This window comes from Streptomyces triticagri, assembly GCF_003429565.1.
Lineage (GTDB): Bacteria > Actinomycetota > Actinomycetes > Streptomycetales > Streptomycetaceae > Streptomyces > Streptomyces triticagri.
Genome location: NZ_QUAK01000239.1, coordinates 1 through 57,281, shown reverse-complemented (window position 1 = coordinate 57,281; position 57,281 = coordinate 1). Strand labels below are relative to the sequence as shown.

Genomic DNA, 57,281 nt, shown 5'->3' with positions numbered 1-57,281 from the left:
TCCGGTGCGCCGCATGTACGCGCGGACGTGCGGGGCGAAGAAGCCGCCGGCGCCGGCGAGGAGGGGCTGCTGGAAGGGGATGGGGAGCGAGAGGCCCCACATGGCGTTGGACTCGGACTGCTTCTCGAAGGCGAGGGTGAGGACCGTGCCGTGGACGCGGGCGGCCACCAGATTGGCGGCGACCAGGGCGGTGGAGCCGCCGACGGAACCGGCGGTGTGCACCCGCAGCATCGGTTTGCCGACGGCGCCGAGCGCGTCCGCGAGGTAGAGCTCCGGCATCATGACGCCCTCGAAGAAGTCGGGGGCCTTGCCGATGACGACGGCGTCTATGTCCGGCCAGTCGAGTCCGGCGTCGTCGAGGGCACGCCGGGCCGCCTCCCGGACGAGTCCCGCGATGGAGACGTCCTTGCGGGCCGCGACGTGCTTGGTCTGTCCGATGCCGACGACGGCGACGGGTTCCTTGTGCGCGGTGCTCATGCGTCCTCTCCTTCCAGGACGGCCACCAGGTTCTGCTGCAGGCAGGGGCCCGAGGTGGCGTGCGCGAGGGCGCGGTCCGAGGCGCCCCGGTGGATGCGGGCGGCCGCCTCGCCGAGCCGTACGAGCCCGGCGGCCATCATCGGGTTGGCGGCGAGCGGACCGCCGGAGGGGTTGACCGCCACCTCGTCGCCGAGGTCGAGGGCGCGGCGCAGCACGACCTCCTGAGAGCTGAACGGGGCATGCAACTCGGCGGTGTCGACGGGCCGTTCGAAAGCCCCTGCCCGTTCCGCGGCAAGCCGCGTCGACGGTGACTCGGTGAGGTCGCGGACGCCGATGGCGTGCGGCTCGATGCGGTGGTCGATGCCGCGGATCCAGGCGGGGCGCGCGCACAGGGCGCGGGCCCGGTCGCCGGCGGCCAGCACCACGGCGGCCGCGCCGTCGCCGATCGGCGGGCAGTCTCCGGTGCGCAGCGGCTGGACGACGTAGTCGCCCTGGGGGCGGGCGCCGCGCACCTGGGCGTGCGGATTGTCCGACGCTGCGTCCCGGCTGCGGGCGGCGACCGTGGCGAGGGTGCGTTCGTCGGTGTGTCCCGCGTCGATGAGCGCCTGGGCCTGCAGGGCGGCGAGCGCGACCGAGTCGGGCCACAGCGGTGCCTGGTAGTACGGGTCGAGCTGGCGGGTGAGGACGTCGCGCAGCGAGCCGGGCGAGGACTTGCCGTAGGAGTAGACGAGCGCGGTGTCGGCCTCGCCGGTCAGGAGCTTCACCCAGGCCTCGTAGAGCGCCCAGGCCCCGTCGGTCTCGACGTGCGATTCGGAGATCGGCGGCCAGGCGCCGACCCCGTCGAGCGCCATGGTGAAGGAGAAGGCGCGGCCCGCGAGGTAGTCCGCGGAGCCGGAGCAGGTGAAGTCGATCTCGCCGGTCGCGAGGCCGGTGGCGCCGAGCACCTCGTGCAGGACGGGCATCAGCATCTCCACCTCGGAGAGTTCGTCCGTGCTCTTGAGGTGGTCGCTCTGGGCGAAGGCGACGATCGCCACGTCGCGGAGTGCACCTGTGGGGGGCATCTACAGCAGCTCCTTGTACGTGTCGTAGTCGGCGTCGGGTTCGCCGGTGGGGCGGTAGTGGTCGGGGAAGCGGCTGTTCTCGGACCAGACGGGCTCGACGCGCAGGCCCATCCGTACCTGGTCGTAGGGGATGCCGCCGATCCGGCCGTGCAGGGCGAGTCCGGCGCCGTCCAGGGCGATGTGCGCGTAGACGTAGGGCACTTCGATGTCGAGGTTCTTGGCCTTGATGTTGACGATGCAGAAGGTGGTGACGGTGCCGGCCGGTCCGACCTCGACGCGTTCCGCGGTGGCGACGCCGCAGGTCGGGCAGGCGCCGCGGGGCGGGATGTAGACCTTGGCGCAGGAGGGGCAGCGTTCGCCGACGTTGCGCTGTTCGGCCAGGCCCCGCAGATAGGCGGTCTGGGCGCGGCCCGGTGAGTAGACGTAGTCGAGTCGGGCGGGGGCGACGATGCCGGTGACGGGGTCGTCGAAGGCGCCGTCGTGCCGGGCGGCGGGGGTCCGCCCAGCGGCCTGTCCGTCTTGAGCTGGCTCGAAACAGGCGATGTCGGTGATGGCTCCGGTCCGTTCCTCGGCCCAGCGCACGCGCACGCGCAGTCCGGAGTGCACGGACGTGGCGTCCGGTACGTCGAGGGCGTGCAGGAGTGCGGTGTCGGCGCCGTCGAGCTGGACCAGGACCCAGGCGAAGGGGGTGTCCAGGGGCTGGTCGCGGCGGGGCTCGGGGTTCCAGGCCCAGGTGGTGACGGTGCCGGTGGCGGAGACCTGGACCAGGTCGCGGATCTCCTCGGCGGTGACGGGGTCGTACTCGACGGGCGGCACGAGCACGCGGCCGTCGCCGGTGCGCACGCCGAGGACCACCCGCTCGCGCAGTCCGGTCAGGAAGGCGCTCTGCACGGGGCCGAGTGAGCGGGTGAAGGGGAACTCCAGGGCCATGGGGGCTTTGAGCAGGTCGGGCACGTGCACTCCTTGAGGTCGGGCGCGGGCCGGGACCGGGGTTCCGGGTGCGCCGGGGTGGAGGTCAGGCGCGCCGGTAGACGGGCGGCCGCTTCTCGGCGAAGGCCTTGGCGCCCTCCTTGGCGTCGGCGGTGGCGAACACCGGCCAGCCGCGCTCGAGTTCGCTCTCGAGACCTTCGGTCTCCGTCAGCTCGGCCGTGTCGTAGACCGAGGCCTTGACGGCTTCGACGGCGAGCGGCCCGCAGGCGTTGATCTGTTCGGCGACCTCGAGGGCCGCGTCGAGGGCGCCGCCGTCCGGGACGACCCGGCCGACGAGCCCGATCGCGGCGGCCTCGGCCGCGGAGTAGGGGCGTCCGGTGAGCAGCATCTCCAGGGCGTGGGTACGGGGGATCTGGCGCGGCAGGCGGACGGTGGAGCCGCCGATCGGGAAGAGGCCGCGCTTGACCTCGAAGAGCCCGAAGGTGGCGGACTCCCCCGCGATCCGGATGTCGGTGCCCTGCAGGATCTCGGTGCCGCCGGCCACGCAGTAGCCCTCGACCGCGGCGATCACGGGCTTGCGCGGCCGGTGATGGCGGAGCATCGCCTTCCAGTGCAGGTCCGGGTCCGCCTTCATACGGTCCCGGTACCGGTCGCCGTCCATGCTGCCGCCGGCCAATGCCTTGAGGTCCATGCCGGCGCAGAAGTCGCCGCCGGCCCCGGTGAGCACGATGGAGCGGATCCTGTCGTCGGCGTCGGCTTCGAGCCATCCGTCGTAGAGCCCGACCAACAGGGGCAGTGAGAGTGCGTTCTTGGCCTCCGGCCTGTTCAGAGTGAGTACCAGTGTGGCGCCTTCGCGCTGCACGGTGAGGTGTTCCGTCCCGCCCATTGCCGTCCTCCCGTCGTCGGACCTGGAACAGGTTGCAGTAGTGCGCCGACCAGTTCAAGAGTTCTCTGACAGATAGTCAGAAACTTTGGGCGGCGCCCTTCCCAGTTGTGCCGGGCGGCGCTCTAATGACCGCCGAGCCACCAGTCGCCGGGGTCAGGAGGAGCGGTGGAGTACAACCTTGCCGACCTGTTCGAGTCGGTCGTCGATGTGGCCGGGGACCGCGAAGCGCTGGTCCACATCGACCACCCGGGGACCGGGGCGGAGCGCCGCCTGACCTACGCCGAGCTCGACCGGGCGGCGAACCGCGTGGCCCATCACTTCATCGCCGAGGGCCTGCGCCCGGGCGAGCATGTGGGCCTCCACCTCTACAACGGCATCGAGTATCTGCAGACGGTGCTTGCCTGCCTCAAGGCCCGCCTGGTCCCGGTCAATGTCAACTACCGCTACGTGGAAGAGGAGTTGGTCTACCTCTACCGCGACGCCGATCTGGCGGCGCTGGTCTTCGACGCCGAGTTCACCGAGCGGGTGGCGGCCGCACTCCCCCGCACCGACAAGCTGCGCCGTCTGCTACGGGTCGGCGACGCCCCCGAGGAGGCACCGGGCCTCGACGCCACGGCGTACACCGAGGCGGAGCGCTCCGGATCGCCCGAGCGCGGGTTCCCGCGGCGGTCCGCGGACGACCAGTTCATCATCTACACCGGCGGCACCACGGGGATGCCGAAGGGCGTGATGTGGCGTCAGGAGGATCTGTTCTTCTCGGGGATGGGCGGCGGCGCACCCACCGGGGAGCCCGTGAAGCGGCCCGAGGAGCTGGCCGAGCGGGTTGCCGCCGGCGGCGACGGCATCACCTTCTTCCCCACCCCGCCGCTGATGCACGGCACCTCCACGCTCACCGCGTTCATCGGCTTCCACTTCGGCCAACGCGTGGTCGTACACCGCAAGTTCGTGCCCGAGGAGGTGCTGCGCACCATCGAGAAGGAGAAGGTGTCCAGTGTGTCGCTGGTGGGCGATGCGATGCTGCGCCCGCTGATCGACGCGCTCAACGGTCCGTGCGCCGGGACGGATCTCTCCGCCCTGTTCAGCGTCTCCTCGTCCGGCGCGATCATGTCCGAGACGGTCCGCCGCCAGTTCCTCGAACTCGCGCCGCACGTCATGCTGCTCAACAACTTCGGGTCGTCGGAGTCCGGTTTCAACGGCACCGCGACCGACGACTCCAGCCCGGAGACGGGCTTCCGGCTGCGCGTCAACGACCGTACGCAGGTGGTGGATCCGGGGACGTACGAGCCCGTGACGCCCGGCGAGCCGGGCCGGCTCGCCCAGCGCGGTCACGTGCCGCTCGGCTACTACAACGACCCGCGGAAAACCGCCGAGACCTTCTTCCGGCGCCGTGGCGAGCGCTGGGTGCTGCTCGGCGACATGGCGACGGTCGACGAGGAGGGCGTCGTGACCGTGCTCGGCCGGGGTTCGCAGTGCATCAACACCGGTGGCGAGAAGGTGTATCCGGAGGAGGTCGAGCAGGCGCTCAAGTCGCATCCCGATGTGTACGACGCCCTGGTCGCCGGCGTTCCGGACCCCAAGTGGGGCAGCCAGGTCGCCGCCGTGGTGCAGTTGCGCCGGGGAGCCGGGGACCTGTCGCTCGATGCGGTGCAGGCGCACTGCCGCACCCAGGTGGCCGGCTACAAGATCCCGCGGCAGCTGGTGCTCACCGAGGAGATCCAGCGCTCGCCGAGCGGCAAGGCGGACTATCGCTGGGCCCGGTCGGTGGCCACGGAGGCGAGCGGCGCAGAGGCGTAGGGAACGCCCGTCCCGCCTCACCGGAGCGGCACCGGTACAAGATCGTGTGCCATCCCTTGACGACCGCTCTCCGTCCTGGATTACTGAGGTCACCCACGAGCAACCGAATGATCGGTCGTCCGAAATGATCGGGCTGCTCGAGGTGACGCACGCCGGGATGCACGGTCACAACGGGAGATCTCATGGCACCTCTGCTGGACGCGGCCGAACAGCTGGACCGCGGAGCCCTCCAGGAGCTCCAGCTGGAGCGGCTGCGCGCGACCTTGCAGCACGCCTACGCCCAAGTCCCGCACTACCGCCAGGCGTTCGACAAGGCAGGCGTGCACCCGGACGACTGCCGCTCGCTCGCCGACCTCTCCCGCTTCCCGTTCACCGTCAAGGGCGATCTGCGCGACAACTACCCGTTCGGCATGTTCGCCGTCCCCCGCGAGCAGGTACGCCGCATCCACGCCTCCAGCGGCACCACCGGCCTGCCCACGGTGGTCGGCTACACCGACCGCGATCTCGACGTCTGGGCCGACATGGTGGCCCGCTCCATCCGTGCCGCGGGCGGGCGGCCAGGACAGATCGTCCATGTGGCGTACGGATACGGCCTGTTCACCGGGGGTCTCGGTGCGCACTACGGGGCCGAGCGGCTCGGCTGCACGGTGGTGCCGGCCTCCGGCGGCATGACGGCCCGCCAGGTCCAGCTGATCCGGGACTTCCGCCCGGAGGTCATCATGGTGACGCCCTCGTACATGCTCACGCTGCTCGACGAGTTCGAGCGGCAGGGCGTCGATCCGCGGTCCACCTCACTGCGGGTCGGGATCTTCGGGGCCGAGCCGTGGACCGAGCAGATGCGCGCCGAGATCGAGGAGCGCTTCGCGATCGACGCCGTCGACATCTACGGGCTCTCCGAGGTGATGGGCCCTGGAGTGGCCCAGGAGTGCGTGGAGACCAAGGACGGCCTGCACATCTGGGAGGACCACTTCTTTCCGGAAGTGGTCGACCCGATCACGGGTGAGATCCTCCCCGACGGTGAACAGGGCGAACTGGTCTTCACCTCGCTCAGCAAGGAGGCCATGCCGGTGATCCGGTACCGCACCCGTGATCTGACCCGGCTGCTGCCCGGTACGGCACGGGTCTTCCGGCGGATGGAGAAGGTGACCGGACGCAGCGACGACATGGTGATCGTCCGCGGGGTCAATCTCTTCCCCACCCAGATCGAGGAGATCGTCCTGCGCACCCCGGGCGTCGCCCCGCACTTCCAGCTGCGGCTGACCCGCGAGGGCCGGATGGACTCCCTGACGGTACGGGCCGAGGCGCGCCCCGGTGCCACACCGGAGGAGCGGGCGGAGGCGGCGCACCGCATCACGGCTGCCGTGAAGGACGGCGCCGGGGTGACGGCGGCCGTCGAGATCGTCGATCCGGAGACCCTGGAGCGATCGGTGGGCAAGATCCGCCGGATCGTGGACGAGCGGCAGTAGCGCGCCTCAACCTCCTGATGGCTGCTGGGCGTTGACGAGCACCTCACCCGCCGGCGTACGGAAGTACAGCACCGACCGGCCGGCCCGGCTGCGCTCCGCGAGACCGGCGTCGAGCAGCACCTTCAGATGGCGTCCGACCGAACCGAGGCCCTGACCGGTCAGGGCGGTCAGCTGGGTGGTACTCCTCGGCGAGTCGAGCAGCACGAGCACCGCGGCACGCCCTGGGCCGAGCAATCGGCCGAGCGCCTGCGGGACCGCCCCACGCCCCGTGTCGGCGAGCGTGCCGGCGCAGGCGTACACCACGGCGTACCGGTGCGGCTCCTGCCAGGCCACCCAGCCGCGCCGGGCGGTGACCGGAGTGACCGGCACGAACATCAGCTGTGCCACGTCGAGGCGGCGCGGCGGGTGGTCGTAGGCGTTGATGCGCAGCCGGCCGTCGCCCAGCCACCGCATGTCGGGTCGCAGGCCGTCGAGCGCCCCGGACCAGCCGCCACGGCCGAGGCGTGCGGTGCGCGCGGCGATGTCCGCCTCGATGACGCGCCGGCGCCGCGGCCAGTCGGGCCGTACGGCCGCGGTCCACACCCAGCGCAGAATCCGGGCCGCGCAGGCCGGCAGGTCGTCGGCGGCGCGCAGCGGCTCGGGCAGCGGACCTCCCTGGGACACCTCCAGATCGGCGCGGGCCGCTTGCGGCGAGGTGTCGCGGACCGCGGCCAGCTCGTCCTCGAAGCGGGGCTCGTCCGCACCGGACGGGGTGGGGGTCAGGAAGTCCGCGTTCCAGTCGCGGCCGAGGCCGGTGGCGACCAGGCGGGCGGTCACAGGGTCCGCGGCGAGCCGGGCCCGGTAGGCCGGCAAGTGGCGTGCAAGCCAGGCGTGTTCACCGGGGTGGGCGGGCTCGGCGCGGTGCAGGGACTTGAGCGCCGCGGTCGTCTCGGCGAGCGGTGACAGCACGAAACGGCTGCTCGCGAGCGTGTCGGTGCTGACCTGCCACCACCCCATGGTTTCGCCTCCCCGCGAAACATTAGCGCGGCCCAGTGGAGCACTCGACGGTGGGCGGATGCCCGCCTACCGCGACCTGGTCCGCGTGCCGGACTTCCCGCCACTGTTCGCCGTGTCGTCCGCCCATGTCGCCGCGCAGACCGTCAGCGGGCTCGCGCTCGCCACGCTCGTGTTCCGGGCGACCGGCTCTCCGCTGCTGTCCGCGCTCGCGATGTTCGGCCCGTCCCTGGCGCAGCTGCTCGGCGCCACGCTGCTGCTCTCCGCGGCGGACCGGCTGCCGCCGCGTGCCGCCCTGTCCGGCATGGCCCTGCTCTTCGCCGTGGGCACCGCGGCACAGGCGCTGCCTGGCCTGTCCGTAGGCTCCTCGTTCACGATTCTCATGGTCCTCGGCCTGATCGGCTCGGTGGGCGGCGGCGTGCGGTACGGGCTGCTCAACGAGATTCTGCCGGCGGACAGTTACCTCACCGGGCGCTCCTTGGTGAACATATCTGCGGGGGCGATGCAGATCCTCGGTTTCGCCGTCGGCGGGGCGCTGGTGGCCGCTCTGTCTCCGCGCGGCACCCTGCTCTTCGGCGCGGCGCTGTACCTGCTGTCCGCGGGAGTCGCCCGCTTCGGGCTGCGCCGCCGCGCGCCTCGCGCCGTGGGCCGCCCCTCCGTGCGGGAGACCTGGCGCAGCAATCGGCTGCTCTGGTCGTCCCCGGCACGCCGCGCCGCCTACCTCGCCCTGTGGGTGCCGAACGGCCTGGTCGTCGGCTGTGAGTCGCTGTACGTGTCGTACGCGCCGGACCATGCGGGTCTACTGTTCGCCGGTGGTGCGCTCGGCATGCTGACCGGCGACCTGCTCGCCGGACGCGTGATTCCACCGCGGCTGCGCCACCGGCTCGGCAGTCCGCTCGCCCTGCTCCTTGCCGTACCGCATCTGCTGTTCTTCGCGGCGCCCGCCCTGGCGCCCGCGCTCGCCGCGGTGACCCTGGCGACCGTCGGGTACGGGGCGAGTCTGCTCTTCCAGGAGCGGCTCCTCGCCCTGACGCCTCAGCAACTCAGCGGCCACGCCCTGGGGTTGCACTCGTCCGGCATGCTCACCATGCAGGGCGTCGCGGCGGCCAGCGCCGGTGGGATCGCCCAACTCACCTCGCCGGGCACGGGAATCGGACTGATGGCGACGGCGTCCGCGGTGGTCACCCTGGTGTTGTGGCCGCGGCTGCGCGGACGGCCGGCGGGGCGGGTGGCCACCGCGTAGTACATATCGGGGCCCCGTCGGCCGGTCGCTCAGGAGTCGGCGAACCGGTCCCGCAGTTCACGCTTGAGGATCTTGCCGCTGGCGTTGCGGGGCAGCTCGTCCACGAACAGGACGCGCTTGGGCGCCTTGAAGTGGGCGAGCTTCTCCTTGGCGTGGGCGACCAGTTCGGCCTCGGTCACCTCGCCCTTGGGCACGACGACCGCGGTCACCGCCTCGATCCAGCGCTCGTCCGGGAGCCCGACGACCGCGGTCTCGGCGACGCCCGGGTGCCCGTACAGGGCGTCCTCGACCTCGCGGGACGCGACCAGGACTCCCCCGGAGTTGATCACGTCCTTCACCCGGTCGACGACGGTGAAGTAGCCCTGCGCATCCCGCACCGCGAGATCACCGGAGTGGAACCAGCCGTCGCGGAAGGCCTCTTCGGTCTCCGCCGGCTTGTCCCAGTACCCCTCGCACAACTGCGGTGAGCGGTAGACGACCTCGCCGGGCGTACCGTCCGCGACGTCCTTGCCGGCCTCGTCCACGACCCTGGCCTCGACGAACAGCACGGGACGGCCGCAGGAGTCCATCCGCCCGTTGTGCTCGTCCGGGCCGAGGACGGTGGCGAGGGGGCCGATCTCGCTCTGTCCGAAACAGTTGTAGAAGGCCAGCTGCGGCAGCCGGCCGACCAGGCGTTCAAGGACGGGCACCGGCATGATCGAGGCACCGTAGTAGGCCTTGCGCAGACCGGTCAGGTCGCGGGTGGCGAACTCGGGGTGCTGGGACAGGCCGATCCACACGGTCGGCGGCGCGAAGAGGCTGTCGGCCTCACCCGCCTCGACCAGATCGAAGATCCGCCCGGCGTCCGGTGCGTCGAGGACGGTGTTCCTTGCGCCGATCGCCAGGTACGGCACCAGGAAGACGTGCATCTGCGCCGAGTGGTAGAGCGGCAGCGAGTGCACGGGCCGGTCGCCCGGCCGCAGATCCAGTGCGTGGATCGCGCTCAAGTACTCGTGCACCAGGGCGCGGTGGGTCATCATGGCGCCCTTCGGGCGGGCCGTGGTGCCCGAGGTGTAGAGGAGTTGCACCAGGTCCTCGGAGCGCGGTTCCGGACCGTCGTACGGCTCGGTCGCCGGGAGCCGGGCGAGCAGCGAGGCCTCGCCGTCGCGCAGGTCGAGCGTCCGGACGCCGTGCGGAAGGCGGTCCGCGAGGGCCGGATCGGCGAGCACCAGAGCGCTCGAGGACTGGCCGACGATGTACGCCAGATCCTCACCCGTCAGGTTGTGATTGACCGGCACATGGACGAGCCCGGCACGGGCGCAGGCGAGGAAGCCGATCAGATACGCGTCCGAGTTGTGGCCGTAGGAGGCCACCCGGTCGCCGGGCGTCAGGCCTTCGTCGCGCAGCAGCCGCGCGGCCCGCGACACGGCGTCGTCGAGCTGCCCGTACGTCCAACTGCGGTCGCCGTAGTCGAGCGCCACCGCGTCCGGTGCCCGCCGGGCGCTGCGCCGGAGCATGCCGTCGACCGTACTGCTGCCTCCACCAGTCATGCGGCGATCCTGTCCGGCCGCTCCCGGCCGGTCAAGACATGGACGCCGGGTGTGCGGGTACGCTCGACGGCATGGATTGCCCCCTCGTGACCGCCTGCTTCGCCGCAGGTCGCACCCGCCGCTGACGGCCGGCCGCGGCGTCTTCCGACTGCTCGCGGCCGGGGACGGTGCACACCCACCCCCTCCCGCCGAGAGGCAATCCCATGCGCATTCGCCCGTACGTCCGTCATGACCTGGCGCGCCTCACCGCGCTGACCATCGAGACGTTCCGGCCGTACTACGAGGACACCTTCCGCCCACTGGTCGGCGAGCTCGTCTTCGCCACCGAGCACGGCCACTGGCGTGACGACTACCGCGCGCAGGTCGCCGCGCTGCACGACCCCGCCCACCACCGTTTCGTCGCCGTCGCGGAGGTCCGCGGCCTGATCGCCGGTTACGTCGCCTGGCGCGTCGACCCCGCACGCGAGAACGCCGAGGTCACGATCCTCGCCGTGGACGCCGGACACCGGCGCGGCCGGATCGCGACGGCCCTGTGCGAGCACGCCTTCGGCGAGATGCGCCAACTCGGCGCCCGCGTCGTCGAGATCGGCACGGGCGGCGACCTCTTCCACGCCCCGGCACGCGCACTGTACGAACGCCTCGGCTGCGTCGCGGTGCCTGCGGCCGTGTACTACCGGGAGTTGTGAGCCGCGGCCGACGGCTCGGACGAACACCCGCACACAGGCGGGTGCGCAGGGACGCGGACAAGTGACATACCGCTTGGTATGCTCAACCGCCCCTACCGACCCCCGAGTTGGGAGGATCCATGCGCACCCGCACTTTCGGTGCCCTCCGCACGTCCAGAAGATCAGGCCGGCGGCGCGGGCTCGGCCGGCTCGTCGCCGTCGGCGTCGCGCTGGTGACCGTCTCCGCATCACTCGCGCCGGCCGCCACCGCGGACCCACCGGAGCAGCGCGCCTCCGACGGCCGCCTGTCCGCGAAGATCCGCTACACCGAGTACGGCATCCCGCACATCCTGGCCGAGGACTACGCGAACCTGGGATTCGGCACCGGGTGGGCGCAGGCCGAGGACCAGGTCTGCGTACTCGCCGACGGGTTCCTGACCGTACGCGGTGAGCGGGCGCGGCACTTCGGCGCCGAGGGCGAGACGGACGGCTCGCTGTCGTCGGCGTCCGACAATCTCGCCAGCGACCTCTACTTCCGTGGCGTCCGCGATGCGAAGACGGTCGAGAAGCTCCTGAAGGTGCCCGCACCGCGCGGCCCGAGCCGCGAGGTGAAGGAGATGATGCGCGGCTGGGCGGAGGGCTACAACGCCTGGCTGAAGCAGAATCGGATCACCGACCCGGCCTGCAAGGACGCGGACTGGGTGCGCCCGGTACGGACCCTCGACGTCGCCGCCCGCGGATACGCGATCGCGGTGCTCGGTGGACAGGGGCGCGGCGTGGACGGCATCACGGCCGCCCGGCCACCGGGCGCGGCGGACACCGATGAGCGCGCCCGCAAGCAGCCGGCCGACCCGGGCGAGGCGGCCCGCGAGCTGTTCTCGGCGGAGAACGCCGACATGGGGTCGAATGCGGTCACCTTCAGCGGCTCGACGACGGCGAACGGCCGTGGTCTGCTGCTCGGCAATCCGCACTATCCGTGGCAGGGCGGCCGGCGCTTCTGGCAGTCGCAGCAGACCATCCCGGGCGAACTGAACGTCTCGGGCGGCTCGCTGCTCGGCACCACCGGCATCTCCATCGGGCACAACGCCCACATCGCCTGGAGCCACACGGTCGCCACCGGCGTCACCCTGAACCTCCATCAGCTCACCCTCGATCCGGCGGACCCCACCACGTATCTGGTGGACGGCAAGCCGGAGAAGATGACCGAACGCACCGTCACCGTGCCGGTCAAGGGCGGCAAGGACGTGACCCGCAGCCAGTGGTGGACCCGCTACGGGCCGATCGTCGACAACCTCGGCGAGGAACTCCCACTGCCCTGGACGGCGGACACGGCGTACGCGCTGAACGATCCGAACGCCACGAACATGCGGGCCTCGCAGACCGCACTCGGCTTCAGCAAGGCCCGCAGTACCGCCGACATCGAGCGTGCCCTCGACGAGACGCAGGGACTGCCCTGGGTGAACACGATCGCGGCCGACTCCCGAGGGCACAGCTTCTTCGCCCAGCACCAGGTCCTGCCGAGGATCACCGACGAGCTGGCCGAGCAGTGCTCGACGCCGCTGGGTGAAGTCACCTATCCGTCGGCGGGCCTCGCGGTCCTGGACGGCTCACGCGCGGACTGCGCGCTCGGCACCGACAAGGACGCACTGCAGCCCGGGATCTTCGGACCGGGGAGGATGCCGGTCCTGCGGGACGCGCCGTACGCGGAGAACTCCAACGACAGTGCCTGGCTGGCCAATGCGGACCAGCCGCTGACCGGCTACGAACGGGTCTTCGGCGCCTCCGGGACGGAGCGCTCGATGCGGACCCGGGGCGCGATCGAGGATGTGTCCGGCATGGCGGACCGTGGCCGGCTGACCGTACGGGACCTGCAGCGGCAGCAGTTCGCGAACCGGGTGCCGGCCGGTGATCTCGCCGCGGCCGATGTCGCCCGGGCCTGTGCGGAGCTGCCCGGCTCCACGGCGACCGGCAGCGACGGCAGAAGCGTCGATGTGGGCGCGGCCTGCCGGGTGATCGAGAAGTGGGACCGGACGATGAACACCGACAGCCGCGGCGCGCTGCTCTACGACCGCTTCTGGCGGGCGCTGGTCGCCGCGGTACCGGCGGCTGAGCGGTGGAAGGTGCCGTTCTCCGCCGACGATCCGGTGGGCACCCCGAACACGCTGAACACGGCGGCTCCCGGCTTCGCCACGGCCCTCGCGGACGCGGTGACGGAGCTCGGATCGGCGGGCATCGATCTGGACGCGCGGCTCGGGGACCACCAGTCGGTGCCGCGCGGCGGCGACCGTGTTCCGGTCGGCGGCGGTACCGAATCGCTGGGCGTGTGGAACAAGACGGAGCCCCTGTGGGACCCCTCGAGCGGGTACACGGACGTCGAGCACGGCTCCAGTTACATCCAGGCGGTCGGCTGGGACGGCAGCCGCTGCCCGGTGGCCCGCACGCTCCTCACGTACTCGCAGTCGCAGAACCCCGAGTCTCCGTACTCCGGGGACCAGACGCGGCTCTACTCCAAGGAGCGCTGGGTGAAGGCCCGGTTCTGCGAGAAGGACATCCTGCGGTCGCCCGACCTTCGGGTGAAGTGGGTGCGCGAGCGCTGAGCGACGGCCACGGCCCCGGTCCGCAGTGCGTGCGGGCCGGGGCCGTAGGTGCAACTGATGCCGTGGGGACGGGTGCCGGTGCGGCTCAGGGGCTGATGGCCAGGAACACGAACGACGAGAACAGTACGAGGTGGACGCCGCCCTGCAGGACCGTCGCCCGCCCGGGCACGACGGTGAGCGAACTGACCATCACGGTGAGGGCCAGGAGCACCATATGGGTCGGGCCGAGCCCCAGCTCCAGTGGGCCGGACAGCCAGATGGACGCTATGGCGATGGCCGGGATGGTCAGGCCGATGCTGGCGATGGCCGAGCCGTGCGCCAGGTTGAGGCTGATCTGCACGCGGTCGCGGCGGGCCGAGCGCAGCGCGGCCAGGGTCTCGGGGAGCAGCACGAGCAGGGCGATGATGACACCGACGACGGCGTGCGGCAGGCCCGCGGACTTCACGCCGGATTCGATGGTCGGCGAGACGCCCTTGGCGTTGCCGACGACCGAGATCAGGGCGATCAGGAGGAACGCAAGACTGCGCCAGGCTTCCCGTGCGGACGGCGGGGTGGCGTGCGTCTCCGCGTCCATGACTTCGCCGTCCCGGGTGACGGGCAGGAAGTAGTCGCGGTGCCGCACGGTCTGCATGGCGACGAACAGTCCGTACAGGGCGAGCGACACGACTGCCGCGAAGATCAGCTGTGGTCCGGTGAACTCCGGGCCCGGCTTGCTGGTGGTGAAGGTCGGCAGCACCAGGCTGAGGGTGGCCAGGGTGGCGACGGTGGCCAGGGCGGCGACCGTGCCCTCGGTGTTGAAGTTGGCGACGCCCTTGCGCTTGGCGCCGACGAGGAGGGCCAGGCCGACGATGCCGTTGCAGGTGATCATCACCGCGGCGAAGACCGTGTCGCGCGCGAGCGTCGCGGACTTGTCGCCGCCGTCGGCCATGAGGGTGACGATGAGCGCGACCTCGATGACGGTCACCGCGACCGCGAGGACCAGGGATCCGAAGGGTTCACCGACCCGGTGCGCGACCACCTCGGCATGATGGACCGCGGCCAGCACCGCTCCCGCGAGGCAGAGGGCGACGGCGGCCACCACGACGCCCGGCAGTGAACGGCCCCAGGTGACCGCCAATACCGCCAGTGCGATCACGGGGACCGCCATGGTGCCGACATTGGTGAACGCGCTCGGTTTTGCTCCCATGGGAGAAGGCTCGCAGGTCACAGGCCGTCTCGCGCGTGCAACCCGCGATTTTCCCGTACCCCGAGACCAACGTCACCTCGTCCGCATCAGCCGAGGGCCCCGCCTCGTCCGTAATGTGCTCACCTGGGTGTCCTGCCCTGGACGGTCTCCGTCTCATACGGGACGCTCCCGGCCCTCCCAGTACGGTTCGCGCAGCCGGCGCTTGTACAGCTTGCCGTTGGGATCGCGCGGCATGGTCTCGACGAAGTCGACGCTCTTCGGGCACTTGTAGCCGGCGAGACGTTCGGCGCAGTGGGCGAGGATGTGCTCGGCCAGTTCCTCACCCGCGTCGTGACCGGGCGCGGCCTCCACCACGGCCTTGACCTCCTCGCCCCAGTCGGCGTGCGGGATGCCGAAGGCGGCCGCGTCGGCGACGGCCGGGTGGGTGAGCAGGGCGGACTCGATCTCGGCCGGGTAGATGTTGACCCCGCCCGAGATGATCATGTCGATCTTGCGGTCCCGCAGGAAGAGGAATCCGTCCTCGTCGAGCAGGCCGAGGTCGCCGACCGTGAAGAAGTCGCCGATGCGGTTCTTCGAGGTCTTCGCCTCGTCCTTGTGGTAGCTGAAGCCGCCGGTGGACATCTTCATGTAGACGGTGCCGAGTTCACCCGCGGGCAGCCGGTTGCCGTCGTCGTCGAAGACGGCGAGTTCGCTGATCGGCCAGGCCTTGCCCACGGTGCCGGGCTTCTTCAGCCAGTCCTCGGCGGTGGCGAAGGCTCCGCCGCCCTCGCTGGCCGCGTAGTACTCCTCGACGCAGTGCCCCCACCAGTCGATCATCGCGCGCTTCACATGCTCCGGGCAGGGCGCTGCTCCGTGGATGGCATGCCGCATGGACGAGACGTCGTAGGAGTCCCGGACCTCATCGGGCAGGGCGAGGAGGCGGTGGAACTGGGTCGGCACCATGTGGGTGTGGGTGCACCGGTGGGTGGCGATGAGGCGGAGCATGTTCTCCGGCTGCCAGCGGTCCATCAGGACGATGCGGTGGCCGATGTGCAGGGCGGCGCCCGCGAATTGGAGCACCGCGGTGTGGTACAGCGGCGAGCACACCAGATGGACGTTGTCGTCGAACGGCCGGATGCCGAAGATGCCCAGGAATCCCCCGAGGTGGCTCTCCTCCGGGGCCTTGCCGGAGAGCGGGCGCCGGATGCCGCGGGGGCGGCCGGTGGTGCCGGAGGTGTAGTTCATCACCCAGCCGAGGGTGCGGTCCTCGGGCGGTGACTCGGGCTGCCCGTCGAGCAGTTCGGCGTACGGGCGGAAGCCCTCGGCCGCGCCCACGGCGAACCGGGCCTCGGACGGAAGGCCCGCTTCGTCGGCCGCGGAACGCGCCGCGTCGGCGAACCGCTCGTGCGTGATCAGCACCTTGGCGCCGGAGTCGGAGACGATCCAGGCGATCTCGGGACCCACCAGGTGGTGGTTGACGGGGACGAGGTACAGGCCGGCCTGGCTGGCGGCGAGATAGGCGGTGAAGAACTCCACGCCGTTCGGCAGGACCACCGCGAAGGCGTCGCCGCGTCGCAGACCGGCCGCGTGCAGTCCGTGTACGAGGCGGTTGACCGCGCCGTGCAGGCGGCCGGCCGTCCAGTGCTCGCCGTCCGGTGCGACCAGGATGTCGCGGTCCGGGTCCGCGGTGGCCTGCGCCCAGAATCCGTTGGGTGCTTGGGACATCTGTGAGCTCCTTGTACGTCTGCGGGTCACGGCGTACGTCTACTGGTCGCGGCCGACGATCCGGTTGAGGCGGTCGACGGCGCGCTCGAAGCCGGCGGTGAGGTCGTCCACGACCTGCTGCACGCTGCGTTCGGTGTTCATCCGGCCGACGATCTGGCCGACCGGCGTACCGAGCAGCGGATCGATCTCGTACTTCTGGATACGGGACACGGCCTCCGCGACGAGCAGGCCCTGCAGGGGCATCGGCAGGGTGCCGGGGCCGGCCGGGTCGTCCCAGGCGTCGGTCCATTCAGTACGCAGCTGGCGGGCGGGCTTGCCGGTGAGGGCGCGGGAGCGGACGGTGTCGCCGGAGCCGGCCGCGAGCAGCTTCTCGGTGAGCGCCCGCGAGTGCAGATCGGCCTCCGTGGTGGTGAGCCAGATGGATCCCGTCCACACGCCCTGCGCGCCCAGGGCGAGCGCGGCCGCCGCCTGTGCCCCGCTGCCGATCCCGCCCGCCGCGAGCACCGGCAGCGGCGCGACCGCCTCCACGGCGTCGGGGGTCAGGACCATGGAGGCGATCTCACCGGTGTGGCCGCCGGCCTCGTAGCCCTGCGCCACCACGATGTCGATGCCCGCGTCCGCATGCTTGCGCGCGTGGCGTGCGCTGCCGGCCAGGGCGGCGACCAGGACGCCGTGCTCGTGCGCCCGGGCGATCACATCGGCGGGTGGTGAACCGAGCGCGTTGGCAAGGAGTTTGATCGGGTAGTCGAAGGCGACGTCGAGCTGGCTGCGGGCGACCTCCTCCATCCAGCCGGTGATCCGCCAACCGGAGGCCTCGCCCTCGTCGAGTTCGGGCACCCCGTGCTTGGCGAGAGTCTGCGCCACGAACTGCCGGTGCCCCTCGGGGATCATCGCCTCGACGTCCGCCTCGGTGACGCCCTCCACCTTCTTCGCCGGCATCACCACATCGAGGCCGTACGGCTTGCCGTCGGTGTGCTGTTCCATCCAGTCGAGGTCGCGCTGCAGCTCGTCGGGCGCCGTGTAGCGGACCGCTCCGAGCACCCCGAAGCCGCCGGCCCGGGTGATCGCCGCGGCGACGGCGGGGAACGGCGTGAAGCCGAAGAGCGCGTGCTCGATGCCCAGTCTCGTGCTCAGCTCCGTCTGCATGGGCGCAGGATGCCGCAGTCCCCCGGACGAGGGAAGAGATTTTCTGATGGATCGTCAGATTCTTTGCAGGGCCGACGCGATGAACACCGCGCGGGCCCGCAGGGTTGACAGGGCACCATCCCGGCAAGAAAGTTTCACCTGCTCGACCACACTGCGAAAGATACTTTCAGCAGCGACGCACCGATGCCGCGAGACAGGGGGATGCTCGTCATGACCGGAGCCACGGCGGACACGGACGGCAGAGGACTCAGCCGTCGCCAACTGGGCGCGGGCGTAATGGCGTTGGGAGGCGCTCTGGCGCTCGTGCCGTTCCCGGCCGGGCCCGCGGCGGCCGCGGCCGGCTCTCCCGGCCGGCCGACTCTGCGCCGCGGCTCCCCCGAACGCGCCGGGCTGCTCCCCGGGCAGCTGCGCCAACTGGTCAAGGACGCGGAGCGGTTCCTCGGCCCGTCCCCCGAGCACCCCTGGTACGCCGGCGCCGTGCTGCTCGCCGGTCGCGGCGGGACCGTCGCCCTGCACCGGCCGATCGGCAAAGCGGTGCGCTACTCGGCGTACGACGAAATCACCGACACCGGAGTGGAGTTGCCGCCCGGCGAACAGATCGCCACCACCGAGGACACCGTGTACGACCTGGCGTCCGTGTCCAAGCTCTTCACCTCGATCCTCGCCGTGCAGCAGATCGAACGCGGAGCGCTGGAGCTGGAGGCGACGGTCGCCTCCTATCTGCCGGACTTCGGCCGAGCCGGTAAACAGGACGTGACCATACGTCAACTCCTCACCCACACCTCGGGCTTCGTCGAGTGGCTCGCGCTGTACGAGGAGCCGACGCAGGACGGCCGACTGCAGCTGATCTGGGACGAGGAGCCGATCAACCCGCCGGGCAGCACCTACCTCTACTCCGACCTCAACCTGATCTCGCTCCAGCTGGTCCTGGAGAAGATCACCGGCCGCCGCCTCGACACCCTGCTGCACGACGAGATCACCGCCCCGCTCGGCATGCGGCGCACCCGCTACAACCCGCCGGCCTCCTGGAAGCCGCACATCGCCGCCACCGAGGACTGCCGCCGGCCGTGGTCCGGGCTCGAGCGCGGACTGGTCTGGGGTGAGGTGCACGACGAGAACGCCTTCGCGTTCGGCGGAGTCGCCGGACATGCCGGGGTCTTCTCCTGCGCCTGGGACCTGGCCGTGCTCGGCCGCACACTGCTCAACGGCGGATCCTACGGGCGGGCCCGGATCCTCTCCGCGGACTCGGTGGAGCTGATGTTCACCGACTTCAACACCGACTTCCCCGGCGATGCGCACGGTCTGGGCTTCGAGCTCTACCAGCACTGGTACATGGGCGCGATGGCGACGCCCCGTACCGCCGGGCACACCGGGTTCACCGGTACCTGTCTGGTGCTCGATCCGACCACCGACTCGTTCCTGGTGGTGCTGGGCAACTCCGTTCATCCGGTGCGCAGTTGGCGTTCGGGGTCGGCACCCAGGGTGGCCGCCGCCAACAATCTGGCGCGGGCGGTGCCGGTGACGCCGGAGCACGGGCGTACGGCCTGGTACTCGGGGATGGCCGGATCGGCCGACGCCACGCTCACGCTGCCGGGCGTGCGGCCGGCCACCGAACGGGCCCTGCTGCGCTGCGCGTTGTGGTGGGACACCGAGCCGGAGTCCGACGCGCTGCATCTGGAGGCCGCCACGGACGACGGGAGCGGCTGGCGGGCGGTGCCCTTCCGCACCCGTCGGCCCGGCCGGCCCGCGCAGGACCATCCCGACGGCTCGGCCACCGGCTGGTCGGGCCGTGTCTGGCACCGGGTCACGGCCGATCTGAGCGGACTCGGCGGCAGCGAGGTCCGGCTGCGCTGGCGCTACCGCACGGACGAGCTCTACGTCGGCCGGGGCGCGTACGTGGACGGACTGCGGATCGAGGACGGCCCCCACACGCTCTTCGACGAGTCGCGGCCCGCCGACGCTCGCCGCATCCGGGCCACCGGCTGGACTGCCTCCCGCAACTGACGCCGTCAGTACCGCTGTTGGCCCTGGCCGTATCCCTGCCCCTGGCCGGGCGCGGGCGGTTGACCGTACGGCTGCTGACCGTACTGCGGCTGCTGCTGGCCGTAGGGTCCGGGCTGCGGCTGAGGCTGCCCGTACGGGTCCTGCGGCTGCCCGTACGGCTGTGCCTGCGGCTGCCCGTACGGCTGTGCGTGTCCCTGCGGCTGAGGTGCGGCGTGCGGCGGCGCCTGCTGCGGGTAGCCGTACCCGGCGGCCCCCGGCGGGTAGGCGTAGGCCGGGCCGCCCGGCGGAACCGCACCGTACGCCGGAGCACCCTGCGCAGCCGCACCGTACGCGGGCCCCGCGGGCTGCTGCGGCAGACCGCCGAACGGGTTGCCGTGGCCGGGCAGCGATCCGCCCGGCGGCACGTACCGCACCCGACCGGTCTCGTCGGTGACCGGCGCGTACCCGAGCGCCCCGAGGCGGGCGGCGAACTTGGCGTTGCGCTTGCGGTTCCACACGAAGCCGAGGCCGAGCAGCGCCATCATTCCGATCCAGGCGACCGCGACGAAGGTGACACCGGTGCCCGTGGCGCGCAGGGCGCCGATCGCGGCTCCCACCGTGATGCCGAGCGCGCCCATCATCATGCGCTTCTCGCCGTTCTTGCCGGTGAGGTCGAAGTTGATGCGCGCCTTGAGCACGTCCAGGGCCTGGGGGTCCTCGGGCGGCCGCGGCCCGCCGTTGCCCGCCTGCGGGTACTGGGCCCAGGACTGGGCCGCGCGCTGCTGCCCCTGCGGCGTGCCGTCGGGCACGATCAGCAGCTTCAGGCCGTTGCCCTGCGGCCCTCCGCCGTGCCGTACGTCCGCGTACTGGTACCCGTACTGCTCGGCCAGGAAGGCGAGCCGGGAGAGCTTCTTGACCGACGCCATGGGGCTGGCGAGCTCCACGGCCTCACCGCTCGCCATCAACTCGAACATCTTGCGAACCTGCCGGTCACCCATGACCGCCCCTCCCGTATCCCGACCCGTGTCCCTGGTGACACCCGTGCCGCTGCCGACACCTGGATCAGCGCGGGCCAGCCTTTCACATCCTGCTGTGGACTCCCGCCCCGCCGGTGAGACGTCACGCAGGGCCCTGGCGTCCGAGTACCGCCATCGCCGCATTGTGCCCGGGGATCCCGCTGACGCCGCCGCCGCGCACCGCGCCCGCTCCGCACAGCAGGACGTTGGCGTGCGCGGTCTCCACGCCCCAGCGGCCGGTGCTCTCCTCGGCGTACGGAAAGGCGAGGTCGCGGTGGAAGATGTTGCCGCCGGGCAGGCGCAGGTCCCGCTCCAGGTCGAGGGGTGTGCGCGCCTCGATGCACGGCCTGCCCTGCGCGTCGGTGGCCAGGCAGTCCGCGAGCGGTTCGTCGAGATGGGCGTCGAGCTGCGCGAGGGTGGCGGCGAGCAGGGTGTCGCGCACCGCGTCGTGGCCCTCGCGAGGAAACAGCCGGGCGGGCGTGTGCAGCCCGAAGAGGGTGAGGGTGTGCCAGCCGTGCTGCGCCGGTTCCGGGCCGAGGATGGACGGGTCGGTCAGCGTGTGGCAGTAGATCTCGGACGGGGGCGCCGAGGGGAGTTCGCCGCGAGCGGCCTGGTCGTGCGCGGCGGCCAACTCGGCGTACCCCTCGGCCACATGGAAGGTGCCGGCGAAGGCCGACCGGGGGTCGGTGTCGCGGTCGCGCAGCCTCGGCAGGCGTCGCAGCACCATGTTGACCTTCAACTGGGCGCCCTCCGCCGGAGGTTGCGGCTCAGGTTCGCCGAGCAGCCTGGCCAGCTCCTGCGGTGCGGCGTTGACCAGGACGTGCTGTGCCGCGACCGCTCCTTCGGCGTCCTCGGTGCGGTAGGTGACCTCGGCCCGCTGTCCGTCGGTCTCGATGCGGACCACCTCGTACCCCGTCGCCAGCACCGCCCCCGCGTCCCGGGCGGCATCGGCGAGCGCGTCGGTGAGGGCGCCCATGCCGCCGACGGGGACGTCCCAGTCGCCGGAGCCACCGCCGATCACGTGGTAGAGGAAGCAGCGATTCTGCCGCAGCGAGGGGTCGTGCGCTCCGGCGAAGGTGCCGATGAGCCCGTCGGTGAGGACGACCCCACGCACCAGGTCGTCGTCGAAGTACCGCTCGACGGCCTGTCCGAGCGGCTCCTCGAAGAGCGAGCGCCAGGCCTCCTCGTCGTCGACGACCGCCCGCAGTTCCTGTCGGGTCGGCAGCGGTTCGGTCAGCGTCGGGAACACCTTCCGCGCCACCCGGCCGGTCATTGAGTAGAACCGCTGCCAGGCCTCGAACTCGCGGTCCGATCCGGTGAGCCGGCCGAACGCCTCGCGATTGCGCCGCTCCCCCTTGGTGACGAGCAGTCCGGTGGCCCGCCCGTCGCGCACGACCGGGGTGTACGAGGACACGTCGCGTCCGCGTACCGCGAAGGTCAGCCCGAGGTCCCGCACGATCTTCTTGGGCAACAGGCTGACCAGGTACGAGTAGCGGGAGAGCCGTGCGTCCACTCCGTCGAAGGCGTAGCTGGAGACGGCCGTTCCGCCGGTGTGGCCGAGGCGTTCGAGGACGAGCACGGAGCGGCCCTCGCGGGCCAGATAGGCGGCGGCGACCAGGCCGTTGTGACCGCCGCCGACGATCACGGCGTCATAGCTGGCAGGTGCGGGTGCAGGCATGGCTCTTGGTAACACGTACCGCACCGCGCGGCCAGGAGTGAGCGGCCGACGCGCAGTACGCGCGCGGCCCTGGCACGGTGCCGGCGACCGCCCACCCGGTCAGGGTGCCTGCGTACCGCTGCCGCGCTGCCGGCGCAGGGCGGCCACCCGCCGGTACAGGTCGACCGCCTCGGCGCTGCGTCCGAGCTGCTCCAGGCAGTGCGCCTCGTCGTTGCGGCTGGCCAGGGCGTCCGGGTGTTCCGGGCCCAGCACCCGGTCACGGGACGCGGCGACCTGCCGGTATTCGGCGAGGGCGTCGGACCAGCGGCCCAGCCAGCCGAGACCGACGGCGACCTCGCGGCGGCTGACCAGGGTGTCGGGGTGTTCCGGGCCGAGCACCCGGCCGCGGATCGCGGCCACGTTGCGCGCCTCGTCGAGGGCCTCTTCCCAGCGGCCGAGGCGGCCCAGGTTCACCCCGAGGCCGTGCCGGGCGCGGAGCGTCTCCGGGTCGCCCGGGCCGTGCACCCGGGACCGGTCGTCCACGAGCTCGCGGTAGAGGGTGAGGGCCTCCGCGCTGCGGCCGAGCCGGCCGAGGCTGATGCCGACCTCGTAGCGGGCCGCGAGGGTGTCCGGATGGTCGCGTCCGAGGGATCGCGCACGGGCGTCGGCGACCTCCCGATAGGTCTGCAGCGCCTCGTTCCACCGGCCCAACTGGCCGAGTGCGTACGCCACTTCGTAGCGGGTGACCAGGGTGTCCGGATGGGTCTCGCCGAGCACCCGGGCGCGGGCCGCGGCGACGTCGACGGCCATCCGGTGCGAGTCCTCGAGCCGGCCGAGGCGGCTGAGGTTGAAGGCGAGGTTGTGCCGGCAGCGCAGGGTGTCCGGGTGGTCGGCGCCCATGGCGCGCTCCCGCGAGGCGAGCACATTGGTGTACATCTGGTGCGCCTCGAAGTGGCGGCCGAGCTGGCCGAGCACGTATGCGATCTCCTGCCGCGCGGCGAGACTGTCGGCGTGCTCGGCGCCGAGCGTGCGGGCGCGGCCCTCGGCGACCTTGGTGTATTCGCGCAGCGCGTCCGCGGCGCGTCCGGTGCGGCTGAGCGTGAATCCGACCTCGTAGCGGCTGGCGAGGGTGTCCGGGTGGTCGGGGCCGAGCGCGTGCTCCCGCTCAGCGGCGACGGCGCGGTGCACCTCGCCCGCCTCCTCCCAGCGGCCGAGCCTGCCCAGGCTGAGTCCCGCGCTGTGCCGGCTGGTGAGTACGGCGAGCAACTCGGGTGACGGGGTGGGCCGTCGGGGCTCGGAGAGCACGGCGCCCGGCCGGCCCGGCGCCCGCGGGATCCATTCGCCGGTCAGTCCGGCGGAGGTGTCGGGCGGCGGTGTCCGGGCGGCGGCCGCGCCCGCCTTGCGCCCGGTGGTCATGCCGCGGGTCCAGGAGGGCAGCCGCTGTTCGCGGCGGCCGGACGGTGCCGGGGCGATGCCGGCCGGTGCCGGGGCAGCCGCGCCGGAGCGGGCCCGGGCCACCCGGTGGGCCAGTTCCCTGGCGTCGCCGGGGCGTCCGTCGGGGGACTTGGCGAGCAGGTCGAGGACGATCCGCTCCATGAAGTCCGGAAGTTCGGGGCGGTGCGACCGGGGCGACTGCGGCGGGGTGTCGCGATGCCCGACGAGTACCGCCCAGGCGTCCTCCATGTCGAAGGGCGGGACCCCGGTGGCGATCTCGTACAGCACACAGCCGAGCGAGTAGAGGTCGCTGCGGTGGTCGACCTGGCTGCCGCCGATCTGCTCCGGCGACATGTAGTGCGGGGTGCCCATCGCGATGCCGGTGCCGGTGAGCTTCGAGGTGAAGCCGATGTCGTGGCCGAGCCGCGCTATGCCGAAGTCGCAGATCTTCACCGTGCCGTCGGTGAGCCGCATGATGTTGGCCGGCTTCAAGTCGCGGTGCACGATGCCCTGTTCATGGGTGTACGCGAGGGCGTGGGCGACCTGCTCGGTGATGTCGACTATGCGGTCGACGGGCAGCGGGTGCTGCTTGTTGTCCTCCAGGAGCTGGCTCAGATTGCGGCCCTCGAGCAGCTCCATCACCAGGAAGAGCAGGCCCTCGTGCTCCCCGAAGTCGTGCACGACGGTGACTCCGCGGTGCTGCAGGGCGGCGGCGACCCGTGCCTCGCGGCGGAACCGCTCGCGCAGCACCGTGGTGAACGAGGCCTCCTGCTGCGGACCGAGCGGCTTGAGGCACTTCACGGCCACCTGGCGGCCGAGCGATTCGTCGCGCGCCCGCCACACCTCACCCATGCCACCGCGCCCGATCAGATCGAGCAGCCGGTACCGGCCCTGGATCAGCCTGGTGTCCGCCATCTCGTGCTGTCGCCCCCGTCGCGTAGCTGCGCCCTCCCCGGCCCGTCCAGTATGGCCGCAGGGTCCCGGAGTTTGTACGGGGCCGGGCGGCTGCCCGGCCCGAGTCGTGCCATGGCGCGCAGAATGTGCTTCGGCGGCAGCTGCCAGCGCACCCGGGCGGGCACGGCCCGCAGGATGTTACCGGCCGCCCGCAGCCGCAGGTCGACCCTCCCCGCCGGCGGCGCCGGACGTCCGTACAGGTCGTGGGCGTAGGCGGGCAGCGAGTCGTAGGCGAGGTGGGCGACCCGGCTCCAGAGCAGCTCGCGGCCCGGCACCAGGAGCGGCCGCACGGGCGGCCGGCGCAGGAATTCGTCGACCTCGCGGGCCTCGGGCCCCGCGGCCAACTCGGCCCGCATCGAAGCGAAATACCCGGCGAGCTGCTTCCGGTTCGCCGGTACGGCGGCGGGGTCGAGGCCGACCAGACGGGCGCTCTCGCGGTGCTCGTCGATGTACCGGTCGGCGTGCGCGTCCGTCATCCGCAGCCCCGATCTGCGGGCCACCGCGAGATACGAGTCGATCTCGGCGCAGTGCACCCACCGCAGAAGTTCCGGTTCGTCGACGCCATAGGTCTCGCCGGTGTCCGGATCGGTCGCCGTGAGGAAACTGTGAATCTTCCGCACTCTGGCCCCGGCACGCTCCGCCGCCTCGGCCGTCCCGTAACTGATGGTGCCGACGAAACCGGCGGTGCGCATGAGCCGGCCCCAGGCGTCCTTGCGGAAGTCGGAGTTCTGCATCACGCCGCGCACCGCGCGCGGATGCAGCGCCTGCAGATACAGCGCCCGCACCCCCGCGATCCACATCATCGGATCACTGTGCACCTGCCAGGTCACCGACCTGGGCCCGAAGAGTCCGGGATCCGCCTCACCCATGGGACGACCTCCTGCCCGCAGAGTACGCAGGCGCCCTGGGCCCCGTCTGCACCGCCGGTGCGACGGCGCAAGCCCCACAGCCACCTCGACTTGCTTTTGCGACGACCTGTCGTAACGTTTACGACAGGTTGTCGCGTACGGACGCCGGTGTGTACCGCGTCATGACGTACGCGACGGAGAGAATCGAGGCAGACCCATGACCGCAGAGACCGATCGCGCCGAACTCATCCAACTGTTCGGCCACTACGCCGACATCGCGGACCGGAAGGAGTTCGACGAGCTGCCCGGCCGCGTCCTCACCGATCCGCTCACGCTCGACTTCGAGTCGGTGTCCGGAATCCCGCCGATGGAGGTTCCGCTCGCCGAGTACGTCGAGGTCCTCCGCGGCTCCTTTGCGCCCTTCACGGCGACCCATCACGCCATCACGGGGCACGTCGTCGAGCTCGACGGCGACCGTGCGACGATTCACGCGCACGTCCGCGCCGAACACTGGGTCCCCGCCGAGGTCGCCGACGGCGGCCCGGACCGCTGGCTGGTGGTCGGCTTCTACGACAACGAGGCGGTCCGCACCCCGGACGGCTGGCGATTCAGCCGCGTGCAGCTCACCGCCGCTCACCAGGAGAACACGCATCTGGCGAGTGCCGCCCTGCCCTCTGAGCAGGCAGGCTAGAAGAGCAGGGACACGAGGAAGGCAGGAGCCGGATGCCGCGTATCTGGGGCGCGAGCCTCGAGGAGCACCACCAGAAGGTGTGGGACGACCTCGCCGAGGCCACACGGCAGTTGCTGCTCGAGCGCGACTACGAATCGATCACCATGGGTCACATCGCGGCCCGGGCCGGCCTCGCGCGCAACACCTTGTACAACTACGCGGCGAACAAGGCCGCATTGGTCCGGGCGCTGACGCAGCGGGCCAGTCTGCCCGCCGTGGAGCGTGTGGCCGCGATCGCCGGCCGGCCGGCGCAGTCGGCCGCCGAGCGCCTGTCGGCAATCATCGATGTCGTCCTGGAGGCGTCCACGGACCCTTCGCTGCATCTGATGTTCCGGCCGGGATCCGGACAGCCGGTCGCGGAGGTCCCGGAGGGACCGGACAATCCGTTCTACGCGATCGTCCTCGAGGTGGAGAACGTCGTGCGGGACGGTATCGCGCGCGACGAGTTCCGGCAGGTCGGCGATGTGCCACTCACCGTGCAGTTGCTCTCGGGTGTCATGCGAGCCGGCGCCGAACGCATCGGCAGGGACCCGGCCGCCTTCGCGGACACGGTCCGTTCGGCACGGGAGATCGTCCTGGCGTCCCTGGCCGTGCACCCCGGCCGGAACACCCCGGCCGATCCCCGGTCCACGCCGCATGCCGTGGCGGACAGCCGGTGACCGCCCTGGATCCGGCCACCGCGGCAGCCCTGGCACGGGCCCGCTACGTCAGCCTCACGATGTATCGCAAGGACGGATCCCCCGTGGCCACGCCGGTCTGGCACGTGATGAACGAGGGGCTCCTCTACATCTGGACCGAGGCCGCGTCCTGGAAGGTCGAGCGACTGCGCCGGGACCCACGGGTCAGGGTCGTGGTCTGCGACGTGCGCGGCCGGATCTCACCCGGCGCCCCGGAAGCGGCGGGCACCGGGCGGCTGCTGGACGCCGACGGGACGCGGATGGTGCGGCGCCTCCTCGACCGCAAGTACCTGATGGCCCGCATCGGCAATGTGTACTCCGCCGTGTCCGGCAGGCGCCGCCGTCACCCCGTCGTCGCCGTGGAGGTCACTCTCTGACCGGTTCTGCGTTCAGCGCCGCACGCGGGGCATGGCGAGGCCGATCCAGGAGATGATCTCGCGCTGGATCTCGTTGTTGCCGCCGCCGAAGGTGAAGATCACGGCGCTGCGGTAGCCGCGTTCGAGTTCGCCGTTGAGTACCGCGCCGGCCGAGCCCTCCTTGAGGGGGCCCGCGGCGGCGACGATCTCCAGGAGCCAGGCGTAGGCGTCGCGGCGGGCCTCGGAGCCGTAGACCTTGACGGCGGAGGCGTCCTGCGGGGTGAGGGTGCCGTTCTGTACGGCGTTCACCATCTGCCAGTTGAGGAGCTTCATCGCGTCGAGCCGGGCGTGGGTGCGGGCCAGGCGCTGCTTGACCCAGCCGAGGTCGATGACGCGGCGGCCGTCGGTGAGTTTGGTGCCGAACGCCCAGCGCTGGACGTCGTGCAGGGCGCGGATCGCCATGGTGCCGTGTGCGGCGAGGGTGACGCGCTCGTGGTTGAGCTGGTTGGTGATCAGGCGCCAGCCCTTGTTCTCCTCGCCGACGCGGCGGGAGGCGGGGACGCGGATATTCTCGTAGTAGCTGGCGGTGGTGTCGTGCGAGGCGAGGGTGTTGATCAGGGTGCAGGAGTAGCCGGGGTCGTCGGTCGGCACCAGGAGCATGGTGATGCCCTTGTGCGGCGGGGCGTCGGGGTCGGTGCGCACGGCGAGCCAGACCCAGTCCGCGGTGTCGCCGTTGGTGGTCCAGATCTTCTGGCCGTCGACCACGTAGGTCCCGGTCTCCGTGTCGCCCTCGCGTACGGCTCGCGTCTTCAGGGCGGCGAGGTCGGTGCCCGCGTCCGGTTCGCTGTAGCCGATGGCGAAGTCGATCTCGCCGGAGAGGATCTTCGGCAGGAAGTACGCCTTTTGTTCATCGGTGCCGAACTGCATGATCGTCGGTCCGACGGTGTTGAGCGCCATCAGCGGCAGCGGTACGACGGCCTGCGCAGCCTCGTCGAAGAAGATGAACTGTTCTACGGGGCCGAGGCCGCGGCCGCCGTACTCCTTCGGCCAGCCGACGCCGAGCCAGCCGTCGGCGCCGAGGCGCCGGATCGTCTCTCGGTAGAAGCGCTTCTGCTCGGCCGGATCGGCGGCGGGCGCGGCCCCTTCCGCCGTGTCGCGGTCGGGCATGACCTCGGCGAAGTACGCGCGCAGTTCGGTGCGCAACTGCTGTTGTTCCGGCGTGTATTCGAGGTGCACGGCCCCTCCAGACGTCGCGGTTCTGCGGCGGCGCACACCGTAGAACGTGTTCCAACAATGCGGAAGGGGCACGACGTCTCACCCGGTGCGGGCCGCCGCGCTCAGTCCCAGACCAGGTTCAGGGTGCGCTCGAAGTTGACGTATCCCGCACGGGCGAAGGCCTTCGCCATGGGGACGTTCGCGAGGTCCGTCGAGGCCCTGATGCGGTCGACGCCGGCGTCCGCCAGGATGCGGGTGCCCTCGGCGAGGATCTCGTCGATGTGGCCGCGGCCGCGGTGGGCGGGCAGCACTCCGAGGTACGCGATGATCGGGTGGTAGTTGTTGCGGGCGGGGACGACGAAACCCACGGGCCCGCCCCCGTCCGGAAGTTCGGCGATGCGCCACCATTCCCGCGGGCTCTTGAACCGCGCGAACTCGTCGTCGTAGTGCGCCTCGGCGACCTCGCGCGCGGTCATGCCCGATGCCAGGTCCGCCCGGCTGTGGGCGTCGAGAGTGCCCTCCAGAACCGGCACCATGAGCCCGAGGAGATCCTCGCGGTCCGCGACCGGGCGGAAGACGAGCCGTACGCCGGCCTTCGGGAGCGGGGACGAGGGGTCCACTGCAGCCGCAGCCGCTCGACGAACAGCCGCGCACCTGTGCCCTCGAGGACGCGGGTGCGGGCTTCGACCACCTCGCGGGCCGTGGCGTCCTCGCGCCAGTCGGGCGGGACGAAGCGGCCGTACTCCGGGAGCTTCCCGCCGTACGGGACGACGGCCGCGGTGGCCGCCTCGAAGAGCCGCAGGCCGATCTCGTCGCGCACCGGGCGGGGCAGGGTGTCGTCGACGTCGAAGTAGTCGAACTGCAGCGGGACTTCGCCGCCCGGGGTGGTCCACCAGGCGAGCCGGGCCAGCAGCCGGTCGCCGTCCAGGGCCACCCATGTCCACTCGGGCCGGCGGCGCCCTGCGGCGAAGTCGTCGGCCAGCTCGTGGTCGAGGACATAGGTGAGTCTGCAGAAGAGGGCGATCTCCTCGGGGCCGGTCAGCGGGCGGTACGTCACCGAGGTCGGCGTCAAGACAACTCCTGTGCAGAGGGACGGCATGGTGAACCCGTCATGTCGTACCTCCCGGGATCACCGGCTGTCCACCGGCACCGAGCCACGCCCGCCGGCGCGGAGCAGATCGGAGTCCTCGGCGGCGCGCATCGGAGTCTCGGCGGAGCACATCGGCGTCCTCAAAGGACTCTCCCTGCACACCTCTTGAGTCGATGCTCGCGAGCGCTCTAGGATCCCGAACAGCACTTGAAACGATTCATCATGGATGTGCACAGCATCGGACAGCGTGGCGACCGCTCGTGGGCGCACCGTCGTTCCGCCGCGTCACTGCACCCAACCACCCCTGCAGCACACCTCGTTGCCCACCTCCAGGAGCGCGTCGATGAGCACTGAGCAGCCGAACCACGACGGAACTGACGGAGCCCCCGTAACCAGCGTCACCGGCGTCCCCGGCGACCGCGCCTGGAACCGTCGCACCTTCCTGAGAACCTCGGCCGCCGGAGCGGGAGTGGGCCTGATGGCCCTGAACCCGGCCCCGGCGACCGCGGCCCCCGACGACCGGGCCGAACGACCGGCGAGGAGCGGCGTGCTGAAGATCGAGCGCACCACTGTCGAGTACGCGACCGCGCTGCTCGGCACCGATGTGGCGAAGCCGCGGCTCGCCTGGGAGTTGTCGGCGCCCGGCAAGGGTGCCCGGCAGAGCGCCTACCAGGTGCGGGTGTTCGCCGGCGCCGAGCCGCCGGGCGACGGCGGGCGCCCGCTGTGGGACTCGGGCCGTGTCGAGTCGGCGGACACCTGCGGCGTCCCGTACGGAGGGCCGGCGCTCGAGCCGCGTACCCGCTACCACTGGCAGGTCCGGGTCTGGGACGGGGACGGCCGGCCCTCGGCGTGGAGCACCGCACGCTGGTGGGAGACGGCGCTCGGCAAGGACGACTGGAAGGGGCACTGGATCGGTGCGCCCGCGGCTCCCGAGCCGCCCGGCTTCGAGGGCGCGTCCTGGATCTGGTCGCCCGGCGCGACGCCCGAGGACGCGCCGGCGGGGCCCCGGTGGTTCCGCGGCGCTCTCGAACTGCCGGACGGCGCCGAGGTGTCCAAGGCCGAGGTCGTCGCGACCGCGGACGACGACTTCACTCTGTATCTGGACGGCGGGGACGTCCTGCACGCTCCCGAGCAGACCGACGGCTGGCGCTCCGGGCGGTACGCGGACGTGACCGAGCAGGTCCGCGGGGCCGGCGGCAAGGTCGTGCTCGCCGCCCGGGCCACCAACCGGGGCGAGGCCGAGGTGAATCCGGGCGGGCTGCTCGTCCGCCTGGTGGTGACGACCGCGGACGGCGAGCTCACCTGTGTGACGGGGGACGGCTGGCGTACCAACGACGAGGAGCAGGAGGGCTGGACGGGGGCGGACTTCGACGACTCCGGCTGGGCGGAGGCCGAGGTGCTGGTGCCGTTCGGCGAGGGCCCCTGGGGCGACGACGCCCAGGTCGCCGCGGACGAGCAGCCGGCACCGCTGCTGCGCCGGGAGTTCACCGTCGGCAAGCCGGTGGCCCGGGCGCGCCTGTACCTCAGCGGTCTGGCGTACTACGAGGCGGAGCTGAACGGACGCCGGGTCGGGCGCCAGGTCCTTGACCCCGGGTTCACCGACTACGACAAGACCGTCCTGTACGCGGTGCACGATGTGACCGAGCACGTCCGCAAGGGCCGCAACGCGATCGGGGTGACGCTCGGCCGCGGTTTCTACGGCATGACCACCACCAACGTCTGGAACTGGCACAAGCCGCCGTGGCACGGCGAGCCCCGGCTGCTCGGCCAGCTGGAGATCGACCACCCGGACGGCAGTCGCAGCACGGTCGCCTCCGACGGCTCCTGGCGCATCACCGAGGGCCCCACCCGGTCCAACTCCCAGTACGCGGGCGAGACTTATGACGCCAGGAAGGCTCCGCGGGGCTGGACGGAACCGGGCTTCGACGACGGTGACTGGCAGCGGCCCGAGCGCCAGAAGGCCCCGAAGGGCGAGCTGCGGGCCCAGTCCCTGGAGCCCATCGAGGTCACGGACACGGTCAAGCCGATCGCGGTGAAGGCGCACGGCGACGACTGGATCGTGGACATGGGCCGCACACTGGCGGGCTGGACCCGGCTCAAGGTGCGGGCGGAGGCGGGCACGACCGTCCGCCTCGTGCACGGCGAGAAGCTCAAGGACGACGGCAGTGTGCACGCCGAGACCGACCATGTGCCCGGCAGGTTCCAGACGGACGAATACGTCTGTGCGGGCGGCGGCGATGAGGTGTGGGAGCCCAAGTTCTCGTACAAGGGCTTCCGTTACGTGCAGATCAGCGGGCTGCCCGAGAAGCCCGAGCCGGAGCAGGTGCTCGGCCGGCTCGTGCACTCGGCGGTCCGGGACACCGGCAGTTTCCGCTGCTCGGAGCCGATGTACGAGAAGCTCGAGAAGGCGATGCGGCGCACCGTCCTCAACAACCTCCACGGGTATCCGACGGACACCCCGATGTTCGAGAAGAACGGCTGGACGGGTGACGCCCAGGTCGGCGCCCCGACCATGATGTACGCCCTCGGCATGCACCGCTTCCTCGGCAAGTGGCTGGACGACCTGCGCGACAGCCAGAACGACAAGGGCCAGCCCCCGGTGATCGTGCCGAGCGGCGGCTGGGGCTACAAGGAGCTGGCGCCCACGCCCGAGTGGACCACCGTCTATCCGTTCCTGGTGCGCGAGATGTACCGGGTGTACGGCGACGAGCGCGTGGTGCGCGACCATCTGCCCGCCGTGATCCGCTACTTGGACTACGAGATCGACCGTCTCGAGGACGGTCTGGCGGTCACCGCGCTCGGCGACTGGCTGCCGCCCGGCCACCCCAGCGGCATCCCGCCGGAGGACACCCGGCTGACCGCCACCGCCTATCTCCACCGTGCGCTGACCGACACCGCGGAGATGGCCGATCTGATCGGCGAGGCCGGTGTGCGGGACCGGTACCGCAGCACCGCGGGCGAGCTGAAGGAAGCGTTCAACAAGGAGTTCCTCGGTCCGGACGGCCACTACCGCACGGCGAAGGACCCGGAGTACCGGCAGACGAACAACTGCCTCCCGCTGGCCTTCGGCCTGGTGCCGAAGGGCGCCCGGGCGAGCGTCGCCGACTCGCTGGTGGCCGACATCGAGGAGCGCGGCAACCATCTGAACACCGGCTGCCTCGGCACCAGCGTGCTGCTGCGCGCCCTGAGCGCCGCCGGCCACTCCGATGTGGCGCACGCGGTCGCCACGCAGACCACCTACCCGAGTTGGGGCTACTGGTTCGAGAACGGCGCCGACACCATGTGGGAGATGTGGGAGCTGGACTCGCGCTCCCGGGACCACTACTTCATGGGCACGGTCGCGCAGTGGCTGTACGAGAACGTGGCGGGGCTCAGGCCCGGCGACGCGGGCTACCGGACCTTCGTGGTCCGACCGGACGCCCGTACCGGCGTGGACTGGGCCCGCACCGAGTTCCACAGTGTGCGCGGCCCGGCCGAGGTCTCCTGGTCGCGGATCGACAAGGCGGTACGGCTGACCGTGCGGGTGCCGGTCGGCTCGACGGCCGAGGTGCATGTGCCCGCCGCATCGCGGTCCTCGGCCGAGGCGCCGCGCGGCGCGAAGTTTCTGCGCAGCGAGCCGGGGCACGTCATCTACCGGGTGGGGCACGGCAGTTGGGACTTCAGCGGGCGGCCGTGACCTCCTCGCGCCGCCGCTCGCTCAGGCGCGCGCCGCGGTCCTCGCGGCCGCGCGCCTGAGCAGCAGGCCCGCGGCGCCGGCCGTGAAGTACACCAGGATCGAGTACACCGCACTGGGTACGGCGATCTCGGCGCTGTCGAGCAGGGTCGGACTGAGGGCGATGGTCATGGCGAGCGAGGTGTTGTGCATGCCGATCTCCATGCACACCGCGACACCCTGTGCATGGCCGCCGCTGGCGAGCCGGGCGGCGCCGTAGCCGGTGGCCAGGGACACGATGCTGAACAGGGTGGCCACCAGGCCGACTTCGGCCAGGTACTCGCCCACGTTGCCGCGTTCGGCGACGAGTGCCGCCACGATCACACCGGCCAGGATGACCAGACTCAGCTGCTTCACCGGCCGCTCCGCACGCCGGGCGAGATCGATGCGCCGGGCCCGTACGTACATGCCGAGGCCGACGGGGATCAGGACGAGCGCGAACACCTGCAGGGTCTTGGTGAACTGCAGGCCGACCTGGCCACCGTCGCCCGGCTCGAACCAGTCGATGGCGAGATTGACCACCAGCGGCAGGGTGAACACCGCGAGCACCGAATTGATCGCGGTGAGCGTGATGTTGAGGGCGACGTCACCTCCGAAGAGATGGCTGTACACGTTCGCCATGGTGCCGCCCGGCGAGGCGGCGAGCAGCAGCATGCCGACGGCCGGTGCCGCGGCGAGGCCGAAGGCGAGTACCAGGCCGAAGCAGACGGCGGGCAGCAGCACGAGCTGACAGACGAGCGCCAGGATCACGGTGCGCGGGTACGTGGCGACCCGCCGGAAGTCGCCGACCGTGAGGCTCAGACCGAGCCCGAACATGATCACGGCGAGCACCAGCGGCACCAGGACGGTGACCAGGGGAGAGTCCACCGGCACAGCGTGGGGCTACCGGGGCGCGGAGTCCATACCCGCGACGGCGGCGACTGGCGGTGCGCTCCGCCGCCCCGGCCGGGTCAGGGCAGCGGCTTCTCGAACCAGGCCACGTCCCAGTAGCGGCCGAACTTGCGGCCCACCTCGTGGAAGACGCCCCGGTGCTCGAACCCGAAGCGTTCGTGCAGCCGGAAGGAGGCCTCGTTGGGCACCGTGATCCCGGCGTAGGCGCGGTGCACGTCCTCCTCGGCGAGCGCGGCGAACAGCGCCGAGTAGAGCAGGGTGCCGAGTCCGCGGCCGGCGGCGTCCGGGTCGAGGTAGACGCTCGTCTCGACGGAGGTGAGATAGGCCTGCTTGGGCCGGAACGGGCTGCTGGTGGCGTATCCCAGGACGCGGCCGCCGGCCTCGGCGACGAGCAGGCGGTGCGGACCGTGCCCGGGGTGCGCGTCGAGCCACGCCTTGCGGTCCTCGACCGTGAACGGTTCGAGGTCGAAGGTGATCGGGGTCGCGGTGATGTAGTGGTTGTAGATCCGGGTCAGTTCCGCGAGGTCTCCCCCGGTCCCGGGCCTGATCTCGACCGCCTCGGCGTGCCGGTGCTGCATGTGCGCTGCCTCCTTGTACGGAGACGGACGCTAGCCGGGGCGCGTTTCACGCATGTTTCGCGGACCGCGGGCCGTGGGGTCGCCTCAGCCGCTGCTGGTCAGGGTCAGGTGGACGTCCTTCTCGCCGTCGCCGGACGCGGTCGCCTCGCCGCGGATCGCGAAGGCCGCGGCGAGCGCCTCGTGCAGCCGGTCCACCGCCGCGTAGCCGCCCTGGATGTCCGCGGTGACCTGGCCCGCGAGCGGTGCCGCCGGGGCCGTACCGCGCTCCCGTGAGGTGTCGAACGTCGTGGTCCAGACGCTCGGGTGCCCGTCGGAGGTCTGCGCCGGCGCGTGGTCGTCGGCCCGGTCGCAGGCGAAGGCGTCGCCCAGGACCGCGAAGACCGTGCGGGCGTCGTCCCTGCTGCAGTCGCTCAGCTCCACCACGACGTCCGCCGTGGTCCTCTTCGTCGCACTCACTGCTGACAGCTCCTTTCGGCGGCCCCGTCTCCAGGGTCGCGCGGGACGGCCGCCGGGGCGAGCGGGGCGCGGCGGCCGCCTTGCGTCCCCGTACGGGCGGCGGGAGGGTCGTAGGGAAGGGTTCCCGAGGAGGACGAGTGCCATGGCCATCGCGACCGTCGACCCCACCACCGGCGAGACCCTGATGACGTTCGAGGCCCTCGGGCCCGAGGAGGTCGAAGCGCGGCTCGCTGCCGCGGCGGCGGCCTTCGCCCGCCACCGGCTCACCTCGTTCGCCGAGCGCGCCGCGCTCCTGGAGCGGGCGGCCGACCTGCTCGAGGCCGACGAGCAGTCGATCGCCCGCACCATGACCACCGAGATGGGCAAGCCGGTGGCCGCAGCGCGCGCCGAGGCGGCGAAGTGCGTCAAGGCGATGCGCTGGTACGCCCGCAATGCCGAGCAGTTGCTCGCGGACGAGCTCCCTGCGGACGACGACGTACGGGATTCGGGGGCCGTACGGGCCGTGGTGCACTACCGCCCGCTCGGCGTGATCCTCGCCGTGATGCCGTGGAACTTCCCGCTGTGGCAGGTCGTGCGGTTCGCCGCGCCGGCCCTGATGGCGGGCAACACCTGTCTGCTCAAGCATGCGTCGAACGTCCCCCAGACCGCGCTCTACCTGCAGGAACTCTTCCGGCGTGCCGGGTACCCGGAAGGCTGTTTCCAGACACTCCTGATCGGCTCCGGCGCCGTGGAGGGCGTGCTGCGCGACCGGCGGGTGGCCGCGGCGACGCTGACCGGCAGCGAGCCGGCGGGCCGCGCGGTGGCGTCGGTGGCCGGCGACGAGATCAAGAAGACGGTGCTCGAACTCGGCGGCAGCGACCCGTATGTGGTGATGCCGACGGCCAACGTGGAGCGGGCCGCCGACACGGCGGTGACGGCCCGGGTCCAGAACAACGGCCAGTCCTGCATCGCCGCCAAGCGGTTCCTCGTACACGACGATGTGTACGAGCGGTTCGAGGAGCGGTTCGTCTCCGCCATGCGCGCCCTGACCGTCGGCGACCCGATGGAGGAGACCACCGATGTCGGTCCGCTCTCCTCGGAGCAGGGGCGCGACGATCTGGAGGAACTCGTCGACGACGCGGTGCGTCTGGGGGCGCGCACCCTGTGCGGCGGGCAGCGGCCCAAGGATCGTGACCGCGGCTGGTTCTACGAGCCGACGATCCTGGCCGGGGTCACCGACGCGATGCGCATCCACCGCGAGGAGGCCTTCGGCCCGGTCGCCACCCTGTACCGGATCGGGAGCCTGGACGAGGCGGTGGAGCTCGCCAACGACACGTCGTTCGGCCTGAGTTCCAATGTGTGGACCGACGACGAGGACGAGGTGCGGCGCTTCGTACGGGATCTGGAGGCGGGCGGGATCTTCTTCAACGGCATGACGGCCTCGCACCCCGGACTCCCCTTCGGTGGGGTGAAGCGGTCGGGATACGGACGCGAGCTGGCGGGGCAGGGCATCCGCGAGTTCTGCAACGCGACCACGCTGTCGTACCGGGACGCCTGATACGGGCAACTCGAGTGACGGACGGGACGAGGGAGTTGTCACGGGGGTGACAAGGTGTCCCACCGCCTTTGTGGCCGAACTACGGGCCGCGCCGCTCCCGTGCAGGTATGTTCACCGGACCTGTGTCCCTCACGCAGTTGGAGCAAGTCATGGTGAATGGTTCTCCGTTGCTGGTGGGCGACGGACCGCAGGGCGGTCCGGCGGATTCCCCGGGCAGTGCGGCGCAGCCCGTGCCGGACGGGCTGCACGAGCATCTGCGCCCCTTCCTTCCCGACATCACCGCCGAGGTCGTCCGGGCGATCCGCACGGAGATACCCGAGTACGCGCGGCCGATGGACGACACGTACATGCATGTGGTGAACCGCGGGGTGGAGGCGGCGCTCACCGGGTTCCTGGCCCGGCTCGGCGGGCCCGGTGTCGACTGGGAGCCGGTGCGGGCGACCTATCAGCACATCGGCCGCGGCGAGGCCGACGAGGGCCGCAGCCTCGACACCTTCCAGACCGCGCTGCGCCTCGGCGCCCGGGTGACCTGGCGCAGGGTCAGCGCGCTGGTCGAGGCGGAGAAGCTGCCGCGCCAGGTGCTCGCACCCTTCGGGGAGGCGCTTTTCCTGCATCTGGACGAGATGGCCGCTGCCACCGCGGCCGGATACACCGAGGCGCGGCTGCACGCCGCGGGTGAGCTGCAGCAGCGGCGGTCCCGTCTCATCGATCTGCTCACCACGGATCCGCCGGTGTCCGCCGAGGCGATCTCCGACCTGGCGGGCGCGGCGCAGTGGCCGCTGCCGAGGGAGTTGGCGGTGGTCGTCATCGATCATGCGCTGCCGCCGACCTCGGCGCGGCCGATCGTGCCGCCGGAGTTCCTGGCCCGCTTCGACGAGCAGCCCGGCCGGATCGTGGTGCCCGATCCCGAGGGGCCGGGGCGGGCCCGGGCGATCGCCGGAGCGCTGCACGGGATGCGGGCCGTGGTGGGGCCGACGGTCCCGCTGCGCGAAGGGGCCCGTTCGCTGCGCTGGGCGCTGGACGGGCTCGAGCTCTCGCGGCGCGGGGTGCTGCCCGACACGGAGGTCGTGTGCTGCTCGGACCATCTGTCCACGCTGCTGCTCTTCCAGGACGAGGCTTTGATCGACGCACTCGCCCAGCGCCATCTGCGTCCGCTGCGCAGTGTGAAGTCCCCGCAGCGCGAGCGGCTCGCGGAGACCCTGCTGTGCTGGCTGCAGAGCGGGCACAACGCCAGCGAGGTGGCGAGCCGCCTGGCCGTCCATCCGCAGACGGTCCGCTACCGGCTGCGCCAGCTGGACGAGGTTTTCGGTCCCGCCCTGCACGATCCGGCGGCCCAGTTCGACATGCAACTGGCTCTGTACGCGCGGAGTCTGCGGGCGTCGGGGTTGTGACGGTCCCGGTGCCGGCGGACGGCCCGGTTCGCGAGGACCGCCCGTGTCGGAGACTGTGCCGCTCGGGGGACACCGTCCGATACTGGCCCGAGGCGGCGATGCCCGGCCGGGTCGTCTCCCCGGACCGCGCCCGCCGCCGGCATCCAGCCCCTTTCGGAGGTACCCGTGAAGATGTTGATCAACGTGGCCGAGACCGTGGTCGCCGATGCGCTGCGCGGCATGGCGGCCGCGCATCCCGAGCTGACCGTGGACGTCGAGAACCGGGTGATCGTCCGCCGGGACGCTCCGGTGGCCGACAAGGTGGCGCTCGTGTCGGGCGGCGGCTCGGGGCACGAGCCGCTGCACGGCGGGTTCGTGGGACCCGGGATGCTGTCCGCGGCATGTCCGGGTGAGGTGTTCACCTCGCCGGTGCCGGACCAGATGGTGCGGGCGGCGGCGGCCGTGGACAGCGGTCGCGGTGTGCTGTTCGTGGTCAAGAACTACACGGGCGACGTACTCAACTTCGACATGGCCGCCGAGCTCGCCGAGGACGAGGGCATCCAGGTGGCCAAGGTCCTGGTCAACGACGATGTCGCCGTCACGGACAGCCTCTACACGGCGGGCCGGCGCGGCACCGGGGCCACCCTCTTCGTGGAGAAGCTGGCCGGCGCCGCTGCCGACGAGGGCATGCCGCTCGAGCGGGTCGAGGCGGTCGCCCGCCGGGTCAACGACCGGGCGCGGAGCTTCGGCGTGGCCCTGAGCGCCTGCTCGACACCGGCCAAGGGCGGACCTACCTTCGACCTGCCGGACGGCGAGCTGGAACTGGGCGTGGGCATCCACGGCGAGCCGGGCCGCGAGCGGCGGGCGATGATGACCTCGCGCGAGATCGCCGACTTCGCGGTCGACGCGGTCCTCGACGACCTGCAGCCGCGCAATCCCGTACTGCTCCTGGTGAACGGCATGGGCGCGACACCGCTCCTCGAGCTGTACGGCTTCCACGCGGAGGTGCAGCGCGTGCTCGCCGAACGGGACGTGGCCGTCGCCCGGGTCCTGGTCGGCAACTACGTGACGTCGCTCGACATGGCGGGCGCCTCCGTGACGCTGTGCGAGGCGGACGAGGAGCTGCTGCGGCTGTGGGACGCCCCGGTGCGGACGCCCGCGCTGCGCTGGGGCGTCTGAGCGGTCCCGACCCGGTCGGTCCGGTCCCGGGGCTGGCCGGACACATGGGTGCGGCCCCGACGGGGCCGCTCTACGCTGAGGACCCGTAAGCGATCTAGGAGGACTCGTGCTCGACGCCGGATTCTTCCGCCGCTGGCTCACCGCCGCGGCGGCCGCCGTGGACCGTGAGGCGGAGCGGCTCACGGAGCTCGACTCGCCCATCGGAGACGCGGACCACGGCAGCAATCTGCAGCGTGGCTTCGCGGCGGTGGTGACGACCCTGGACCAGGAGGCACCCGCGACTCCGGGAGCCGTACTCGTCCTGGCCGGACGGCAGTTGATCTCCACGGTGGGCGGAGCTTCGGGGCCGCTGTACGGGACGCTGCTGCGGCGCACCGGCAAGGCGCTCGGCGAGGCGGCGGAGGTGTCGGAGCAGGACTTCGCGGACGCCCTGAAGGAGAGCGTGGAGGCGGTCGGTCGCCTGGGCGGCGCGGCGGTGGGCGACAAGACGATGCTGGACGCGCTCGTCCCGGCCGTGGACGCGCTCGCCGAGTCCTTCACGGCCGCGGCCGCTGCCGCCGAGAAGGGCGCCGAGTCCACGGTGCCGCTGCAGGCGCGCAAGGGCAGGGCGAGTTACCTCGGCGAGCGCAGCATCGGGCACCAGGATCCGGGCGCGACCTCGTCCGCGCTGATCGTCACCGCGCTCGCCGAGGCGGCGGGCGGGAGTGCGTCCGGTGGTGACCATGAGTGAGGCGAGCGGGGAGACCCGGGCCGTGCCCGGCACGGTGGGCATCGTGCTGGTCTCGCACAGTGGGCCGGTGGCCGGCTCGGTCGCCGAGCTGGCCGTCGGACTCGCCGGCGGTACGGCGACGGCTCCCGTGGCGCCCGCCGGCGGCACCGAGGACGGCGGGCTCGGCACCAGTTCGGAGTTGATCACCTCCGCGGCGCGTGCGGTGGACGGCGGCGCGGGCGTGGCGGTCCTGGTCGACCTCGGCAGCGCGGTCCTCACGGTGAAGGCGCTGCTCGCCGAGGGGGACGAACTCCCGGACGGCACACGCCTGGTGGACGCCCCGCTCGTGGAGGGCGCGGTGGCCGCGGTCGTCACGGCCTCCACGGGCGCGGACCTCGACGCGGTCGAGGCCGCGGCGCGTGAAGCGTACGACTACCGCAAGGCGGACTGACACACACAGCGTGGCCCCGTCGTCCTGTCGCCCCGTCGCCCGGATCACGCCGCGTCCGTCAGAGCGGGCGGCGTGATCGTCCCGGCCGCCAGCGGGTCCTTCGGCCAAGGGATGCCCCGTGGCGTCGGGGTCACCTCGGCGCCGCCGGCAGCCGGTCACTGTCAACGGGCGTGCTTCCCGGGCTTGTCGTGTGGACAGGCGTGAATCAGGTCGCGCCTCCCCCGGCCGCAGGCTGAGGGGAGCATGCCAGGCGGCGACCCCACACTGATCCAGCGGCCCGACGCACGCTGATCCGCACGACGAGCCCGAGCGGAACCACGCTCTGCGGATTGTGTCGTCGGCGGTCCCGCCTCCGGTCACCGAGAGCCTCCGGGTGCCGGGGACATACAATCCCGGCACCCGGATCGCTGCTCAGGCGCCGGGCGCCCGGACCGCCCAGAACGGCGTCTTGGCGGTCAGCCGGAAGCCCAGGCGCTCGTAGACCCGGATCGCGCCCACATTGCTCGCCGCCGCGTGCAGCAGCGGGATCTCGCCCCGGTCCCGTACGCCGGCCGCCACCGCGTCGACCAGGCGGGCGGCCAGGCCCTGGCCGCGGTACGCGGGGTCGGTGCAGACGGCGCTGATCTCCGTGTAGCCCGTCGGCCGCATCCGCTCCCCCGCCATCGCGACGAGTGCGCCGTCCCGGCGGATCCCCAGGTACCTGCCGAGCTCCACCGTCCGCGCGAAGAACGGTCCGGGGCGGGTGGCCGCCACCAGGTCCAGCATCTCCGGCACGTCGTCGGGGCCCAGCTCGACGGCCTCCTCGTACGTCTCGCCCGGCACGTCCTCGCCGACGAGCTGGACGCCGTCGATCCGGAAGACCTCCTCCCAGCCGTCCGGGATCGCGTGGTCCGCCACCGCGAAGGCGGTCTCCCCGCCGGGGCCGATCAGCTCGGCCAGGTCCGCCCAGTCGGCGGGGCCGGGGTCGTCGGGCAGCGCGGCCCATCCGCTGACCTCCGGCGGATAGCGCAGTGCCCTGCCGCGGCGCTCGGCGAAATGCGCGTGCGGGCCGGTGAGCGCCGCGTACGCGGGATTGCCCAAGGCGTTCGCGGCGGCGGGCGCCGGGCCCGTGCTCGTACCGCCTGCACGGGCCGGGTCGTGGTGCGGGGCGCTCGGGGCGTGCATCGTGCTCCTTGTCGGGCCGGACGGCGTCCCGGAGCGGCTGCCGGGGCCGGGCGGCCGGCCGGAGCGGCCGCCGCACGGTGCAAGGAAGAGCACGGGCCCGGTATTCCCGGCGCCCGCGGACGGCGTCGCGTCAGCGGCGGGTGGCGACCAGGAGTCTGCAGCGCGGACTGCCGTCCGGCCTGCGGCCGAGCTCCTCCAGGGCGTACAGCGAGACGTCGAAGCCGGTCCGGGCGAGTTCGGCCCGCACATCGGTGAGCCGGAAGCCGCGGTAGTACATGACGAACGGCGGGCGCCACACGATGTTCCGCACGCGCATGGCGGCGTCGAATCCGAGCATCGCGAGGTGGCCGCGGCTGCCCGGCCGTGCGGGTGCGACCAGCGGGAAGGCGAAGCTTCCGCCGGGCCGCAGCACCCCGTGCACCTGCGCGAAGAGGCGGGGCCGCTGGGCGGGCAGGAAATGGCCGAACGCCCCGAAGCTCACGGCGAGATCGAAGACGGGTCCGAACGGCAGGGCGAGCGCGTCGCCGCGCACCCAGTCGGGAGGTGTCTCTCCGGGGGCGGGGCGGTGAGCCTGCCGTCCCTCGGCGAGCATGCCGGCGCTGAAGTCGACTCCGACGGCCCGGTCGCGGCAGACCTCGCCGAGTACGCCGAGGCCCGCGCCGGTGCCGCAGCACAGGTCGAGGCCCGTACCGAAGGGGCCGAGCGTGCGCAGGACCCGAGTGACCGGACCGAGCACGTCTCCCGGCGTGCGGAACGGCGTGCGGTCGAACTTCGGGGCGAGCAGGTCGTATCCGTGCTGCACGGACGACAGTGCCTGCACCGCGAGTTCGCGGAGGCTGGGACCTTGGGGCGAGAACATCGCGGCCAGCATACGATCACCGGCGCGGGCCGGACGCCGCGCTCATTCGGCTCGCCGCGCTCGTTCGGCTCCGGGCTTCCGCCGCCCGTCGGCCACCGGGGCGGGCCTGTGGTCGTACCGGTGCCGGGTGCGGGACCGCGGGTCCGCGCCGCCCGGTGGCGACGGCATCGACCGGGGAACGCGGTGGAGCGGTGCCCGGGGCGTGAACCGGTGCGCTGAGCACGGCCGTTGGGCCGGCCCGGGCGGTCGAGTCCGAGCAGGGCGGCCGTGCATACCGTTCAGCCGAGCAGTGCGGGCGTGGCGGATGCGAGGACGCCTTCCAGCCGGTCCCATGTCTCGGTGTCGCGGGGCAGCGCGGGCAGCAGCGGCCCAAGTGCGGCCGACCAGCGGGCGGCGGCCGCGACCGGTTCCGCGCCGGTGGCGGCGCCGAGGGCGAGCGCGGCCGCTCCGAGTGCGACCAATTCACCGGACTCGGGAAGGACCACCGGCCGGCCGGACAGTCTGCGCACGGTCTCGATCCAGGTGCGGCCGCGTGCACCGCCGCCGACGAGCCGCAGCGGACGGTCGGCGGCAGTCGGGGCCGCCGCGTCCGGGCCGCAGGCCTCGAGTACCGCGTCGAGTGCACGCAGTGCGGTGAAGGCCGCGCCTTCGTAGGCGGCGCCGAGCAGCTGCTGCGGCGTGGTGGCGTGCCGCAGGCCGGTCAGCAGGCCCCCGGCATGCGGCAGATCGGGGGTGCGTTCGCCGTCGAGGTAGGGCAGCAGGACGGTCTCGCCGCCGGGCGCCGCGTCGTCGCGGTCGAGCCCGAGCAGAGTGGCGATGCGGTCGACAGCGAGCGTGCAGTTGAGGGTGCAGGCGAGCGGCAGGTACGTACCGTCGGCGGCGGCGAATCCGGCCAGCGACGGATCGTCGGGGCGGCGCAGTCCGGCGGCGAAGACGGTGCCGGAGGTGCCGAGGCTGAGGGCCGCGTGGTCCAGGAGGCCCTCGCGGCCGAGACCGAGGCCGATCGCCGCGGCCATGTTGTCTCCGGTGCCCGCGGCGACCGCGACGCCCTCGTGCAGGCCGAGTTCCGCCGCGGCAGCGGGAGTCAGGCTGCCCACCCGGGTGCCTCCGGTCGGCGCCACGGCGGGGAGCAGCCGGGCGGGCAGGTCGAGCAGGGCGAGCAGTTCGTCGTCGTACGAGCCGGTGGCGGTGGAGTACCAGCAGGTGCCCGAGGCATCCCCGGGGTCGGTGACCGCGGTGCCGCAGAGCCGCTCGGTGAGGAAGTCGTGCGGGAGGCGGACGGCGGCAGCGGCGCGGACGGTGTCGGGGTCGTGGGCGCGCAGCCACTGCCATTTGGTGGCGGTCATGGACGGCACCGGGACGGATCCGGTGCGTGCGGTCCAGGCTCGTGGTCCGCCGAGGCGCTCGGTGAGTTCGGCGGCCTGCGGTGCGGAGCGGGTGTCGTTCCACAGCAGGGCGCGGCGCAGCGGGCGGCCCCTGGAGTCCAGGACCACGAGCCCGTGCTGCTGGCCCGCGACGGCGATGCCGGTGACCGCGGCGGCGGGGACGTCCGCCTCCTTCAGTGCGGCGGCGAGCGCGTCGCGCAGTGCGGACCACCAGGTCTCGGGGTCGGTCTCCCGTGCTCCCTCGGTGCCGGTGACCTCGTGCGGGGCGCGGCCGACCGCGAGGAGCCGTCCGGCGGCGGCGTCGACGACGGCCGCTTTGGTCGACTGGGTGGAGCTGTCCACGCCGATGACGACGCTGCTCGGGGACATCGGTGGCCTCGCTTCCTGCAGGATTAGTTTTGATCGTACACAAAACAAATCTTGGACGACAGGACCACTGACCTTGCCCGGCAATGCGCGACTTCACACCCCACGGGCTAGCGCGAAACGCCGGTATCCCGTATTAGTCATGTGACAAAACAAACGAGCGACGGGAGGCCGCGCGATGACGGATCGCTTCACACCCACGCGTGAGGACAAGTTCAGTTTCGGTCTGTGGACGGTCGGTTGGCAGGGCCGGGATCCGTTCGGTGAGGCGACGCGGCCGGTCCTCGACCCGGTGGAATCGGTGCAGCGGCTCTCTGAGCTGGGGGCGTACGGAGTCACCTTCCACGACGACGATCTGATCCCGTTCGGGGCGTCCGAGGGCGAGCGGGCCCGGCTGGTGAAGCGCTTCCGTGCCGCGCTGGACGCGACCGGGATGCAGGTGCCGATGGCGACCACGAACCTGTTCACGCACCCGGTCTTCAAGGACGGCGGCTTCACCGCGAACGACCGCGACGTACGCCGCTTCGCGCTGCGCAAGACCATCCGCAACATCGACCTCGCCGCGGAACTCGGCGCCCACACCTATGTGGCCTGGGGCGGCAGGGAAGGCGCCGAGTCCGGCGCCGCCAAGGACGTACGTCTCGCCCTCGACCGCATGAAGGAAGCCTTCGACCTGCTCGCCGAGTACGTCACGGAGCAGGGCTACGACCTGCGCTTCGCCATCGAGCCCAAGCCCAACGAGCCGCGCGGCGACATCCTGCTGCCCACCATCGGTCACGCCCTCGCGTTCATCGAACGCCTCGAGCGGCCCGCCCTGTTCGGCGTGAACCCCGAGACCGGCCACGAACAGATGGCCGGACTCAACTTCCCGCACGGCATCGCCCAGGCCCTCTGGGCCGGCAAGCTCTTCCACATCGACCTCAACGGCCAGACCGGCATCAAATACGACCAGGACCTCCGCTTCGGCGCCGGCGACCTGCGTGCCGCGTTCTGGCTCGTCGACCTCCTCGAGAGCGCCGACGGCTACCGGGGGCCGCGCCACTTCGACTTCAAACCGCCCCGCACCGAGGGCTTCGACGGAGTATGGGCGTCGGCCGCCGGCTGCATGCGCAACTACCTCATCCTCAAGGAACGCGCCGCCGCCTTCCGCGCCGACCCCGACGTCCAGGAGTCCCTCACCGCCGCCCGCCTCGACCAACTGGCCCGGCCCACCGCCGAGGACGGACTCACCGGCCTCCTCGACGACCCCACGGCCTACGACACCTTCGACCCCGACACCGCCGCCGCCCGCTCCATGGCCTTCGAGCACCTCGACCAACTCGCCATGGACCACCTCCTGGGCGTACGCGGCTGAACGGACGGCGGACCGTCCCTGCGGGGCTCAGCCGGCTCCGGTCCCCGCGTACCCGGCCGGATCGGCCAGTACGCCGCGTACCACATGGGCGGCTGCGCCCCTCGCCGCGTCCCCGGACGAGGAGGAGGCCCGCAGCCGCCCGCTGCCCTCGGTCCACAGGCCCGAGACCACCCGGCGGGTCAACTCCCGGTCCGCGGCGGGCCCGAGCCAGGGCACCAGCGGCGGGTAGATCCCGCCGAGCATCACCGCCCCGGGGTCGAAGAGGTTCACGGCGCCGGACAGCACCACGCCCAGCCTGCGGCCCGCCTCCTCCAGCGCGGCGACCGCGGCGGCCTCGCCGGAGCGCGCCCGGCGCTCCAGCTCGGCGAGCCCGGGCATGCCGCTGTCGGCGTCGAGGCCTGCGGCGGACAGCAGGGCGCGCTGGCCGGCGTACTGTTCCAGGCAACCGCGCGCCCCGCAGCGGCATTCGGGGCCGTCCGGGTCCACCACCACATGGCCGATCTCGCCGGCGAAACCATGGGCCCCGCGGAGCAGCCGGCCGTCCAGGACCAGCGCACCGCCGACGCCGATCTCGCCCGTCAGATAGAGAAAGGTGTCCGGCCGCCGCCCGCCGTTGCCGAACCAGAGTTCGGCGAGGGCCGCGAGATTGGCCTCGTTGTCCGCGCTGACGGGCAGGGGCCGGGCGGCGGGGTCGAGAGCGGACAGGGACTGGGCGAAGAGCCCTTCCACGGCCACCCGGTTCCAGCCGAGGTTGGGTGCCTGACGGACCGTTCCGCCCGACACCAGCGCGGGCAGGGCGAGTTGGGCGGCGACCGGGCGCAGTTCCTGTTCCTGTGCGGAGGCGATCACCCGGGCGGCGATCCGGGCGGCCTGTGCGATCACCTCGGCGGGTGGTGTGCCGCGGTTGTCCATCCGCTCGACGAGGCGGACCCGGTCGGTGCCTGCGAGGTCGACCACGCAGGCCGTCACATGGTCGACGTTGATCTCGACGCCGAGTCCCGCCGGGCCGGTGCGCGCCACCTTGAGGGCGGTGCCGGGCCGGCCGGCCTGGCCGCTGAAGGTCTTGCCCCGCTCCGTCAGGAACCCCTCGTCCAGGAGCTGCTCGACGAGCGAGGACACCGCGGCCCTGGTCAGGCCGACACGGGCGGCGACGCCCGCCCTGGTCGCCTCGCCCTCGTCGTGGACGGTGCGCAGCACCAGACTGAGGTTGTGCCGTCGGACCGTGGCCTTGTCGGCCTTCGTCGGCGGGACCCGGGAATCGCTCGTCATGGTGGTCAGAGCCTATGCGACGGGGTCGCAAGGGCGCAGGTGAGGCGGGCGGTCGCGGCCGTCGGGGCCGGTCGGCTCAGCGGGTGGCGCCGAGCGTGCCCAGGAAGCGGATGTACGGGCGTGGGTCCGCGGCGGTCGCCGGGTGGACGGTGGCCCGTACGCCGTAGACGTCGGCGATCAGTTGCTCGGTGAGGACCTCGCCGGGCGGCCCGGCCGTCACCACTCGGCCCTGGTCCAGGACCACGACACGGTCGCAGTACGCGGCCGCCAGGTTCAGGTCGTGCAGTGCGATGTACGTGGTGGGGCCGAGACCGGTGAGCAGGTCGAGGAGTTCGAGCTGGTGCTGGATGTCGAGGTGGTTGGTGGGCTCGTCGAGGAGGAGCTCGCCGGGCTGCTGGGCGAGCGCGCGGGCGATCTGGACGCGCTGTCGCTCGCCGCCGGAAAGGGTGTGCCAGGGCTGATGCGCGCGGTCGGAGAGCCGGGTGCGGGCCAGGGCCTCGCGCACGGCTTCCTCGTCCCGTGCAGTGGGCGGCGCCCAGACCCGCCGGTGCGGCACCCGGCCGAGTCGCACCACGTCGGTGGCCGTCAACTCGACCTGGGTGTCGGCCTGTTGCTCGACGACGGCCACGCGTCGGGCGATCTCGCGGCGCTTGATCGCGGTGAGTGGTTCGCCGTCGAGAGTGACCACGCCCGAGGTTGCCGGCAGCACCCCGGAGAGCAGTCGGAGCAGGGTGGTCTTGCCGGAGCCGTTGGGACCGATGAGGCCGGTGATGCCGCCGGGCACGGGCCGCAGGCCGACTCCGTCGAGGATGAGGCGGCCGTCGGTGCGCCGGGTGAGGCGGTCGCCGCGCAGGCCCTCACGGGTGGGCGCCGATGCGGGGGACTTGTTCATCGCCGGACTCCCCGGGTGCGGAAGAGGATCAGGACGAAGGCCGGTACGCCGATGAGCGAGGTGACCACGCCCACCGGGATCTCCTGCCCGTCGAGCACGGTGCGGGCGAGCGCGTCCACCCACACCAGGAACACGGCACCGGCGAGCGCGGCGACCGGCAGCAGCCGGATGTGACCGGCACCCACCAACGCCCTTGCCGCATGCGGCAGTACAAGGCCGACGAAGCCGATCGCACCGGCCGCGCTGACCATCGCGGCGGTCAGCAGGGCGGTCCCGCAGAGCAGCACCACTCTGGTGCGCGCGACCCGCACCCCGAGCGCCGCCGCGGCATCCTGCCCGAAGGCGAAGGCGTCCAGGGTGCGCGCATGTCCGAGGCAGAGCAGCAGGACCGCGGCCAGTACGGCGAGGCAGGCCCCGGCATCGGTCCAGCTCGCCCCGTTGAGGGAGCCGAGCAGCCAGAACAGCACGCCGCGGGTGGTCTCGGCGTCCGCAGCGGTCAGTACGATCACCGAGGTCAGCGCGGAGAACAGCTGCATCACCGCCACGCCGGAGAGCACCACACGGTCGGTCGAGCCGCCGAGCAGCTGGCTGAGCACCAGGACCGCGGCGAAGGACAGGGCGGCTCCGGCGAAGGCCCCGCCGGACAGCGAGAGGGCACCACCGCCCGCGCCGAGCACGACGACGGTGACCGCCCCGGTCGACGCTCCGGAGGAGACGCCGAGCACGAACGGGTCGGCCAGCGGATTGCGCAGCAGCGACTGCAGCACGGCGCCGCACACGGCGAGACCCGCCCCGCAGACCGCGGCGAGCACGGTGCGCGGCAGCCGCAGCTCCCACACGATGCCCTCCCGGACAGGGCTCAACTCCGTCTCGCCCCAGCCGAGATGGGCGAGCACCACGGACCAGACGTCGGCGACACCGATCCGGGCGGTGCCGATCACGATGGCCAGTGCCATGGACAGAGCAAGGAGCGCGAGGCCGCCGGCCCAGGCGAGCAGGCTTCCGGTCACGCCGCGGACTCGGGCCGCACGGTCGAGTTCGACGACCGCCTGCGCAGCGCCGTCCGGTCCGCGGGTGTGCGTGTCCGTGCTCACTCAGCGAGCCCGAACTCGCGCAGCTTCGCCGCCACTTGCTCCACTCCCTCGACGGTTCGGATCGTGGGATTCATGGCCTGGCCGCTCAGCAGTACGTAGCGCTTCTTCCGTACGGCCGTCAGCTTCTCGGTGACGGGGTGGGACTCGAGGAAGGCGATCTTGCGCTCGGCGGACTCGGCGGTCTGCGACTTGCGGGTCAGGTCGCCGATGACCAGGACGTCCGGGTCGCGCTCGGCCACGGTCTCCCAGTTGATCTGAGGCCATTCGTCGCGGGTGTCGTCGAAGACGTTCTCCGCCCCGAGTTCCCGGGTCATGACGCCGGGTGCTCCGCAGCAGCCCGCCATATAGGGCGCATCCGAATTGGCGAACCAGTAGAGCAGGCCGACGCCGGAGGCATCGAGTCCCTCGGTGGCCTTGTCGACCCTCGACCGGAGTTCGTCCACCAGCTTCTCGCCGCGCGCCGGGACGCCGAACACCCGGGCGAGCTCGCGCACTTCCTCGTAGACGGGCTTCATGGTCAGGGTCTTGGTGCGCGACCCGTCACCGTCGCCGCTGTTGTCCTTGCCGACGCAGTCGGAGGGCGACAGATAGCTGGGCACGCCGAGGTCCGAGAACTGTCCCCGCGGCGCGACCCCGCCCTTGCTGAGGGTCGCGGAGAACGACGCGGCCACGAAGTCGGGCTCCGTGTCGAGCACCTTCTCCGCCGACGGGTACTGGTCGGCGAGGCGCTCGACCTTCGCGTTCTCTTTCTCGAGCCCCTTCATCACGGGGTCGGTCCAGGTGCCGGTGCCGGCCATCCGGTCCGCGAGGCCGAGCGAGAGCATGATCTCGGCCGCGCCCTGGTCGAGGGCCACGGCCCGCTGCGGCGGGGTCTCCACGGTGACCTTCTCGCCGCAGTTGTCGAGCGTCACCGGGAAGCCGTCGGGCGCGGATCCGCCCGCCCGGCCGTCTCCCCCGTCGTCGTCGCGGCCGCAGCCGGTGAGGAGGAGAACGCCCACCAGGGCGGGCGTGAGAAGACGCCGGAGACGCAGCGGGGCGCGGCGTGAGACGGGTGCGGACGGCACGGAACATCCTCGGTGTCGAGGGCTCATACGCGGAGCCCGGTCGTACGGGATCCTCCGCGGCCGGAGCCCACGGAGGGTGCCAGCAGGTCTTCGGACTCGGGGTCGTCCGGGGCGCGGCGCCTTCCCGAACGCGCTGCGTGTCCAGTGGCCGATGCCGCTCCCGTCGCCCTCACCGCTGCGCGTCAGTTCCGGATTCGCACCGGATTCCCTGACCCGTGATCGTCCGTATCGCCGCAGTTCAGCGGGCGGACGAGCATGAGTTCGACTGGCCCGGTCACGCTACCACGCGCCTCCGACACACCATCGGGGCCCGGGCGTTCGCCCGCCCGGGCCCCGATTCCGCACGTCCGCCGATGCGGCGGCTACTCTCCCGGCGCGAACCAGGTGGGTGCGTCGTTCGCCGCCTGCTTGATGCGGAACACCCCGAAGTCCTCGAGTTCCGGAAGCGCGTCGAGCCTGAACCAGCCCACTTCCAGCGACTCGTCGTCGTTCACCCGGGCCTCACCGCCCACGGCCCGGCAGCGCATGGTGATGTCCATGAACTGGCAGATGTCGCCGTTGGCGTACTGGATCGGCGGACGCGCCTCGACCAGCACCACCCGCTCGACGACGCACCGTACGGCCGTCTCCTCGTAGACCTCACGGACCGCGCAGACCGCCGGCTGTTCGCCCGGTTCGGGGATGCCGCCGATGACCGCCCACCGCCCGGTGTCGCTGCGCCGGCCGAGCAGCACCCGGCCCTCGTCGTCGAAGACGATCGCGGTGACGCCGGGCAGGGAGAGGAGCTGGTGCCCGGCGGTCTCCCGCACGGCACGAATGAAATCAGGGGTTGCCATACCCCGACCCTAACCAGCCGGGTGGCCCCGCCTGTTGCGCACGGCGCCCGCGCCTGCCCATACGAGTCCGATCAGCGCGACGGCGAGCAGGGCGTACTCGGGGGCCGGGCCCATCTTCGTGGCCGGGGTCTTCGACGTACGCAGCGGCACCTCGTCGACCAGGGTGTCCGCGGTGAACCAGGTGGTGCGCTGCGCGATGGTGCCGTCGGGCTTGATCACCGCGCTCACCCCGCTGGTCACCGGGACGGTCACCGAGCGGCTGTGCTCCACGGCGCGGACGCGCGACATGGCCAGCTGCTGGTAGGTCATCTCGCTGCGGTCGAAGGTCGCGTTGTTGCTCGGTACGGAGATCAGCTGGGCGCCGTGCGTGACGGTGTCCCGTACGGCCCAGTCGAAGGCCGCCTCGTAGCAGGTGGCGAGGCCGACCTTGGTGCCGGCCATGGTGAAGACGCCGGGGGTGCTGCCGGCGCTGAAGTCGTCGCCCGCCATGTCCGACCAGTCGGAGTTCAGCGCGCGGACGAGCCCGCGCATCGGGAGGTACTCGCCGAACGGCTGGATCTGCCGCTTGTCGTACGTGTCCACGGGGCCGCGCTCGGGGTCCCAGAGGATCTGCTGATTGAGCAGCCGGCCGTCCGCCGCCCGGACGACTCCGCCGATGGAGATCGGCGCGCCGACAGCCTTCGCCGCGCGGTCGATCGCGTCCTCCGCCTCGGGGTTGCGGAAGGGGTCGATGTCCGAGGAGTTCTCCGGCCAGAGCACGAACTCGGGCTGGTCCACCTCGCCCGCCTTCACCCGCGCGGCAAGCCGCTCGGTCTCTCGTACATGGTGGTTGAGCACGGCCTGTCGCTGAGCGTTGAAGTCGAGGCCCGACCTCGGCACGTTGCCCTGGACGACGGCCACGGTCGCGGTGCCGTTCTCCGCCTCCGCAGTGACCAGCGGGCGGGCCGCGAAGGCGGCGGCCAAGGGCACGACAAGGGCCGTCAGAGCCAAGGCCCCCGCTGCACGGGGCAGGGTGCCGGTACGACGCCGGACAAGGACGACACGTGCTGTCTCGTACAAGCCGAACCCGCACAGCACGATGGCGAAGCCGAGCACGGGGGTACCGCCGAGCGCGGCGAGGGGGAGAAAGGCGCCGTCCGCCTGGCCGAAGGCCACCTTCCCCCAGGGGAATCCGCTGAACGGGACGCGGGCGCGTACCGCCTCACCCGCCACCCAGACCGCCGCCGCCCACAGGGGCCAGGCCGGCAGCCGGGAGACCAGCGCCATGCCCGTCGCCGTGAGTGCGACGAGAAGAGCCTCGGCGGCGACGAGCGCGAGCCACGGCGCGGGACCGAGCTCCACCCCCGTCCACACCAGCAACGGCAACAGAAACCCCAGCCCGAAGAGATACCCGAGGCCGAGCGATGCCTTCAGGCCACGCCCGCGCAGACACCAGGCGAGCCCGGCGAAGGCCGGCAGAGCGAGCCACCCCAGGGTGCGGGGCGGGAAGCTGACGTAGAGCAGCACGCCACTGAGCGCGGCCGCGGCCGGGGTGAGCAGGCGGCGCATCAGGCGCCTGCCGCGCGAGGCGGGGGCCGGGGTCTCGGCGGCCTGGTCCGGCTCGTTCGTCGAGGTCGTGGTGGCTGTCACGTTCGGGAGTGTACGGCGATTCGACGGAGCAGCCGCCGACGGTCACACAGCGCTTCCCGCCGAGCGCACAGCGTCCCGGTGCGCACTTCAGCAGCAACGTTCCTGCGCAACTCCTGCACAAACCGGTGTCCGAGCCGTTACCGTGTGCGTCAGTCCCAGCGCAGGGCCGGATTCCGGCCAGGTTGCGCGGGGCCCGTCACAGTTCAGGGGCGGACGGGGGGACGACGGGATGGCTGGAACAGCCGCCCGACCGGGGTCACGGGACCACCGCAGTGCGGCCGACGCGACGGGCGTCGTCGTCCTCGCGGCGTGCGCGGTCTGGGCGCTGGTCACGGCGACGGCGCGCGACGGGCGGCCGGAGGGCGTGCTGCTCGCGGTGCTCGCCGTGGCGGCGGGCCATGCGGGCGGCCGGATCTGCGGGGCTCTGCTGCCGGCTGCGGGCTTCGTGTGCGCCTCGGTGGCCGGAGTGATCATGGCTGCCGTGTCCGTGGCCACGAGTGACGTGCCGGGCGCCGGCACGACGTCACCGCTCGGGCACACCGGTGCCGCCGCGGCTCTGCTGATCCTCGCGACCGGTGCCGCCTGCTGCGGCGCCTGGTCCACGGACCGGCCGGGTGTGCGCACCTCGCTGCGGCTGCTCGCCATGGGGATCACCGCGGCGGCCGCGGCGATCGGCTCCACGGCGGCGCTCGTCGCCTGTGCCGGGATCGTCATGCTGTCGGTCGCCGCGGCCAGGATGCGGCGCCGCGTGGTCGGGCTCGCCGGGCTCGCGCTGGCCACCACCCTGGTCTCCGGGGTGTCCCTCGCAGTGGCGGAGGACGTCCTGCCGCGCGAGCTGACGGTCTCCCTCGAGGGTCCGCTCACCCAGCACCGGGTACTGCTCTGGCAGGACGCGGTCGATCTCGCCAAGGAGGATCCGGTACTCGGTTCGGGGCCCGGGCGCTTCGGGGAACTGAGCGTGACCGCCGGGCAGACCCTCGACTCGGACGGCCGCCCGCATTCGGCACCGCTCCAGCAGGCCGCCGAACAGGGCGTCGTCGGGGTGGTACTGCTCGCGGCCGCCTTCGGCTGGATCCTGCTCTCGCTCGCGCGGTCGCCGCGTACGACACCGCTGGTGCTGACCGCCGGGGCGACGCTGGCCGCTCTGGCGGCGGTGGCCGCGGTGGGCAACGCGCTGAGCTTCACCCCGGTCACGGCGGGCGCAGGTCTGCTGGTCGGGCTCTCGACCGCCCGCCCCCTGCACGAGGACATGCCGCCGCGCACGGATCCCTCGGTACGGCCGGGGCAGCTGCCTCAGTGAGGTCGTACGGCAGGGACGCGGTGCGGCTGTGACGCGGTGCCGTGCCGGACGCTCAGGCGCCCGCCACTGATCCCGCGCCGGCCGACAGGCGGTCCCTGAGCACGCGCACCGCGGCTTCCGCGTCGTCGACGGTCACGGTGAACTTCCGGCCGTCCCCGAGGCTGAGGACCAGTCCCTCACCACGGCGTACGACCACGGCCGTGCCGCGCTCCGGGCGCCATCGATAGCCCCAGCCGCCCCAGTGGCGCGGCGTCACCCGCGGCGCGAAGTCGGCGTCCACGACGTGCTCGAGCAGGATCCGGCGGCGGGGCAGTCCCATGTGTCCGCAGCGGACCTCGAGGAAGTCCTCCTCGATGCGCACGGCCACGTGCACGAAGGCCAGCGTGCCGTAGAGCATCAGGAGTCCGGCGGCGACGCAGCCCACCACGGACATCAGAAGCGGTGCGATGCCCGAGGTCCACGGGGAGTCGACGGCCAGCTGGATGCCGAGGGCCATGCAGGCCGCGCCGGCCGTGGCGAGCAGCCACTGGTAGCGGTTGGTCGCGCGGCCGGACCAGAGCTCGGCACCGGGTGCCGCGGTGTCCCGCGGCGTGTGCCCGTCGCGCTCGGAGTGGGGGTCGCTCATGCCTTGCAGGCTACTCGTGATCCGCTGGGAAAGCAGCGGATCACAGAGCGTCATCGGCCGGGCGACACCTCCTGGGGAAGCGTCTCAGCGGACCGGGCTCACCGCGGCCAGCAGCCTGCCCTCCGCGTAGGTCAGGGCCGCCTCCGGAAGCGCTGCTTCCCGGCCGCTGAGCAGCACGGTCAGGCTGCCCGGGGCGCCCGGCTCGGGCTCCGCGGTGATCCCGGTGCGGCGCAGCAGCTGGGCGGCGACGGCTCCCGCCGAGGCGTGCAGGACGAGCGGTCCCCGGCCGGTGCCGCGGGCGGCGACCGCCTGCCGGATGCGCTCCCCCACCAGCTCGTAGTGCGTGCAGCCGAGCACCACGGCCCGGACGTCGCGCGGGGTGCGGGCGGCGGCGTCGGCCACCGCCCGGTCGATGGCGTCCTCGTCGGCGTGCTGGACCGCGTCCGCGAGTCCGGGGCAGGCGACCTCGGTGACGTCCACGCCCGTCGCGAACCGGCCGATGAGATCGCGCTGGTAGTCACTGCCCGTCGTCGCGGGGGTCGCCCAGATCGCCACCGGGCCGCCGCCGGCCGCGGCCGGTTTGATGGCGGGCACCGTGCCGATCACCGGCACCTGCGGTTCCAGTCGGGCGCGCACAGCGGTGAGCGCGTGCACGGAGGCCGTGTTGCAGGCGACGATCAGAGCGTCGGGCGCGTGGGCCGCGGCCGCCTCCGCGGCGGCGAGCGCCCGCGCGGAGAGGTCTTCGGCGGTGCGGGGTCCCCAGGGCATGCCGTCGGGGTCGCTGGAGAGTACGAGATCGGCCGTCGGTCGCAGACGCCGTACCGCGGCGGCGGCCGGCAGAAGCCCGATTCCGGAGTCGATGAGCGCGATCTTCACCCGGTCACCATAGTCGATCGGCCTTGCGGGGCCTGCCTCGTGGGGCACACTCCGGGGCATGGGCGCCCTCGGATGGACCGCATCGGCCTCGCTCGCCGCCTGGCTCTGGCTGCTGCTCGGCCAGGGCTTCTTCTGGCGCACCGATGTACGCCTGCCGGCCGGTCGTGAGCCCTCGGTGTGGCCGTCCGTGCGGATCGTGGTGCCCGCTCGCGACGAGGCGGCGGTGCTGCCGTCGAGCCTGCCGTCGTTGCTCGCCCAGGACTATCCCGGGCGGGCCGAGATCGTCCTCGTGGACGACGGGAGCTCCGACGGCACGGGCCGGATCGCGCGTGAACTGTCCGCGGCGCACGGAGGCCTCCCGCTCACGGTGACGACGCCGGGCGAGCCTCCGGCCGGGTGGACGGGCAAGCTCTGGGCCGTACGCCACGGAATGGCTCACGCGCGCGTGGACGACGACCACCGCGCATCGCAGACCAGCGTCCACGCGCGCGTGGACGACGGTTCGGGGACCACGGACAGCGGCCCCGATTTCCTGCTGCTCACCGACGCCGACATCGCACACGCCCCGGACAGCCTGCGGAAGTTGGTCGCGGCCGCGGAGGGCGGCGGCCACGACCTGGTGTCCCTGATGGCCCGGCTGCGGGTGGCCAGTGCCTGGGAACGGCTGGTGGTCCCGGCGTTCGTGTACTTCTTCGCGCAGCTCTACCCGTTCCGCCGGGTGCGCCGGCCACGCGCGCGTACCGCGGCCGCGGCCGGCGGCTGTGTACTGCTGCGCACCGGCACGGCGGTACGGGCCGACGTGCCCGCCGCGATCCGGCAGGCGGTCATCGACGACGTGGCGCTCGCCCGGACGGTCAAGCGCCGTGGTGGGCGGATCTGGCTGGGGCTCGCGGACGGGGTGGACAGCGTGCGGCCGTATCCGCGCCTCGGCGACCTGTGGCGGATGGTGTCGCGCAGTGCGTACGCCCAGTTGCGGCACAACCCGCTGCTGCTGCTCGGCACGATCGCGGGTCTGGTCCTGGTGTACGTGGTGCCGCCGGTGGCCCTGTGGGCCGGGCTGCTGTCCGGCGACGCCATGGCGGCGGCTCTGGGCGGGACCGCCTGGCTGGTGATGACGCTGACGTATCTGCCGATGCTGCGCTACTACCGGCTGTCCCCATGGCTCGCACCGCTGCTGCCGGGGACAGCCCTGCTGTATCTCCTGATGACCGTGGATTCCGCGGTCCAGCACTACCGGGGCAGGGGTGCCGCCTGGAAGGGACGCACCTATCCGCGCCCCGAACGAGCCGGGGCGGCACCCCACCCGTGACTGCCGTGCTGTGAGCGCTACTTGCGGCCCGGGGTCCAGTTCATGCCCCAGCCGTACGCGTAGTCGACGGTGCGCTGGGGGCTGACACCGCGCTCGGGGACGAGGTAGCGGGCCTCCCTGTTGACGACCAGTTCGCCGTTCTGGTTGGTGATCAGGGCCAGCGCGCAGACATTGGACGGGACGGTGCACTCGTCGAGGTGGAACTCGACGGGGGCGCCGTGCTGCGGCTGGAGTGTCACCGTGGCGTTCAGGTCGGCGAAGCTGCGGGCGCCCTCGTAGATGGTCACGAAGATCAGGACGCGGCGCAGTTGGTGCTTCTGGTCGAGGTTGATGGTGAGGTTCTCACCGGTGTCGACGGCGCCGGTGCGGTCGTCGCCGTCGAGGTGGATGAACGGCGGCTGGTGGAGGGCGCCGAAGGCGTTGCCGAGGGCCTGGACGACGCCCTTGCGGCCGTCCGTGAGCTCGAAGAGCGCGCACAGGTCGAGGTCGAGGTCGGCGTGCATCGCGACGGCACGGCCGAGTTTGGCGCCCCAGCCCTTGAACTGCTTGCGCACCTGCCAGTTGAGGTTGACCCGCATCGCGCCCGAGCTGCCGCCCTGCTTGGCGAGGGAGATCGAGGGCGCCTCCTTGGTCAGCGTGACCTTGGTGAGGCGTACGGGCGCCGCCGGGGCGGCCGGCGCCTGCGGCGGCGCAGGCGCCACGGGCGCGGGCTGCTGCGGAGGCGTCACGAGCGTGGGGG

Annotated in this window: 47 protein-coding genes, 1 pseudogene and 1 riboswitch (1 of these 49 running past the window's edge); of the genes and pseudogenes, 18 read left to right on the top strand and 30 right to left on the bottom strand. The window is 72.2% G+C overall.

All coding sequences use genetic code 11. The features are described 5' to 3' along the window. The 4 genes from DY218_RS33540 to DY218_RS33525 form a co-directional block, all read right to left on the bottom strand. Nucleotides 1–477, bottom strand: partial view of a thiolase domain-containing protein gene (locus DY218_RS33540; protein ID WP_128559970.1) — the start only. Its footprint begins 699 nt before the window's first position; only the first 477 of its 1,176 coding nucleotides appear in the window; the start codon lies at nt 475–477; the stop codon falls past the left edge of the window. Beyond that, nucleotides 474–1,538, bottom strand: a complete 1,065-nt coding sequence (locus DY218_RS33535) for a thiolase domain-containing protein (protein WP_128559969.1) — start codon at nt 1,536–1,538, stop codon at nt 474–476. Before DY218_RS33535 ends, DY218_RS33540 begins: the two co-directional genes overlap by 4 nt. Continuing rightward, nucleotides 1,539–2,492, bottom strand: coding sequence for a Zn-ribbon domain-containing OB-fold protein (locus tag DY218_RS33530; protein ID WP_128559968.1), 954 nt, complete (start codon nt 2,490–2,492; stop codon nt 1,539–1,541). It abuts the gene before it with no gap. A gap of 61 nt (nt 2,493–2,553) precedes the next feature. Continuing rightward, nucleotides 2,554–3,354, bottom strand: coding sequence for a crotonase/enoyl-CoA hydratase family protein (locus tag DY218_RS33525; protein ID WP_128559967.1), 801 nt, complete (start codon nt 3,352–3,354; stop codon nt 2,554–2,556). A gap of 165 nt (nt 3,355–3,519) precedes the next feature. Between DY218_RS33525 and DY218_RS33520 the strand changes: the two genes are divergently transcribed. Both DY218_RS33520 and paaK read left to right on the top strand, forming a co-directional pair. Continuing rightward, the gene (locus DY218_RS33520) at nt 3,520–5,148 is read left to right on the top strand and encodes an acyl-CoA synthetase (protein ID WP_128559966.1); all 1,629 of its coding nucleotides are present in this window, start codon (nt 3,520–3,522) and stop codon (nt 5,146–5,148) included. A 182-nt stretch (nt 5,149–5,330) separates the two neighbouring features. Beyond that, a complete protein-coding gene (paaK, locus tag DY218_RS33515) occupies nt 5,331–6,614 on the top strand; it encodes a phenylacetate--CoA ligase PaaK (RefSeq protein WP_128559965.1) in 1,284 nt (427 codons plus the stop codon). Between the two features lie 6 nt (nt 6,615–6,620). Here the strand turns inward: paaK and DY218_RS33510 are convergent, their stop codons facing one another. Continuing rightward, nucleotides 6,621–7,610, bottom strand: a complete 990-nt coding sequence (locus tag DY218_RS33510) for an ArsR family transcriptional regulator (protein ID WP_128559964.1) — start codon at nt 7,608–7,610, stop codon at nt 6,621–6,623. A 58-nt stretch (nt 7,611–7,668) separates the two neighbouring features. On the opposite strand from DY218_RS33510, the gene DY218_RS33505 reads away from it, so the two are divergent. Beyond that, complete coding sequence (locus DY218_RS33505; RefSeq protein ID WP_128559963.1) at nt 7,669–8,850, top strand: MFS transporter; 1,182 nt, start codon at nt 7,669–7,671, stop codon at nt 8,848–8,850. Between the two features lie 29 nt (nt 8,851–8,879). Here the strand turns inward: DY218_RS33505 and DY218_RS33500 are convergent, their stop codons facing one another. After that, on the bottom strand, nt 8,880–10,379 hold the full coding sequence (locus tag DY218_RS33500) for an acyl-CoA synthetase (RefSeq protein ID WP_128559962.1): 1,500 nt from the start codon (nt 10,377–10,379) through the stop codon (nt 8,880–8,882). A gap of 203 nt (nt 10,380–10,582) precedes the next feature. Here DY218_RS33500 and DY218_RS33495 point away from each other — a divergent pair, with 203 nt between their 5' ends. Continuing rightward, nucleotides 10,583–11,065, top strand: a complete 483-nt coding sequence (locus DY218_RS33495) for a GNAT family N-acetyltransferase (RefSeq protein WP_128559961.1) — start codon at nt 10,583–10,585, stop codon at nt 11,063–11,065. Between the two features lie 119 nt (nt 11,066–11,184). Further along, complete coding sequence (locus tag DY218_RS33490; RefSeq protein WP_128559960.1) at nt 11,185–13,641, top strand: penicillin acylase family protein; 2,457 nt, start codon at nt 11,185–11,187, stop codon at nt 13,639–13,641. Nucleotides 13,642–13,726: 85 nt separating this feature from the next. On the opposite strand, the gene DY218_RS33485 is transcribed toward DY218_RS33490, so the two are convergent. From DY218_RS33485 to DY218_RS33475, 3 genes are all read right to left on the bottom strand, one after another. Then, the gene (locus DY218_RS33485; protein ID WP_128559959.1) at nt 13,727–14,827 is read right to left on the bottom strand and encodes a calcium:proton antiporter; all 1,101 of its coding nucleotides are present in this window, start codon (nt 14,825–14,827) and stop codon (nt 13,727–13,729) included. A gap of 153 nt (nt 14,828–14,980) precedes the next feature. Continuing rightward, complete coding sequence (locus tag DY218_RS33480; protein WP_128559958.1) at nt 14,981–16,531, bottom strand: acyl-CoA synthetase; 1,551 nt, start codon at nt 16,529–16,531, stop codon at nt 14,981–14,983. Nucleotides 16,532–16,570: 39 nt separating this feature from the next. Continuing rightward, on the bottom strand, nt 16,571–17,677 hold the full coding sequence (locus DY218_RS33475; RefSeq protein ID WP_128559957.1) for an NAD(P)H-dependent flavin oxidoreductase: 1,107 nt from the start codon (nt 17,675–17,677) through the stop codon (nt 16,571–16,573). 210 nt (nt 17,678–17,887) lie between these two features. Here DY218_RS33475 and DY218_RS33470 point away from each other — a divergent pair, with 210 nt between their 5' ends. Beyond that, nucleotides 17,888–19,681, top strand: coding sequence for a serine hydrolase domain-containing protein (locus tag DY218_RS33470; RefSeq protein ID WP_128559956.1), 1,794 nt, complete (start codon nt 17,888–17,890; stop codon nt 19,679–19,681). Between the two features lie 5 nt (nt 19,682–19,686). Here the strand turns inward: DY218_RS33470 and DY218_RS33465 are convergent, their stop codons facing one another. The 4 genes from DY218_RS33465 to DY218_RS33450 all read right to left on the bottom strand — a co-directional run bounded on the left by DY218_RS33465 (nt 19,687) and on the right by DY218_RS33450 (nt 25,590). Continuing rightward, the gene (locus DY218_RS33465; protein WP_128559955.1) at nt 19,687–20,658 is read right to left on the bottom strand and encodes a hypothetical protein; all 972 of its coding nucleotides are present in this window, start codon (nt 20,656–20,658) and stop codon (nt 19,687–19,689) included. A 121-nt stretch (nt 20,659–20,779) separates the two neighbouring features. Continuing rightward, nucleotides 20,780–22,354, bottom strand: a complete 1,575-nt coding sequence (locus tag DY218_RS33460) for a phytoene desaturase family protein (RefSeq protein WP_128559954.1) — start codon at nt 22,352–22,354, stop codon at nt 20,780–20,782. 99 nt (nt 22,355–22,453) lie between these two features. Continuing rightward, nucleotides 22,454–24,682 (bottom strand): serine/threonine-protein kinase, encoded by a 2,229-nt coding sequence (locus DY218_RS33455; RefSeq protein ID WP_128559953.1) that lies wholly within the window; start codon nt 24,680–24,682, stop codon nt 22,454–22,456. Continuing rightward, nucleotides 24,664–25,590: an oxygenase MpaB family protein gene (locus tag DY218_RS33450; protein WP_128559952.1), complete on the bottom strand. Its 927-nt coding sequence runs from the start codon at nt 25,588–25,590 to the stop codon at nt 24,664–24,666. Before DY218_RS33450 ends, DY218_RS33455 begins: the two co-directional genes overlap by 19 nt. Nucleotides 25,591–25,786: 196 nt before the next feature. On the opposite strand from DY218_RS33450, the gene DY218_RS33445 reads away from it, so the two are divergent. The 3 genes from DY218_RS33445 to DY218_RS33435 are packed head-to-tail and all read left to right on the top strand — an operon-like array spanning nt 25,787 to nt 27,353. Next, complete coding sequence (locus DY218_RS33445) at nt 25,787–26,260, top strand: nuclear transport factor 2 family protein (RefSeq protein WP_128559951.1); 474 nt, start codon at nt 25,787–25,789, stop codon at nt 26,258–26,260. Nucleotides 26,261–26,292: 32 nt separating this feature from the next. Then, a complete protein-coding gene (locus tag DY218_RS33440) occupies nt 26,293–26,958 on the top strand; it encodes a TetR/AcrR family transcriptional regulator (protein WP_128559950.1) in 666 nt (221 codons plus the stop codon). Beyond that, complete coding sequence (locus DY218_RS33435; RefSeq protein ID WP_267899399.1) at nt 26,955–27,353, top strand: PPOX class F420-dependent oxidoreductase; 399 nt, start codon at nt 26,955–26,957, stop codon at nt 27,351–27,353. The genes DY218_RS33440 and DY218_RS33435 overlap by 4 nt, the downstream gene beginning before the upstream one ends. A 12-nt stretch (nt 27,354–27,365) precedes the next feature. Here DY218_RS33435 and DY218_RS33430 read toward each other — a convergent pair whose 3' ends face one another. Next, the gene (locus tag DY218_RS33430) at nt 27,366–28,568 is read right to left on the bottom strand and encodes an acyl-CoA dehydrogenase family protein (protein ID WP_128559949.1); all 1,203 of its coding nucleotides are present in this window, start codon (nt 28,566–28,568) and stop codon (nt 27,366–27,368) included. Nucleotides 28,569–28,669: 101 nt separating this feature from the next. After that, nucleotides 28,670–29,646 (bottom strand): annotated as a pseudogene (locus DY218_RS33425) (GNAT family N-acetyltransferase). Nucleotides 29,647–29,980: 334 nt separating this feature from the next. Here DY218_RS33425 and DY218_RS33420 point away from each other — a divergent pair. Continuing rightward, nucleotides 29,981–33,313, top strand: coding sequence for a family 78 glycoside hydrolase catalytic domain (locus DY218_RS33420; RefSeq protein ID WP_128559948.1), 3,333 nt, complete (start codon nt 29,981–29,983; stop codon nt 33,311–33,313). A gap of 21 nt (nt 33,314–33,334) precedes the next feature. On the opposite strand, the gene DY218_RS33415 is transcribed toward DY218_RS33420, so the two are convergent. From DY218_RS33415 to DY218_RS33405, 3 genes are all read right to left on the bottom strand, one after another. Beyond that, the gene (locus tag DY218_RS33415; protein WP_128559947.1) at nt 33,335–34,216 is read right to left on the bottom strand and encodes a bile acid:sodium symporter family protein; all 882 of its coding nucleotides are present in this window, start codon (nt 34,214–34,216) and stop codon (nt 33,335–33,337) included. 83 nt (nt 34,217–34,299) lie between these two features. Further along, nucleotides 34,300–34,818 (bottom strand): GNAT family N-acetyltransferase, encoded by a 519-nt coding sequence (locus DY218_RS33410; protein ID WP_128559946.1) that lies wholly within the window; start codon nt 34,816–34,818, stop codon nt 34,300–34,302. 84 nt (nt 34,819–34,902) lie between these two features. Then, on the bottom strand, nt 34,903–35,274 hold the full coding sequence (locus DY218_RS33405; RefSeq protein WP_128559945.1) for a hypothetical protein: 372 nt from the start codon (nt 35,272–35,274) through the stop codon (nt 34,903–34,905). A 142-nt stretch (nt 35,275–35,416) separates the two neighbouring features. Here DY218_RS33405 and DY218_RS33400 point away from each other — a divergent pair, with 142 nt between their 5' ends. The 5 genes from DY218_RS33400 to DY218_RS33380 all read left to right on the top strand — a co-directional run bounded on the left by DY218_RS33400 (nt 35,417) and on the right by DY218_RS33380 (nt 40,520). Continuing rightward, entirely contained in the window at nt 35,417–36,811 is a 1,395-nt protein-coding gene (locus DY218_RS33400; RefSeq protein ID WP_128559944.1) for an NADP-dependent succinic semialdehyde dehydrogenase, read from the top strand. A 149-nt stretch (nt 36,812–36,960) separates the two neighbouring features. Next, a complete protein-coding gene (locus DY218_RS33395) occupies nt 36,961–38,202 on the top strand; it encodes a PucR family transcriptional regulator (protein ID WP_128559943.1) in 1,242 nt (413 codons plus the stop codon). A 165-nt stretch (nt 38,203–38,367) separates the two neighbouring features. Further along, a complete protein-coding gene (gene dhaK, locus DY218_RS33390) occupies nt 38,368–39,360 on the top strand; it encodes a dihydroxyacetone kinase subunit DhaK (protein WP_128559942.1) in 993 nt (330 codons plus the stop codon). Between the two features lie 106 nt (nt 39,361–39,466). After that, nucleotides 39,467–40,090, top strand: coding sequence for a dihydroxyacetone kinase subunit DhaL (dhaL, locus tag DY218_RS33385; RefSeq protein WP_128559941.1), 624 nt, complete (start codon nt 39,467–39,469; stop codon nt 40,088–40,090). After that, the gene (locus DY218_RS33380; protein ID WP_128559940.1) at nt 40,083–40,520 is read left to right on the top strand and encodes a PTS-dependent dihydroxyacetone kinase phosphotransferase subunit DhaM; all 438 of its coding nucleotides are present in this window, start codon (nt 40,083–40,085) and stop codon (nt 40,518–40,520) included. The genes dhaL and DY218_RS33380 overlap by 8 nt, the downstream gene beginning before the upstream one ends. A gap of 411 nt (nt 40,521–40,931) precedes the next feature. On the opposite strand, the gene DY218_RS33375 is transcribed toward DY218_RS33380, so the two are convergent. The 3 genes from DY218_RS33375 to xylB all read right to left on the bottom strand — a co-directional run bounded on the left by DY218_RS33375 (nt 40,932) and on the right by xylB (nt 44,297). After that, a complete protein-coding gene (locus tag DY218_RS33375; protein WP_128559939.1) occupies nt 40,932–41,684 on the bottom strand; it encodes a GNAT family N-acetyltransferase in 753 nt (250 codons plus the stop codon). 130 nt (nt 41,685–41,814) lie between these two features. Further along, entirely contained in the window at nt 41,815–42,543 is a 729-nt protein-coding gene (locus DY218_RS33370) for a class I SAM-dependent methyltransferase (protein ID WP_128559938.1), read from the bottom strand. Nucleotides 42,544–42,821: 278 nt separating this feature from the next. Beyond that, the gene (xylB, locus tag DY218_RS33365; RefSeq protein ID WP_128559937.1) at nt 42,822–44,297 is read right to left on the bottom strand and encodes a xylulokinase; all 1,476 of its coding nucleotides are present in this window, start codon (nt 44,295–44,297) and stop codon (nt 42,822–42,824) included. A gap of 175 nt (nt 44,298–44,472) precedes the next feature. On the opposite strand from xylB, the gene xylA reads away from it, so the two are divergent. Next, entirely contained in the window at nt 44,473–45,648 is a 1,176-nt protein-coding gene (gene xylA, locus DY218_RS33360) for a xylose isomerase (protein ID WP_128559936.1), read from the top strand. Between the two features lie 27 nt (nt 45,649–45,675). On the opposite strand, the gene DY218_RS33355 is transcribed toward xylA, so the two are convergent. The 6 genes from DY218_RS33355 to lnt all read right to left on the bottom strand — a co-directional run bounded on the left by DY218_RS33355 (nt 45,676) and on the right by lnt (nt 52,432). Continuing rightward, complete coding sequence (locus DY218_RS33355; protein WP_128559935.1) at nt 45,676–46,917, bottom strand: ROK family transcriptional regulator; 1,242 nt, start codon at nt 46,915–46,917, stop codon at nt 45,676–45,678. A 76-nt stretch (nt 46,918–46,993) separates the two neighbouring features. Then, a complete protein-coding gene (locus DY218_RS33350; RefSeq protein ID WP_128559934.1) occupies nt 46,994–47,809 on the bottom strand; it encodes an ABC transporter ATP-binding protein in 816 nt (271 codons plus the stop codon). Next, the gene (locus DY218_RS33345) at nt 47,806–48,765 is read right to left on the bottom strand and encodes a FecCD family ABC transporter permease (protein WP_128560059.1); all 960 of its coding nucleotides are present in this window, start codon (nt 48,763–48,765) and stop codon (nt 47,806–47,808) included. Before DY218_RS33345 ends, DY218_RS33350 begins: the two co-directional genes overlap by 4 nt. A 134-nt stretch (nt 48,766–48,899) precedes the next feature. Further along, nucleotides 48,900–49,994, bottom strand: a complete 1,095-nt coding sequence (locus DY218_RS33340) for an ABC transporter substrate-binding protein (RefSeq protein ID WP_128559933.1) — start codon at nt 49,992–49,994, stop codon at nt 48,900–48,902. Between the two features lie 57 nt (nt 49,995–50,051). Continuing rightward, nucleotides 50,052–50,177: riboswitch (cobalamin riboswitch) on the bottom strand. A gap of 152 nt (nt 50,178–50,329) precedes the next feature. Continuing rightward, entirely contained in the window at nt 50,330–50,803 is a 474-nt protein-coding gene (locus DY218_RS33335; protein WP_128559932.1) for an NUDIX hydrolase, read from the bottom strand. A 9-nt stretch (nt 50,804–50,812) separates the two neighbouring features. Next, nucleotides 50,813–52,432, bottom strand: coding sequence for an apolipoprotein N-acyltransferase (lnt, locus tag DY218_RS33330; RefSeq protein ID WP_233522034.1), 1,620 nt, complete (start codon nt 52,430–52,432; stop codon nt 50,813–50,815). Between the two features lie 229 nt (nt 52,433–52,661). Between lnt and DY218_RS33325 the strand changes: the two genes are divergently transcribed. Next, nucleotides 52,662–53,732, top strand: a complete 1,071-nt coding sequence (locus tag DY218_RS33325; protein WP_128559931.1) for an O-antigen ligase family protein — start codon at nt 52,662–52,664, stop codon at nt 53,730–53,732. Between the two features lie 52 nt (nt 53,733–53,784). Here DY218_RS33325 and DY218_RS33320 read toward each other — a convergent pair whose 3' ends face one another. Continuing rightward, the gene (locus tag DY218_RS33320; RefSeq protein WP_233522033.1) at nt 53,785–54,357 is read right to left on the bottom strand and encodes a hypothetical protein; all 573 of its coding nucleotides are present in this window, start codon (nt 54,355–54,357) and stop codon (nt 53,785–53,787) included. Nucleotides 54,358–54,441: 84 nt separating this feature from the next. Next, nucleotides 54,442–55,293 carry a glutamate racemase gene (locus DY218_RS33315; RefSeq protein ID WP_128559929.1) on the bottom strand — a complete coding sequence of 284 codons (852 nt, stop codon included), beginning with the start codon at nt 55,291–55,293 and terminating at the stop codon, nt 54,442–54,444. On the opposite strand from DY218_RS33315, the gene DY218_RS33310 reads away from it, so the two are divergent. Next, nucleotides 55,292–56,542, top strand: coding sequence for a glycosyltransferase (locus tag DY218_RS33310; protein ID WP_128559928.1), 1,251 nt, complete (start codon nt 55,292–55,294; stop codon nt 56,540–56,542). The two genes, DY218_RS33315 and DY218_RS33310, sit on opposite strands and share 2 nt — an antisense overlap. A 17-nt stretch (nt 56,543–56,559) precedes the next feature. On the opposite strand, the gene DY218_RS33305 is transcribed toward DY218_RS33310, so the two are convergent. Continuing rightward, the coding region (locus tag DY218_RS33305) for a TerD family protein (protein WP_456341182.1) at nt 56,560–57,281 on the bottom strand (722 nt) is incomplete at its 5' end.

Bases quoted from the DNA above. Each gene is read 5' to 3' on its own strand.
- DY218_RS33375 (WP_128559939.1), bottom strand. From the start codon at position 41,684: ATGCACGCCCCGAGCGCCCCGCACCACGACCCGGCCCGTGCAGGCGGT.
- DY218_RS33395 (WP_128559943.1), top strand. From the start codon at position 36,961: ATGGTGAATGGTTCTCCGTTGCTGGTGGGCGACGGACCGCAGGGCGGT.
- DY218_RS33400 (WP_128559944.1), top strand. From the start codon at position 35,417: ATGGCCATCGCGACCGTCGACCCCACCACCGGCGAGACCCTGATGACG.
- DY218_RS33470 (WP_128559956.1), top strand. From the start codon at position 17,888: ATGACCGGAGCCACGGCGGACACGGACGGCAGAGGACTCAGCCGTCGC.
- DY218_RS33340 (WP_128559933.1), bottom strand. From the start codon at position 49,994: ATGAGCCCTCGACACCGAGGATGTTCCGTGCCGTCCGCACCCGTCTCA.
- DY218_RS33495 (WP_128559961.1), top strand. From the start codon at position 10,583: ATGCGCATTCGCCCGTACGTCCGTCATGACCTGGCGCGCCTCACCGCG.
- DY218_RS33350 (WP_128559934.1), bottom strand. From the start codon at position 47,809: ATGAACAAGTCCCCCGCATCGGCGCCCACCCGTGAGGGCCTGCGCGGC.
- DY218_RS33485 (WP_128559959.1), bottom strand. From the start codon at position 14,827: ATGGGAGCAAAACCGAGCGCGTTCACCAATGTCGGCACCATGGCGGTC.
- DY218_RS33460 (WP_128559954.1), bottom strand. From the start codon at position 22,354: ATGCCTGCACCCGCACCTGCCAGCTATGACGCCGTGATCGTCGGCGGC.
- DY218_RS33445 (WP_128559951.1), top strand. From the start codon at position 25,787: ATGACCGCAGAGACCGATCGCGCCGAACTCATCCAACTGTTCGGCCAC.
- DY218_RS33465 (WP_128559955.1), bottom strand. From the start codon at position 20,658: ATGGGTGACCGGCAGGTTCGCAAGATGTTCGAGTTGATGGCGAGCGGT.
- DY218_RS33510 (WP_128559964.1), bottom strand. From the start codon at position 7,610: ATGGGGTGGTGGCAGGTCAGCACCGACACGCTCGCGAGCAGCCGTTTC.
- DY218_RS33410 (WP_128559946.1), bottom strand. From the start codon at position 34,818: ATGCAGCACCGGCACGCCGAGGCGGTCGAGATCAGGCCCGGGACCGGG.
- DY218_RS33380 (WP_128559940.1), top strand. From the start codon at position 40,083: ATGAGTGAGGCGAGCGGGGAGACCCGGGCCGTGCCCGGCACGGTGGGC.
- xylB (WP_128559937.1), bottom strand. From the start codon at position 44,297: ATGTCCCCGAGCAGCGTCGTCATCGGCGTGGACAGCTCCACCCAGTCG.
- DY218_RS33440 (WP_128559950.1), top strand. From the start codon at position 26,293: ATGCCGCGTATCTGGGGCGCGAGCCTCGAGGAGCACCACCAGAAGGTG.
- paaK (WP_128559965.1), top strand. From the start codon at position 5,331: ATGGCACCTCTGCTGGACGCGGCCGAACAGCTGGACCGCGGAGCCCTC.
- DY218_RS33455 (WP_128559953.1), bottom strand. From the start codon at position 24,682: ATGGCGGACACCAGGCTGATCCAGGGCCGGTACCGGCTGCTCGATCTG.
- DY218_RS33505 (WP_128559963.1), top strand. From the start codon at position 7,669: ATGCCCGCCTACCGCGACCTGGTCCGCGTGCCGGACTTCCCGCCACTG.
- DY218_RS33320 (WP_233522033.1), bottom strand. From the start codon at position 54,357: ATGAGCGACCCCCACTCCGAGCGCGACGGGCACACGCCGCGGGACACC.
- DY218_RS33525 (WP_128559967.1), bottom strand. From the start codon at position 3,354: ATGGGCGGGACGGAACACCTCACCGTGCAGCGCGAAGGCGCCACACTG.
- DY218_RS33370 (WP_128559938.1), bottom strand. From the start codon at position 42,543: ATGTTCTCGCCCCAAGGTCCCAGCCTCCGCGAACTCGCGGTGCAGGCA.
- DY218_RS33355 (WP_128559935.1), bottom strand. From the start codon at position 46,917: ATGACGAGCGATTCCCGGGTCCCGCCGACGAAGGCCGACAAGGCCACG.
- DY218_RS33480 (WP_128559958.1), bottom strand. From the start codon at position 16,531: ATGTCCCAAGCACCCAACGGATTCTGGGCGCAGGCCACCGCGGACCCG.
- DY218_RS33450 (WP_128559952.1), bottom strand. From the start codon at position 25,590: ATGGGTGAGGCGGATCCCGGACTCTTCGGGCCCAGGTCGGTGACCTGG.
- xylA (WP_128559936.1), top strand. From the start codon at position 44,473: ATGACGGATCGCTTCACACCCACGCGTGAGGACAAGTTCAGTTTCGGT.
- DY218_RS33500 (WP_128559962.1), bottom strand. From the start codon at position 10,379: ATGACTGGTGGAGGCAGCAGTACGGTCGACGGCATGCTCCGGCGCAGC.
- DY218_RS33535 (WP_128559969.1), bottom strand. From the start codon at position 1,538: ATGCCCCCCACAGGTGCACTCCGCGACGTGGCGATCGTCGCCTTCGCC.
- DY218_RS33325 (WP_128559931.1), top strand. From the start codon at position 52,662: ATGGCTGGAACAGCCGCCCGACCGGGGTCACGGGACCACCGCAGTGCG.
- DY218_RS33310 (WP_128559928.1), top strand. From the start codon at position 55,292: ATGGGCGCCCTCGGATGGACCGCATCGGCCTCGCTCGCCGCCTGGCTC.
- DY218_RS33335 (WP_128559932.1), bottom strand. From the start codon at position 50,803: ATGGCAACCCCTGATTTCATTCGTGCCGTGCGGGAGACCGCCGGGCAC.
- DY218_RS33490 (WP_128559960.1), top strand. From the start codon at position 11,185: ATGCGCACCCGCACTTTCGGTGCCCTCCGCACGTCCAGAAGATCAGGC.
- DY218_RS33475 (WP_128559957.1), bottom strand. From the start codon at position 17,677: ATGCAGACGGAGCTGAGCACGAGACTGGGCATCGAGCACGCGCTCTTC.
- DY218_RS33345 (WP_128560059.1), bottom strand. From the start codon at position 48,765: ATGGCACTGGCCATCGTGATCGGCACCGCCCGGATCGGTGTCGCCGAC.
- DY218_RS33420 (WP_128559948.1), top strand. From the start codon at position 29,981: ATGAGCACTGAGCAGCCGAACCACGACGGAACTGACGGAGCCCCCGTA.
- DY218_RS33315 (WP_128559929.1), bottom strand. From the start codon at position 55,293: ATGCCCCGGAGTGTGCCCCACGAGGCAGGCCCCGCAAGGCCGATCGAC.